At 72.5% G+C, this 56242-nt stretch carries 54 protein-coding genes and 1 pseudogene (1 of these 55 cut by a window edge); 24 read left to right on the top strand and 31 right to left on the bottom strand.

What is annotated here, in order from left to right; genetic code table 11:
• Both AC3A5R_RS19320 and recQ read left to right on the top strand, forming a co-directional pair.
• Positions 1–857, top strand: the 3' portion of a protein-coding gene (locus AC3A5R_RS19320) for an LD-carboxypeptidase (RefSeq protein ID WP_487622395.1). It extends 187 nt beyond the left edge of the window; the window shows 857 of its 1044 coding nt (coding positions 188–1044); its start codon lies beyond the left edge, outside the window; its stop codon occupies positions 855–857.
• Between the two features lie 35 nt (positions 858–892).
• Positions 893–2830 carry a DNA helicase RecQ gene (gene recQ, locus AC3A5R_RS19315; RefSeq protein ID WP_487622394.1) on the top strand — a complete coding sequence of 646 codons (1938 nt, stop codon included), beginning with the start codon at positions 893–895 and terminating at the stop codon, positions 2828–2830.
• A 13-nt stretch (positions 2831–2843) separates the two neighbouring features.
• Here recQ and AC3A5R_RS19310 read toward each other — a convergent pair whose 3' ends face one another.
• The 9 genes from AC3A5R_RS19310 to AC3A5R_RS19270 all read right to left on the bottom strand — a co-directional run bounded on the left by AC3A5R_RS19310 (position 2844) and on the right by AC3A5R_RS19270 (position 14023).
• A complete protein-coding gene (locus AC3A5R_RS19310) occupies positions 2844–4730 on the bottom strand; it encodes a Na+/H+ antiporter (RefSeq protein ID WP_487622393.1) in 1887 nt (628 codons plus the stop codon).
• Between the two features lie 97 nt (positions 4731–4827).
• Positions 4828–6006, bottom strand: a complete 1179-nt coding sequence (locus AC3A5R_RS19305; protein ID WP_487622392.1) for a DegT/DnrJ/EryC1/StrS family aminotransferase — start codon at positions 6004–6006, stop codon at positions 4828–4830.
• Positions 6003–7061: an SDR family NAD(P)-dependent oxidoreductase gene (locus tag AC3A5R_RS19300; RefSeq protein WP_487622391.1), complete on the bottom strand. Its 1059-nt coding sequence runs from the start codon at positions 7059–7061 to the stop codon at positions 6003–6005. The genes AC3A5R_RS19305 and AC3A5R_RS19300 overlap by 4 nt, the downstream gene beginning before the upstream one ends.
• A complete protein-coding gene (locus AC3A5R_RS19295) occupies positions 7058–8113 on the bottom strand; it encodes a nucleotidyltransferase family protein (protein ID WP_487622390.1) in 1056 nt (351 codons plus the stop codon). The genes AC3A5R_RS19300 and AC3A5R_RS19295 overlap by 4 nt, the downstream gene beginning before the upstream one ends.
• The gene (neuC, locus tag AC3A5R_RS19290) at positions 8110–9354 is read right to left on the bottom strand and encodes a UDP-N-acetylglucosamine 2-epimerase (protein WP_487622389.1); all 1245 of its coding nucleotides are present in this window, start codon (positions 9352–9354) and stop codon (positions 8110–8112) included. Before neuC ends, AC3A5R_RS19295 begins: the two co-directional genes overlap by 4 nt.
• Positions 9351–10391, bottom strand: a complete 1041-nt coding sequence (locus AC3A5R_RS19285) for an N-acetylneuraminate synthase family protein (RefSeq protein ID WP_487622388.1) — start codon at positions 10389–10391, stop codon at positions 9351–9353. Before AC3A5R_RS19285 ends, neuC begins: the two co-directional genes overlap by 4 nt.
• Before the next feature lie 106 nt (positions 10392–10497).
• Positions 10498–11136: a NeuD/PglB/VioB family sugar acetyltransferase gene (locus AC3A5R_RS19280; RefSeq protein ID WP_487622387.1), complete on the bottom strand. Its 639-nt coding sequence runs from the start codon at positions 11134–11136 to the stop codon at positions 10498–10500.
• Positions 11133–12560, bottom strand: coding sequence for a hypothetical protein (locus tag AC3A5R_RS19275; RefSeq protein WP_487622386.1), 1428 nt, complete (start codon positions 12558–12560; stop codon positions 11133–11135). The genes AC3A5R_RS19280 and AC3A5R_RS19275 overlap by 4 nt, the downstream gene beginning before the upstream one ends.
• 41 nt (positions 12561–12601) lie before the next feature.
• Positions 12602–14023: a lipopolysaccharide biosynthesis protein gene (locus tag AC3A5R_RS19270; RefSeq protein WP_487622385.1), complete on the bottom strand. Its 1422-nt coding sequence runs from the start codon at positions 14021–14023 to the stop codon at positions 12602–12604.
• A 31-nt stretch (positions 14024–14054) separates the two neighbouring features.
• On the opposite strand from AC3A5R_RS19270, the gene AC3A5R_RS19265 reads away from it, so the two are divergent.
• From AC3A5R_RS19265 to AC3A5R_RS19255, 3 genes are read left to right on the top strand one after another with little or no spacing between them, the layout of a single operon-like run.
• The gene (locus tag AC3A5R_RS19265) at positions 14055–15083 is read left to right on the top strand and encodes a Gfo/Idh/MocA family protein (RefSeq protein WP_487622384.1); all 1029 of its coding nucleotides are present in this window, start codon (positions 14055–14057) and stop codon (positions 15081–15083) included.
• Complete coding sequence (locus AC3A5R_RS19260) at positions 15080–15865, top strand: acylneuraminate cytidylyltransferase family protein (protein ID WP_487622383.1); 786 nt, start codon at positions 15080–15082, stop codon at positions 15863–15865. Before AC3A5R_RS19265 ends, AC3A5R_RS19260 begins: the two co-directional genes overlap by 4 nt.
• Positions 15862–16638 (top strand): SDR family oxidoreductase, encoded by a 777-nt coding sequence (locus tag AC3A5R_RS19255; RefSeq protein ID WP_487622382.1) that lies wholly within the window; start codon positions 15862–15864, stop codon positions 16636–16638. The genes AC3A5R_RS19260 and AC3A5R_RS19255 overlap by 4 nt, the downstream gene beginning before the upstream one ends.
• Positions 16639–16666: 28 nt before the next feature.
• On the opposite strand, the gene AC3A5R_RS19250 is transcribed toward AC3A5R_RS19255, so the two are convergent.
• Positions 16667–17686, bottom strand: coding sequence for an LLM class F420-dependent oxidoreductase (locus AC3A5R_RS19250; protein WP_487622381.1), 1020 nt, complete (start codon positions 17684–17686; stop codon positions 16667–16669).
• A gap of 95 nt (positions 17687–17781) precedes the next feature.
• On the opposite strand from AC3A5R_RS19250, the gene AC3A5R_RS19245 reads away from it, so the two are divergent.
• Positions 17782–18240 (top strand): CoA-binding protein, encoded by a 459-nt coding sequence (locus tag AC3A5R_RS19245; RefSeq protein ID WP_487622380.1) that lies wholly within the window; start codon positions 17782–17784, stop codon positions 18238–18240.
• A 102-nt stretch (positions 18241–18342) separates the two neighbouring features.
• Here the strand turns inward: AC3A5R_RS19245 and purE are convergent, their stop codons facing one another.
• The 8 genes from purE to AC3A5R_RS19205 all read right to left on the bottom strand — a co-directional run bounded on the left by purE (position 18343) and on the right by AC3A5R_RS19205 (position 25666).
• Complete coding sequence (purE, locus tag AC3A5R_RS19240; protein ID WP_487622457.1) at positions 18343–18837, bottom strand: 5-(carboxyamino)imidazole ribonucleotide mutase; 495 nt, start codon at positions 18835–18837, stop codon at positions 18343–18345.
• Between the two features lie 64 nt (positions 18838–18901).
• Positions 18902–20101: a 5-(carboxyamino)imidazole ribonucleotide synthase gene (locus tag AC3A5R_RS19235; protein ID WP_487622379.1), complete on the bottom strand. Its 1200-nt coding sequence runs from the start codon at positions 20099–20101 to the stop codon at positions 18902–18904.
• A gap of 25 nt (positions 20102–20126) precedes the next feature.
• Positions 20127–20771: a GtrA family protein gene (locus AC3A5R_RS19230; RefSeq protein WP_487622378.1), complete on the bottom strand. Its 645-nt coding sequence runs from the start codon at positions 20769–20771 to the stop codon at positions 20127–20129.
• An 80-nt stretch (positions 20772–20851) separates the two neighbouring features.
• Positions 20852–21880 carry a sensor histidine kinase gene (locus tag AC3A5R_RS19225; RefSeq protein WP_487622377.1) on the bottom strand — a complete coding sequence of 343 codons (1029 nt, stop codon included), beginning with the start codon at positions 21878–21880 and terminating at the stop codon, positions 20852–20854.
• A 1-nt stretch (position 21881) separates the two neighbouring features.
• Positions 21882–22559, bottom strand: a complete 678-nt coding sequence (locus AC3A5R_RS19220) for a response regulator transcription factor (protein ID WP_487622376.1) — start codon at positions 22557–22559, stop codon at positions 21882–21884.
• 199 nt (positions 22560–22758) lie between these two features.
• Positions 22759–23601, bottom strand: a complete 843-nt coding sequence (locus AC3A5R_RS19215) for an enoyl-CoA hydratase-related protein (protein ID WP_487622375.1) — start codon at positions 23599–23601, stop codon at positions 22759–22761.
• 66 nt (positions 23602–23667) lie between these two features.
• Positions 23668–24753, bottom strand: coding sequence for an adenylate/guanylate cyclase domain-containing protein (locus tag AC3A5R_RS19210; protein WP_487622374.1), 1086 nt, complete (start codon positions 24751–24753; stop codon positions 23668–23670).
• 16 nt (positions 24754–24769) lie between these two features.
• Entirely contained in the window at positions 24770–25666 is an 897-nt protein-coding gene (locus AC3A5R_RS19205; protein ID WP_487622373.1) for a biotin--[acetyl-CoA-carboxylase] ligase, read from the bottom strand.
• Between the two features lie 23 nt (positions 25667–25689).
• Between AC3A5R_RS19205 and AC3A5R_RS19200 the strand changes: the two genes are divergently transcribed.
• The 5 genes from AC3A5R_RS19200 (at position 25690) to AC3A5R_RS19180 (ending at position 32168) form a co-directional block, all read left to right on the top strand.
• On the top strand, positions 25690–27333 hold the full coding sequence (locus tag AC3A5R_RS19200; RefSeq protein ID WP_487622372.1) for an acyl-CoA carboxylase subunit beta: 1644 nt from the start codon (positions 25690–25692) through the stop codon (positions 27331–27333).
• Positions 27330–27569 carry an acyl-CoA carboxylase subunit epsilon gene (locus AC3A5R_RS19195; protein WP_487622371.1) on the top strand — a complete coding sequence of 80 codons (240 nt, stop codon included), beginning with the start codon at positions 27330–27332 and terminating at the stop codon, positions 27567–27569. The genes AC3A5R_RS19200 and AC3A5R_RS19195 overlap by 4 nt, the downstream gene beginning before the upstream one ends.
• 147 nt (positions 27570–27716) lie before the next feature.
• Positions 27717–29393 (top strand): protein kinase domain-containing protein, encoded by a 1677-nt coding sequence (locus tag AC3A5R_RS19190; protein WP_487622370.1) that lies wholly within the window; start codon positions 27717–27719, stop codon positions 29391–29393.
• A gap of 53 nt (positions 29394–29446) precedes the next feature.
• Positions 29447–31156, top strand: a complete 1710-nt coding sequence (locus tag AC3A5R_RS19185; RefSeq protein WP_487622369.1) for a DUF885 domain-containing protein — start codon at positions 29447–29449, stop codon at positions 31154–31156.
• Positions 31157–31478: 322 nt separating this feature from the next.
• The gene (locus AC3A5R_RS19180; protein ID WP_487622368.1) at positions 31479–32168 is read left to right on the top strand and encodes a Maf family protein; all 690 of its coding nucleotides are present in this window, start codon (positions 31479–31481) and stop codon (positions 32166–32168) included.
• On the opposite strand, the gene AC3A5R_RS19175 is transcribed toward AC3A5R_RS19180, so the two are convergent.
• From AC3A5R_RS19175 to AC3A5R_RS19165, 3 genes are read right to left on the bottom strand one after another with little or no spacing between them, the layout of a single operon-like run.
• The gene (locus AC3A5R_RS19175; protein ID WP_487622367.1) at positions 32159–33466 is read right to left on the bottom strand and encodes a hypothetical protein; all 1308 of its coding nucleotides are present in this window, start codon (positions 33464–33466) and stop codon (positions 32159–32161) included. The genes AC3A5R_RS19180 and AC3A5R_RS19175 overlap by 10 nt on opposite strands.
• Positions 33420–34985: an acyl-CoA carboxylase subunit beta gene (locus tag AC3A5R_RS19170; protein WP_487622366.1), complete on the bottom strand. Its 1566-nt coding sequence runs from the start codon at positions 34983–34985 to the stop codon at positions 33420–33422. The genes AC3A5R_RS19175 and AC3A5R_RS19170 overlap by 47 nt, the downstream gene beginning before the upstream one ends.
• Positions 34982–36166 (bottom strand): acyl-CoA dehydrogenase family protein, encoded by a 1185-nt coding sequence (locus AC3A5R_RS19165; protein ID WP_487622365.1) that lies wholly within the window; start codon positions 36164–36166, stop codon positions 34982–34984. Before AC3A5R_RS19165 ends, AC3A5R_RS19170 begins: the two co-directional genes overlap by 4 nt.
• Before the next feature lie 60 nt (positions 36167–36226).
• Here AC3A5R_RS19165 and AC3A5R_RS19160 point away from each other — a divergent pair, with 60 nt between their 5' ends.
• The 4 genes from AC3A5R_RS19160 to AC3A5R_RS19145 all read left to right on the top strand — a co-directional run bounded on the left by AC3A5R_RS19160 (position 36227) and on the right by AC3A5R_RS19145 (position 38847).
• Complete coding sequence (locus AC3A5R_RS19160; protein ID WP_487622364.1) at positions 36227–36610, top strand: MerR family transcriptional regulator; 384 nt, start codon at positions 36227–36229, stop codon at positions 36608–36610.
• A 13-nt stretch (positions 36611–36623) separates the two neighbouring features.
• Positions 36624–37502, top strand: coding sequence for a sulfurtransferase (locus AC3A5R_RS19155; protein ID WP_487622363.1), 879 nt, complete (start codon positions 36624–36626; stop codon positions 37500–37502).
• A 31-nt stretch (positions 37503–37533) separates the two neighbouring features.
• Positions 37534–37989, top strand: coding sequence for a SufE family protein (locus AC3A5R_RS19150; RefSeq protein WP_487622362.1), 456 nt, complete (start codon positions 37534–37536; stop codon positions 37987–37989).
• A gap of 216 nt (positions 37990–38205) precedes the next feature.
• Complete coding sequence (locus tag AC3A5R_RS19145; protein WP_487622361.1) at positions 38206–38847, top strand: helix-turn-helix domain-containing protein; 642 nt, start codon at positions 38206–38208, stop codon at positions 38845–38847.
• On the opposite strand, the gene AC3A5R_RS19140 is transcribed toward AC3A5R_RS19145, so the two are convergent.
• The 5 genes and pseudogenes from AC3A5R_RS19140 to AC3A5R_RS19120 form a co-directional block, all read right to left on the bottom strand.
• A complete protein-coding gene (locus AC3A5R_RS19140; RefSeq protein ID WP_487622360.1) occupies positions 38837–39508 on the bottom strand; it encodes a class I SAM-dependent methyltransferase in 672 nt (223 codons plus the stop codon). The two genes, AC3A5R_RS19145 and AC3A5R_RS19140, sit on opposite strands and share 11 nt — an antisense overlap.
• 2 nt (positions 39509–39510) lie before the next feature.
• Complete coding sequence (locus AC3A5R_RS19135) at positions 39511–40392, bottom strand: tryptophan 2,3-dioxygenase (RefSeq protein ID WP_487622359.1); 882 nt, start codon at positions 40390–40392, stop codon at positions 39511–39513.
• 23 nt (positions 40393–40415) lie between these two features.
• Positions 40416–40925, bottom strand: a complete 510-nt coding sequence (locus AC3A5R_RS19130; protein ID WP_487622358.1) for a DUF3806 domain-containing protein — start codon at positions 40923–40925, stop codon at positions 40416–40418.
• Between the two features lie 42 nt (positions 40926–40967).
• Entirely contained in the window at positions 40968–41111 is a 144-nt protein-coding gene (locus AC3A5R_RS19125; RefSeq protein ID WP_487622357.1) for a hypothetical protein, read from the bottom strand.
• Positions 41112–41143: 32 nt separating this feature from the next.
• Positions 41144–41986 (bottom strand): annotated as a pseudogene (locus AC3A5R_RS19120) (aldo/keto reductase).
• A 118-nt stretch (positions 41987–42104) separates the two neighbouring features.
• Between AC3A5R_RS19120 and AC3A5R_RS19115 the strand changes: the two are divergent.
• Positions 42105–43892 (top strand): acetyl/propionyl/methylcrotonyl-CoA carboxylase subunit alpha, encoded by a 1788-nt coding sequence (locus AC3A5R_RS19115; protein WP_487622356.1) that lies wholly within the window; start codon positions 42105–42107, stop codon positions 43890–43892.
• A gap of 92 nt (positions 43893–43984) precedes the next feature.
• Here the strand turns inward: AC3A5R_RS19115 and AC3A5R_RS19110 are convergent, their stop codons facing one another.
• A complete protein-coding gene (locus tag AC3A5R_RS19110; protein ID WP_487622355.1) occupies positions 43985–44458 on the bottom strand; it encodes an antitoxin in 474 nt (157 codons plus the stop codon).
• 95 nt (positions 44459–44553) lie between these two features.
• Here AC3A5R_RS19110 and AC3A5R_RS19105 point away from each other — a divergent pair, with 95 nt between their 5' ends.
• Complete coding sequence (locus tag AC3A5R_RS19105) at positions 44554–44829, top strand: hypothetical protein (RefSeq protein WP_487622354.1); 276 nt, start codon at positions 44554–44556, stop codon at positions 44827–44829.
• Positions 44830–44838: 9 nt separating this feature from the next.
• Here the strand turns inward: AC3A5R_RS19105 and AC3A5R_RS19100 are convergent, their stop codons facing one another.
• A complete protein-coding gene (locus tag AC3A5R_RS19100; protein ID WP_487622353.1) occupies positions 44839–46242 on the bottom strand; it encodes an NAD(P)H-quinone dehydrogenase in 1404 nt (467 codons plus the stop codon).
• A gap of 65 nt (positions 46243–46307) precedes the next feature.
• Between AC3A5R_RS19100 and AC3A5R_RS19095 the strand changes: the two genes are divergently transcribed.
• Complete coding sequence (locus tag AC3A5R_RS19095) at positions 46308–47141, top strand: purine-nucleoside phosphorylase (protein ID WP_487622352.1); 834 nt, start codon at positions 46308–46310, stop codon at positions 47139–47141.
• Positions 47141–48826 (top strand): phospho-sugar mutase, encoded by a 1686-nt coding sequence (locus tag AC3A5R_RS19090; RefSeq protein WP_487622351.1) that lies wholly within the window; start codon positions 47141–47143, stop codon positions 48824–48826. Before AC3A5R_RS19095 ends, AC3A5R_RS19090 begins: the two co-directional genes overlap by 1 nt.
• A 90-nt stretch (positions 48827–48916) precedes the next feature.
• Here the strand turns inward: AC3A5R_RS19090 and AC3A5R_RS19085 are convergent, their stop codons facing one another.
• Entirely contained in the window at positions 48917–49591 is a 675-nt protein-coding gene (locus AC3A5R_RS19085) for a PH domain-containing protein (RefSeq protein ID WP_487622350.1), read from the bottom strand.
• Positions 49592–49764: 173 nt separating this feature from the next.
• On the opposite strand from AC3A5R_RS19085, the gene deoC reads away from it, so the two are divergent.
• From deoC to AC3A5R_RS19060, 5 genes are read left to right on the top strand one after another with little or no spacing between them, the layout of a single operon-like run.
• Positions 49765–50751 carry a deoxyribose-phosphate aldolase gene (gene deoC / locus AC3A5R_RS19080; protein ID WP_487622349.1) on the top strand — a complete coding sequence of 329 codons (987 nt, stop codon included), beginning with the start codon at positions 49765–49767 and terminating at the stop codon, positions 50749–50751.
• A gap of 15 nt (positions 50752–50766) precedes the next feature.
• The gene (locus AC3A5R_RS19075; protein WP_487622348.1) at positions 50767–52251 is read left to right on the top strand and encodes an aldehyde dehydrogenase family protein; all 1485 of its coding nucleotides are present in this window, start codon (positions 50767–50769) and stop codon (positions 52249–52251) included.
• The gene (locus tag AC3A5R_RS19070) at positions 52248–53135 is read left to right on the top strand and encodes an aldehyde dehydrogenase family protein (protein WP_487622347.1); all 888 of its coding nucleotides are present in this window, start codon (positions 52248–52250) and stop codon (positions 53133–53135) included. Before AC3A5R_RS19075 ends, AC3A5R_RS19070 begins: the two co-directional genes overlap by 4 nt.
• A gap of 7 nt (positions 53136–53142) precedes the next feature.
• On the top strand, positions 53143–53820 hold the full coding sequence (locus AC3A5R_RS19065; RefSeq protein ID WP_487622346.1) for a uridine kinase family protein: 678 nt from the start codon (positions 53143–53145) through the stop codon (positions 53818–53820).
• On the top strand, positions 53817–54515 hold the full coding sequence (locus tag AC3A5R_RS19060; protein WP_487622345.1) for an aspartate/glutamate racemase family protein: 699 nt from the start codon (positions 53817–53819) through the stop codon (positions 54513–54515). The genes AC3A5R_RS19065 and AC3A5R_RS19060 overlap by 4 nt, the downstream gene beginning before the upstream one ends.
• Before the next feature lie 16 nt (positions 54516–54531).
• On the opposite strand, the gene AC3A5R_RS19055 is transcribed toward AC3A5R_RS19060, so the two are convergent.
• Entirely contained in the window at positions 54532–55737 is a 1206-nt protein-coding gene (locus tag AC3A5R_RS19055) for an adenosine deaminase (RefSeq protein ID WP_487622344.1), read from the bottom strand.
• Positions 55734–56105: a cupin domain-containing protein gene (locus tag AC3A5R_RS19050; RefSeq protein WP_487622343.1), complete on the bottom strand. Its 372-nt coding sequence runs from the start codon at positions 56103–56105 to the stop codon at positions 55734–55736. Before AC3A5R_RS19050 ends, AC3A5R_RS19055 begins: the two co-directional genes overlap by 4 nt.
• Positions 56106–56242 lie beyond the last annotated feature (137 nt).

Here is a 56242-nt window from a genome sequence, read left to right as displayed (position 1 = left end):
AGGCGCGCGCCGCCGAGCTCATGGCGATGCTGCTCGACCCGACGATTCGCGCGGTCGTACCGCCGTGGGGCGGCGAGACCGGCATCGACCTGCTCGACCTGCTCGACCTCGACGCCGTGGCCGCCGCCGAGCCGACGTGGTGCGTGGGCTTCTCCGACACGTCGACGTGGCTGACGCCGCTCACCCTCACCACGGGCATCGCGACGATCCACGGACAGAACCTCATGGACACCCCGTACGAGCTGCCCGCCGGCATCCTCCACTGGGTCGACGTCGCGGCGGCGACGCCGGGCGACGAGCTGGCGCAGCGCTCCCCCGGCCGGTTCCGCTCCAGCGGCTGGGACGACTACGCCGGCAACCCCACGGTCTCGCAGATGACCCTCGACGGACGCGGCACGTGGACCCGCATCGACCCCGGGCACGAGGGCGAGTCCGCACGCTTCTCCGGACGCCTCGTCGGCGGCTGTGTCGAGACGATCAGCTTCCTCGCCGGCGGCACGTACGGCGACGCCAACGCCTTTGCGGCACAGCACGCCCCGGACGGGCTCGTCGTCCTGCTCGACATCGCGGAGTGGGCTTCCTACGACATCTGCCGCGCGCTGCACGCGATGCGCCTGCGCGGCTTCTTCGACGCTGCGAACGGCGTCCTCGTGTCACGCACCAACGCGCCCGAGTCGAACGGTTTCACGCAGCACGACGCCGTCCGCGACGCCCTCGGCATGCTGGGCCTGCCGATCATCGCCGACGTCGAGTGCGGTCACGTCGCGCCGTTCTTCGCGCTCGTGCAGGGCGCCACGACGACCGTGGCGCACGACCCGTCGACGGGCACGAACACGGTCACGCAGCGTCTCACCTGAGGCCGGTCGGCAGTGACGGGTACGCTCGCCGGGTCATGGAGAAGCAGCTGGTCGGGTCCGAGCTCGAGGTCGTCGATGCCGAGGTGACGGGCGAGGCACCCGTCGCGGCGGACGAGCGCCCGCGCGACGACGGCGCCGCAGGCCGCGTGCTGCACGACGTCTTCGGTTTCAGCTCGTTTCGCGGCGCCCAGCTGGCCATCGTCGACCGCGTCGTCGCGGGGCACGACACCGTCGTCCTGATGCCCACCGGGGGCGGCAAGTCCCTGTGCTACCAGCTGCCCGCACTCGTGCGGCCCGGCGTCGGCATCGTCGTCTCGCCGCTCATCGCGCTCATGCACGACCAGGTCGAGGCGCTGCGCCTGCTCGGTGTGCGAGCGGCCTTCTGGAACTCCACGTCGTCCGCCGAGGAGTCCGACGCCGTCCGCCGGGATGTGCGCGACGGCCGCCTCGACCTGCTCTACGTGGCGCCCGAGCGCCTGCTCATGCCGTCGTTCCAGAGCCTGCTCGACGACGCGGCCGCGGGCGCCGGCATCGCACTCTTCGCCATCGACGAGGCGCACTGCGTGTCGCAGTGGGGCCACGACTTCCGGCCCGAGTACCTCCGCATCGCGGAGGTCACTGCCCGGTTCCCCGGCGTGCCGCGCATCGCGCTGACCGCCACCGCCGACGCGCTCACCCGCCGCGAGATCCACCAGCGGCTGCGCCTCGACGGCGCCGCGGAGTTCGTCTCGAGCTTCGACCGCCCCAACATCCGTTACGTCGTCGAGGAGAAGAGCGACGCTCGAGCCCAGCTGTTGCGTTTTCTAGAGGGCGGGAACGACGGTGCGGGCTTCCGCGGCTCCGCCGGCATCGTCTACTGCCAGTCGCGCAAGCGCACCGACGAGATCTCGACGTTCCTGCGCCAGCAGGGCTACGACGCGATCGCCTACCACGCCGGCCTGCCCAACGAGGCGAGGGCCGCCGCCCAGCAACGGTTCCGTCGTGACGAGGGCGTGATTGTCGTGGCGACCATCGCCTTCGGCATGGGCATCGACAAGCCCGACGTGCGCTTCGTCGCGCACGTCGACCTCCCGAAGAGCCTCGAGGGCTACTACCAGGAGACCGGGCGGGCCGGCCGCGACGGCGAGCCTGCAGTGGCGTGGATGGCCTACGGCCTGGCCGACGTCGTGCAGCAGCGCTCGTTCATCATGAGGTCCGACGGCAGCCCCGAGCACCAGCGCGTCGACTCGATGAAGCTCGACTCCATGCTCGCGTACGCCGAGGCCTCCTCGTGCCGTCGGCGTCTGCTGCTGGCCTACTTCGACGAGGAGTCCGGCGACTGCGGCAACTGCGACACGTGCTCGGAGCCGCCACAGCTGTGGGACGCCACCGTGCCCGCGCAGAAGGTGCTCTCGGCCGTGATCCGCACCGGTCAGCGCTTCGGCGCCGGGCACGTCATCGACGTGCTGCTCGGCAAGCGCACGGACAAGGTCGTGAGCTGGGAGCACGATCAGCTGCCGACCTTCGGGGTGGGCAGCGACCTCGCCGACCGCGAGTGGCGCTCAGTCATACGCCAGCTCGTCGCTCGCGCGGTGCTCGTGCCGGACCCGGGCCGGATGGGCGCCCTCACCATCTCGCAGGAGGCTCGTCCGATCCTCGACGGCGTCGAGAAGGTCGAGCTGCGCCGGCTCTCGGCCCTGCCGGCACGCAGCCGTTCGTCGTCGGGCTCGCGCTCGAGCAGGGGCGCGACCGAGGCCGGGGTCGGCCCGGCCGACCGGGCGCTCTTCGAGCTGCTGCGCAGCGAGCGCCGGTCGATCGCCGACGCCGAAGGCGTGCCGGCCTACGTCGTGCTGCCCGACCGCACGCTGTGGGAGCTGGTGAATGCCCGACCGAGCAGCAAGGCCGCGCTGCTCACGGTGAACGGCATCGGGCCGGTCAAGGCGGAGAAGTACGGCGCCGCGTTCCTGAGCCTGCTGGCCGGGCACGCCGGCTGAACCACCCGCGGCATCAGCCGACGACCTCGTCGACGAAGCACCAGCGCCACGTCTCCCCCGGCTCGATCGAGCGCATGACCGGGTGCTGCGTCTCGTGGAAGTGCGCCGTCGCGTGCTTGAACTCCGAGGAGTCGCAGCAGCCGACGTGCCCGCACTGGAGGCACAGGCGCAGGTGCACCCACGTCGTGCCGTTGCGCAGGCACTCCTCGCAGCCCTCGGGCGTGCGAGGCTCGGCGCACGAGTCGGTGTCCTCCAGGTGCTCGCACGGGGCCTCGATGGTCTCCACGGGCAACATCTCGCTCTCTGCCAGTCGTTCCTGCTGGTCGTCGATGCGCTCGAGCATCGTCTCCTCGAGGTCAAGCGCGCCCAGGACGACGCGGAGCACCGCTTGGTCGGCGCGGCCCTCGTCGCGCAGGCGCAGCACCTCGTCGCGCTCGGCCTGCAGCATCGCCATCCGGGCGCGCACGTACCGCTCGCTCGGCGTCTCGACGACGTCCACGCCGCGGGGGCCGAGGCGCTCCCACATCTGGTTGAGCCGGTCGTCGGCGCGCTCGCGCAGCGTCGCGCGGGTCACCTCGTCGACGTCGGGCATGGCGTCGAGCGCGTCGAGCCCGGCTCGCGTCGCGGCCTGGAGCACGGTCGCCGCCTGCAGCGCGTCCTCCCGCGGGTCCGGTCCGCGCACCCCGAGCCGACGCGCGAGGCCGGGGAGCGTCGTGCCCTGGATGAGCAGCGTCCCCACGGTGACGACGACCGCGACGAGCACGAGCACCTCCCGGTGCGGCGTCTGTGGCGGCAGCAGCAGGGCTGCCGCCAGCGTCACGACGCCGCGCATGCCGGCCCACGACAGGACGGCCGTGTGCGACCACGGCGACGGCGCCTCGAGCCGCAGCACGGTGGCCTTGAGCCATCGGAACGGGAAGATCCACACCGGTCGGGCGAGGAGCACGACGAGGAGCGTCCCGAAGGCCGCCCAGGCGATGGTGCCCCACGACAGCGTCGAGGCGCGCACCTTCTCGATGACGTAGAACACCTGCAGGCCGATGAGGAGGAACACCGTGTTCTCGAGGAGGAACTGGATCGAGCCCCAGTTGATCCGCTCGGCGAGGCGTGAGGCCCCGGTCTGCGACCGGGGCGAGCGGTGGCCGAGGACGAGCCCGGCGGTGACGACGGCGATGACGCCCGATGCGTGCAGCTCTTCCGCCGGCACGTAGGCGGCGAACGGCACCATGAACGACAGGACCGTGTCGAAGGCCGGCTCGGTGGAGAACCATCTGCGCAGCCACACGACGACGAGCGACACGACGAACCCGATCGCGGCCCCGCCGACCGACGCCCAGAGGAACTGCCCGACGACGCCACCGAACGTGACCGTGACGACACGGCCCCCGGTGGCGAGCCCGGCCGCGGCGAGCGCGGTGCTCAGCGCGACGAGGGCGGTCGCGTCGTTGACGAGGGACTCGCCCTCGAGGATGGTCACGAGGCGGCGGGGCAGCCCGATCTGACGCCCCACCGCGGTGGCTGCCACGGCGTCGGGCGGCGCGACGACCGCGCCGATGGCGAAGGCCACCGCGAAGGCGAGGCCGAGCACCTGCTGCAGGAAGAGCGCCACGACGAGGGCGGTGAATAGCACGAGGCCGACCGAGAGCGACAGGATCGTGCCCTTGTACGTACGGACGTCGACGAGCGAGGTCTGGATCGCGGCGGCGTAGAGCAGCGGCGGCAGGATGCCGAGGAGCACCACCTCGGGCGTCAGGACGACCTGCGGGACGAACGGCAGGTAGGACCCGAGGATGCCCACGAGGATGAGGACGAGGGGGGCGGGCAGGCGCAGCCGGTCGGCCAGCCACGCCCCGCCGAGGACGGTCGCGGCGATCGCCAGCAACCCGGTCGCGATCTCCACCGGGCCATCCTGCCAACAACCCGCCCCCAGCGGGACCCCGGCCCGACCCGTGGGCCGACCCGGCCGGCGAAGGTGGCCGTCAGAAGTGTCAGACGCGTCAGAAGAAGGAGCGGACCGCCTCGATCACGCGCTCCTGGTCGGCGTCGGTGAGCTCGGTGGCGCACGGCAGGGAGACGCCGCGGGCGAAGAGCCCGTCGCCGACGCCCCCGCCGAGCACCGGCGCCGACGCGAACGGTGGCTGGGCGTGCAGCGGTCGCCACAGCGCCCGGGCCCCGACCCCCAGCCCGTGCAGGTGCTCGAGGAGCTCGTCGCGACCGCGGCCGTCGCCCTCGGGCATCAGCGCGGAGTAGAGCCAGTACGTCGCGTCCATCCCCTCGACGCGCGGCGGCAGCACGAGCGGCAGGTCGGCGAACGCCGCGTCGTAGCGAGCGGCGATGCGGTGCTTGGCCGCCACGAAGTCGTCGAGACGCTCGAGCTGGGCCAGGCCCAGGCCCGCCGCGAGGTTGGTGAGCCGGTAGTTGTAGCCCACCTCGTCGTGCAGGTAGCCGACGTCGGGCACCTTGGCCTGGGTCGTCAGGTGACGGGCCCGCGCGGCGAGCTCGTCGTCGTCGGTGACGAGCATCCCGCCGCCGCCGGTGGTCGCGATCTTGTTGCCGTTGAAGGAGAAGCAGCCGACGCGTCCGACGGTGCCGGTGTGCCGGCCGGCGTACCGGCCGCCCGACCACGAGGCGCCGAGCGACTCGGCGGCGTCCTCGAGGATCGCGACGCCGTGGCGCTCGCAGGCATCGACGAGCGGCTCGATGTCGGCGGGCTGGCCGAGGACGTGGACGATCTCGACGACCTTCGGCAGTGGTCGGCCCTCGGCCGCACGCCGGTCGAGCTCGCCGGCGAGCAGCTCGGGGTCGAGGTTCCACGTGCGGGTCTCGGAGTCGACGAGCACCGGGCGGGCGCCGAGGTAGGCGATCGGGTTGACCGACCCGACGAACGTGAAGTCCGAGCAGAACACCTCGTCGTCGCGCTCGACGCCGAGCAGCACCAGGCCGATGTGGATGGCCGCCGTGCCCGTCGAGCACGCGACGGCGTGCTTGGCGCCGACGCGCTCGGCGAACCGGCGCTCGAACTCCGAGACGAACGGTCCGACGGACGAGACGAAGCCGGACTCGACGGCCTCGAGGACGTACCGACGCTCGAGCTCGCCGATGTTGGGGACGGCCAGCGGGATGGTGCCCTCGGGGCCGCGGGCGCCGGGGGCGTGGGCCTCGCCGGTGCCGCTCACCGGTGGTACCGCGCGGCCGTCTCGAGGTCGACGCGGGGGCGCAGCCACTCGGCGGTGGCCGCGAGGCCGTCCTCGAGCGACACCGTCGGGGCCCAGCCGAGCACCGCGTTGGCGCGCGAGGGGTCGGACAGCAGAATCTGCACCTCGGAGTTCTCGGGACGGATCCGGTCGCTCTCGGTGACGATCTCGGCGTTGTTGTCGGTGACCTTCTTGCACAGCTCGACGACCTCGCCGACCGACACGGTGCGCCCGGTACCGAGCTGGACCGTCGTGCCAGGCTCGACGTCGGCCAGGGCCGCTCGGACGAAGCCGTCGGCGGTGTCGCTGACGAACGTGAAGTCGCGCTTGGGGGTCAGGTCACCCAGACGCAGCTCGGACGCGCCGGCGAGCAGCTGCGACAGGACGGTCGGGATGACCGCGCGCGTCGACTGCCGCGGGCCGAAGGTGTTGAACGGGCGCAGCGTCATGACCGGCGTGCCGAACGACAGGGCGTAGGACTCGCACATCTTGTCGGCCGAGATCTTCGTGGCCGAGTACGGCGACTGGCCGCGCAGCGGGTGCTCCTCGGTGATCGGCACCGACTCGGGCGTGCCGTACACCTCGGAGGTCGAGGTGTTGACCATCCGCGGCACGCCCTGGCGACGGACCGCCTCGAGCACGTTGAGCGTGCCGATGACGTTGGTCTCGACGTACGAACGGGGCGCCACGTAGGAGAAGGGGATCGCGATGAGCGCGGCGAGGTGCAGCACGACGTCGACGCCCTCGGCGCTGGCCATGACGTGCTCGGGGTCGCGGATGTCCCCGAGCACGACCTCGGCCTGCCCCTCACGGACCGCCCGCTTGAACGCGTCGGACTCCTCGAGCCAGCCGGTCGACCCGTTGGAGTTGTACAGGCAGAAGGCGCGGACCTTCGCCCCGTCGGCGACGAGGCGCTCCACGACGTTGCTGCCGATGAAGCCGTCGGATCCGGTCACGAGGACGGTCTTGCCGGCGACGGAGCCGGTGAGCGGGACGGCCTCGAGGGTCGTCGGGTCGGGGTGCTGTGCGTTGGTCACGCCTGTCCTTTCGCGCGGGCAAGGTCCGTGGGGGTGCCCACGTCGATCCAGTCGGTGGAGATCGGCCACGCAGCGACGGTCGAACCGCGCTGCAAGCACATCTCGACGAGCCCGGGCATGGTGCTCGGGCGCCCCTCGGGGAGCAGCTCGAGCGCCGAGGGCTCGACGGCGTACACGGCCGCGTTGATGTCGAAGGTGAGGGTCGGCTTCTCGACGACGCCGGTCACCCGGCCGGCCTCGCTCTCGACGACGCCGAACGGGACCTCGTGCTGGTAGGTCCGGGTGGCCATCGTGACGGCGGCACCGTGGCGTCGGTGCGTCTCGAGCAGGGAGCCGGCCTCGAACTGCACCATGAGGTCGCCGTTCATGACGATGACCGGGTCGGCGAGGTCGGGGCGGGCCGCCCGCAGGAGCGTCAGGCTGCCTGCGGTCCCGAGGGGGTTGTCGGGCTCCTCGCGCAGGTAGGACACCGTGCACCCGAGCCGGCTGCCGTCGCCCAGGTGCTCCTCGATCTGGTCGGCGAGGTGGTTGACGCTGACGTAGATGTCGCGGATGCCGTCACCGACGAGGTTGAGGATGATCCACTCGATGATCGAGCGCCCCGCCACGGTCATCAGCGGCTTCGGAGTGTTCTTCGTCAGCTCGCCGAGGCGGGTGCCCTTGCCCCCCGCCATGACGACGGCGACGTTGGGCAGCGGTGCGGCGCCGACGACGTCGGACAACGTGTGCAGTCCGACGACGACCCCCGACGCGTCCACCTCCGGCACGACGGAGATGCGCAGCGCCCGCATGAGGTCGAGCACCAGCGCCCGGGTGGTGCCGGCGTCGACGGTCTTGGGCTCGGCCGTGGCGTGCTCGAGGGCAGGGTCGTCGAGGGACGTGCCCCGCAGGAAGGCCCTGCGCAGGTCGCCGTCGGTGAGCAGCCCGGCCAGGCGTCCGTCCTCCTCGACGAGCAGGCAGACCGAGGTGGCACTGCGGTCGATGACGATCAGGGCGTCACGGATGGTCGCGGTGGTCGGCGCGCTGGTCGCACGCAGGTCGCGCGAGCTCACGGCTCTCCCCTCGGGTCGGTCGGCGTCAGGTGCGTCGGCGTGGTGTCCGCCGGGACGGGCCGGTCGGCGAGGTCGACAAACGGCTTGCGCCGCCCGCCGGCGGGCGCTCCCCGAACGATATCGACGATCCGAGCGCTCGCGTCACCCACCCCGTACGGATTGGCGGCTGCGGCAGTGCGCTCGCGCCACTCCGGCGTGAGCACGGTGTCGAGAGCCGTGGCCACTGCCGAGGCCCCCTCCTCACAGCGGAGCACGTTGTCACCGCGGAGGCGTCCCTGCTGGCGGTCACCGATGTCGACCGCGGGCGTGTGGACGGTCGCGGCCTCGATCACCCCCGACGACGAGTTGCCCACGACGACGTCGACGGACGCGAGCACCGACGGGTAGTGCCGGCCCAGGGCCTCGACGAGCGCGAAGCGTCCGGGCTCGGCGGCGGCGATCCGGGCCAGCTCGGCGAGGACCTCGTCACGGCCGTGGTCCATCCCCGGGTGGGTCGCGACGACCGTTCCGCATCGGGCCAGGGTGGCCTCTGCGGCTTCGCGGGTCCAGCGGGCCACCGGGACGTCGCGATCCGCCGTCGGCGGGTGATAGGTGAAGAGCGCCAGGGGGCGTCGGACCTCGGGCAGGCCGAGGAGGGCGCCCAGCGCGGCGTCGTCGAGCGGGGTCGCCGTAGCGAGGCGGTCGAGGCCCGGGGCCCCCGTGACGTGGACGCGCTCGGGCGGCTCCCCCATCTGCAGGAGCCGAGAGGCCGCGTCGGCGGAAGCCGCGCAGTGCTGGTCGGCGAGCTTGGAGACGGCGTGCCGGACGCGCTCGTCGACGGCGCCCTCGGTGACCTCGCCGCCGTGCAGGTGCACGATCGGGATGCCGAGCAGGAACGCGGGCGGCACCACGTAGAGCAGCTCCCACCGGTCGCCGAGCACGACGAGCACGTCGGCCCCGGAGTCGGCGAGGACGCGACCGGCCGCTCCGGCCAGGACGGCACCCTGCTCGAGCTGGGCGTCCACGGAGACGCGTGCCATGGGCTCGGCGAGTGGTGTCACCCGGCTGAGCCACTCCTGTGGTGACAGCACGGACGGCAGTGCGGCTGCCAGGTCTGCGACCGCGTACATGACGCCCGTCAGCACCTGCAGGTCGAGGTCCGGGGCCTGCGCGAGGGCCTCGAGCACCGGCGAGAGGGGGCCGAGGTCGGCGCGCGTGCCGACGAACACCGCGACGCGCACCGGCGGTGGATGCGCGGTCACGGCGCCTCGAGGTCGGCTGCGGTGATGGGGGCGCCGGCAGCGACGTCGCGCGCGAGGACCCGCCCGCGGATGTCCTCCGCCGGGCTGATCCCGCCCTCCGGCCGGAGCAGGGCCAGGTCGCCTCCCTCGAGGGCCGAGCCCGCCGTGAGGTCCGAGCCAGCGTGCCAGGAGCGGCGCACGAGCACCGCGTTCTCCTCCTCGGACGGCTGCCGCACCTTGGTGCCGTCGCCGAGGCCCCGGGCGAGCAGCTTCGTCTGCGTCACGTACTCGGCCAGCTCGTCCGGCTCCAGGCTGGCCATGTGGTCGGGACCGGGCAGGGCGCGGTCGGTCGTGAAGTGCTTCTCGAGCACGGGAGCACCGAGCGCGACGGCGCCCAGCGCGGTCGTGAGCCCGGGCGTGTGGTCGCTCCACCCGACGGGCACGTCGTGCAGCTCGGCGAGGCGCGGGATGACCCGCAGGTTGCACTCCTCGATGGGCGCCGGGTAGGCCGACACGCAGTGGAACAGAACGAGTCCCGGAGCGTCGGCACACGCCTCGACCGCGGCCGCCACCTCGGCCTCGGTCCCCATCCCGGTCGAGACGAGCAGGGTCACACCGAGGCCCGACAGCGCCCGAAGGTAGGGCAGGTTCGTCAGCTCGCCGGAGCTGACCTTGAGGGCCGGCAGACCGAGACCGACGAGCATCTCGGCGCTGTCGATGTCGAAGGGCGTCGACAGGAACGTGGTGCCCGCCTCCGTCGCGTGGTCGCGCAGCTCCTCCCAGGCGCTCCGGGGCAGGGTCAGGGCCTCGAGCAGGCTGCGCTGGTCCGCGCTGCCACCGCGGTCTCGCTGGTAGGGCGTCGTGGCGGCGGTCGACGAGACGAGCTTGTCCGGTGAGAACGTCTGGAACTTGACGGCGTCCGCGCCCGAGCGCGCGGCGACGTCGACGAGCCGGTGCGCCAGCTCGAGGTCGCCGTTGTGGTTCACCCCGGCCTCGGCGATCACGTAGGTGTCGCCGGGCGCGGGGATCGCCGATCCGGCGATGGTGACGGTGTGCACGAGGCGCTCCTGGGGTCGGATGAGGGGTGCGGGACGGCGGCCGCAGCGCCGTCGAGTGGTCGGACTGGGAATGGCTGCCCGGTCCGGGCGACCGGAGGTCGACCGACTAGGCAGGTGGACGGACGGGCCGTGCCGGGACCCCGACGACGGTAGCGCGATCGGGCACGTCGGCGACAACCACGGCCCCGGCGCCCACGGTCACCCCGACGCCGATGCGCACGCCGGGCAGGACGCGGGCACCCGACCCGACGAAGGAGTGGTCACCCACCTCGGCGGCGCCGAGCAGGTAGGCGCCGGGCGCGACGTGCACGCCGTCGCCGACGATGCAGTCGTGCTCGACGACCGCGCCGGTATTGACGATGACGGCCGTGCCGATGCGGCTTGCCGGTCCGACGTGGGCATGCTCGAGCACCACGGTGCCCGGTCCGAGGCGGACGTCGGGCGCGACGGTCGCGGTGGTCGCGACGAGGGCGCTGCCGCGCCACCCGCGCTCGACGAGCGCACCGACGATGCTGAGCCGTGGTGCGCCGGCTCCCATGGCCGGCACGGCGCCGTGGCGGCCGTCGACGGCGAGCCGCAGGCCCTCGGCGTCGTCAGCCACGAGCGGGTGCGTCCACGACGCGCCCCGCGCCTCCCCGACGACAGCCACGACCCGCTCGCCACGACGCTCGATGACGTCGACCACGGCTCTGGCGTGCCCGCCCGCGCCGAAGACGACCCACGAGCGTCCGGCAGCCTCGGTCATCCGACGGCTCTCGCCGAGCGGTGGCCGATGGATGCCGCCGCCTCCTCGAAGGCCGCGCCGACCTTTCGGATGTTCTCCGGCTCCAGCACGGCGGGCACACGCGGCGGGTCGAGCACGAGCCCCTCCCACGAGTTGCGGACGTACTCGTGCACGAACCACTCGTCGATGCGGGGCTGGTCCTCGTGCAGTGCCTCCCAACCCCGCCTCTCGACGAAGCCGGGCAGGTCGTCCGGCCGTGGCAGGTGCTCGACGTTGCCGAGCGCGGTCCACGGCATCTTCGCGCCGGAGACGACCGGCAGGCCGAGCAGGCCTGCCTCGAGACCCACCGTCCCGGTCGCGGTGACGGTGAAGACCGCCTCGCGCATGAGCGCACGGGAGTCGGCGAAGGGGTCGATCGTCGCGATGTTCGGGTGGACGTCGAACTGGGGCCAGTAGTCGGTGTCGCGGCGCCACATGAAGTGGGCGTGCTCCTTGACGGCGACGCCGATCCCGAGCGGGGCGAGGGCGTCGGCCAGGACGCGGGCCGTGTAGGCCTGGTCGCGCCACTCCTGGCCCATGACGTCGACGCTCGACTCCGGCTGCACGTGCAGCGGCATGAAGACGAACTTCTCCGGCACGGGGTCCCAGCGGCGCGTCTGGTACTCGCGGAGGTTGAGCCGGGCCTTGACGGGGTTGAGCCACGGCAGCTTCGCGTAGTCGCTGGGCTTGGGCAGCTGGAGGTTCTGGCCGCGGTCGAGGCTGAACTCGCGGATGCGGTCGGTGGCCAGGCGCCAGATCTCCTGGCCCGACTCGACCTTGAGGTTGCGGGCGAAGCCGACGGGGCGGCCCTGCTCGCTGCGCCAGGTGGAGATGAACTCCTCACCGCGGGCGATCGCATCGGGCGCATCGACGCTGCGCTCCCACAGCGTGATGCCGGTGGGCGTGCCGACGAGGCCGAAACGGTCGGACGGCAGCCGGATGCCGCGGGGCCACGCGGCCAGCCCGCCGTGGTGCGTGACGAGTCCGGCGGTCAGCAGCTCTGACACGACGGTGAACTCGGCCAGCGCGAACACCGGTCCGCGGCCCTCGATGGCGGACTCGAGCTCCTCGGCGGCGAGGTTGAGGAAGTTCATCGCGGTGTCGACGCGGTTGCGTCGGAGGGCCCGCTCGGACACGAGCAGGTCGAGGACGTCGAGGCCCACCCCGGCGGCCGCCCGCTTGAGGGCACCGTGTGGCGCGAGGCCCGACACGACATTGGCCTTGCGCGCCTCGGCGTAGGGCAGTCGGACCGTGGTGGCTCGCGGCGCGTGCCTGCGCGCCCAGGCGATGTTGGCCTCGGTGCGCAGGACGAGGATGAGGTCCTTCGTCTCGAACCCCGCGTGGACGAGGGCGGGAACGAGGAGGTCGTCGTACCCCAACCCCATGTGGACCAACGGCACAACCACGAACACGACTCCTGACGTCTGGGCGAACGAGCGACGTCAGCCTATCGGCGAACGGAACGCAGGGCCGCCGGCGCTGCCGCCAGCACGGCCACGATGATGGCGGCAGCCGCCCCGAGTCGCAGCCAGGCGCCGACGCCCTCGGTGCCGAGCAGCCCCGACGCCGCCCCGACGACCACCGACGCGCCGACGACGCCGAACACGACCGGCCGCCAGCGCAGCGTCGAGTGGCGTGCGGCGAGCCAGGACGTGGTGCCGGCGAGCACCAGGTAGGCGGCCACCTTGGCGATGGCGATGCCGACGATGCCGAGCGACGGGCCGAGCGCCAGGGCGCCGATGACGAGGACGCCCAGGGCGAGGACCGCGACCCAGGCGAGGTGCCCCGTTCGCTCGGCGTCGAGGACGGCCAGCGAGCTGCCCTGGTAGAGCATGTAGGCCGCAGCCACCGCGGTGAGCCAGCCGAGGGTGGGCACCATGGCGGCGCGGTCGAAGTCCGACCGGCTCATGAGCGACACGAGCCACGGGCCGAGCACCGCCACCCCGGCCGCCGCGGCGGCGACGAGCCCGACGAGCACGGTGCCGGTGCGCGAGGTGAACGACCATCGTCGATCGAGCGGGTGCGACAGGACGAGCGGCCCCCAGGCGTTGAACAGTGCGGTCGACAGGACGAAGGCGGTGTTCGCGAGCTGCAGCACCACCTGGTACTCCCCGGCCGCCGAAGCCCCGAGGAGCACGCTCGTCAGCACGACGTCGCCCATGAGGAGCCCGAGCATCGCCGCGGCCTGCGGCAGCAGCGGCGCGGCGAGCCGAGCCCCCGCCCGGACCCGCTCTCGCTCGGCGGTCGGCGGGAGCGGGCGGCCGAGGACGACCGCCACGACGGCCACGACGACGAGAACGCCCGCGTACGCCGTGAGGTAGGTCGTGGCGTCCGGCTGCTCGCGCGCGGCGAGCAGGCCACCGAGCTGGGCGACCACGGTCGAGCCCACCGCCAGGGCGAAGAAGCCGAGCGGTCTCATCCGGGCGCGCATCAGCGTCTGGCCGCTGACGACGACCGTGAGGGCGACCGCCGCCACGACGACGGGCAGCATCTGGCCGAGGTCGCCGTGACCGGTGGCGGCCACGACCCCGACGCCGAGTGCCCCGACGACCCCCACGACGAGCGCGAGCAGGATCATCGAGCCGGCGAGCGCCCGTGCGACCCGAGGCCCCTCGCTCCCCCGGTGCTGCTCGCGGAGGATGACCTGGGGCAGACCCGCGGACGCGAGGGTTCCGACCATCTGGACGGCCACGAGCCCGGTGGCGACGCGACCGAACTCGGCTGCGCCGAGCAGTCGCGTCGCGAACGGGATGATCAGCAGCACCCCGAGCCCCTGCAGCGCGGTGCCGGCCACGTACACCAGCGAGTGCATCGCCAGCGTGCGCCCCGTCGGGGTGGGCGCTGCCTCGGCCGCGGGAGTATCTGCCACGATGGGCAACCTACTTGACGAAGGAGAAGGCGTGACTGGCACGGTTCTCGTGCGCGGGTCCGGCTCGATCGGCACGCGTCACGCGCGGGTTCTGCGCGGTCTCGGCGCCGACGTGCACCTCTGGCCGGTGCGCCCCCGAGAGCGGGGTGGCCTCGACGACGCATCGGGCGCGGCTCTCGTCGACGACGCGTCCGCCCCCGAGGTGGTGGCGCGCGCAGGGCTCGTCGTCATCGCCACGGACACCGGCCGGCACGTGGCGGACGCCGTGCAGGCGCTCGACGCCGGGGCGGCGCGGGTGCTCCTCGAGAAGCCGGTGGCCCCCACCACCACGGACGCCGCGGCCCTGGCCGGCCATCCTCGCGCGGCCGACGTGTGGGTGGCGGCGCCCCTGCGAGCCCACGCCGCGTTCCGCAGGCTGCTCGAGCTGGTGCCGCGCGTGGGCGACCCCGTCTCGGCACACGTGTGGTGCCAGTCCTGGCTGCCGGACTGGCGCCCGGACCGCGACTACCGCGCGTCGTACTCGGCGCGCCCTGATGAGGGCGGGGTACTGCGCGACCTCGTCCACGAGCTCGACTACGCCGCGGTCCTGTTCGGCCCACCGCAGCTCGTCGGGGCCCGCCTCGAGCTCACCGGCCCGCTCGACATCGCCGCAGAGCAGGCGGCCACGCTGCTGTGGTCGACTCGCGCGGGGACCGTCACCGCGCGACTCGACTACGTGACGCGTCCTGCCTCGAGGGGTGTCGTGCTGCGCGGCCCCGACGGGGCCCTCGAGTGGACGGTCGGCACCGGCATCCTGCGCCTCACCGACGCCGCGGGTCGCGTCGACGAGGAGTCCTTTCCGGCCGACCTCGACCGCGATGTGGTCATGACGACCCAGGCCCGCTCGGCACTGGACCTGCACCCCTCGCACGATCGCGCCCGAGCGCGGGCCGCCGGTGCTCCGGCGCCGCTCGACGAGGCGCTGGCCACGCTCGCCCTCTGTGACGCGGCCCGCGACCTCTCCGCGCGCATCCCGGCCTCGGCATCCGTCGACGACGACACTGAAGAGGAGCCGTCATGAGCGACGCCCCCACGCTGCGGATCCTCGCGGTCATCCCGGCCCGCGGCGGGTCGAAAGGCCTGCCCGGCAAGAACATCCGTCCGTTGGCCGGCCTGCCGCTCATCGCACACTCGGTCCGGGCCGCGGCCCTGACCCCCGAGGTCACGCGGTGCGTCGTGACCACCGACTCGGAGGAGATCGCCGAGGTCGCGCGCGCACACGGCGGCGAGGCGCCGTTCCTGCGCCCGGCGCACCTCGCCGGTGACGACGCCCCGATGGCACCGGTCGTGCGGCACGCCCTCGAGTGGGTCGAGGCCGAGGAGGGGCGCTCCTACGACGCCGTCCTCCTCCTCGACCCCACGAGCCCCTCGCGTGTGCCCGCCCAGCTCGCCGAGGCGGCCCGGCGCCTCACCGACGACCCGGCCCTCGACGGCGTCATCGCCGTGTCCGAGCCGACGTTCAACCCGGTGTGGGTCGGCGTCCGCCCGGCCGACGCGTCGCGCCCCGACGGCCCGCTCACGCGGTTCATCGACGCCGGCACCGGCATCACCCGTCGCCAGGACGCCGCGCGGTTCCTGCGGATCAACGGCAACTTCTACCTGTGGCGGGCCGACCTCGTGCGTCGCCTCGAGGCATCGTGGTTCGACGAGGGCACGCACGCCGGGCTGGAGATCCCCGAGGCGCAGGCGTTCTCGATCGACGACGAGTACGAGTTCCGCCTCATCGAGGCGCTCGTCGGCGCGGGCCTCATCACGTTGCCCTGGCTCGACGCGCACCCCACTTCCCCGGAGGACGCCCGATGAACACCGACCTCACCGACCGCACGGCCGTCGTCACGGGCGCCGCCGGCCCGCTCGGCCGGGTGCTGTGCGACGCGCTCGCGACGGCGGGCGCGCGGGTCGTCGTCGTCGACCTCGACGCATCCGCCTGCGCCGCGGCGGCGGACGACCTGCCCGGCGCGGGCCACGTGCCGCTGGCCGCGAACCTCCTCGACCCACAAGGGCTCTCGAACGTCGTGGACGCCGTCACCGACCTCGGCGCGTGCGACGTCCTCGTCAACAACGCCGCCTTCACCGGCACGTCGGGGGTGCCGGGGTACGCGGTGCCGTTCGAGGAGCAGACCGACGAGGCGTTCACCATGGCCCTCGCGCTCAACCTCACGGCACCGTTCTCGCTGACCCGGCGCCTCGCCCCGCTGCTGCGCGCCGGAGGCCACGGCAGCGTCGTCAACGTGTCGAGCATCTACGGCCTCGTCGGGCCCAACATGGGCCTCTACGCCGGCACGCGGATGGGCAACCCGGCGGCGTACGCGGCGAGCAAGGGCGGCCTTGCCCAGCTGACCCGCTACCTGTCGACCGTCCTCGCGCCAGAGGTTCGCGTCAACGCGTTCGCACCCGGCGGCATCGCCCGCGGCCAGGACGACGCGTTCGTCGAGCGCTACGAGGCGCTGACACCGCTCGCGCGGATGGGCACCGAGGACGACTTCCGCGGCGTCGTCGCGTGGCTGGCCTCCGACGCGTCGGCGTACGTCACGGGCCAGGTCGTGGCCGTCGACGGCGGCTGGACGGCCTGGTAGGCCGCCCAGCCGGGTGGGTCGTACGTCCTCAGCCCTTGAGCTCGGGGGCGACCTTCTCCTCGAACAGCTCGATGCCGGACCGGTCGTAGGCGGCCTCGCCGAAGTAGGTGATGGCGTAGGTCATGCCCCGGGACTCCATGTCCTTGAGCATCTCGACGACCTGCTCGGGTGTGCCGACGGCCGGCTGGCGGCGCAGGCTCTCGACGTGCTCCTCGACCTTCTTGTCGGGCACGCCGCCGCGGCGGAGCAGCTCGCCGTTGAACTTGAGCCGGTCCTCGACGTCGGACTCGGTCTCGCCGATGACGACGTTGTAGTTGGCCGAGCGGACGATCGAGCCGAAGTCGCGGCCGAGGGCGGCGCAGTGGCCCTCGAGGATCTCGCTCTTGTGGTCGAAGCCCTCGGCGGTACCGTCGAAGTTCGTGTAGTCGGCGTACTGCGCCGCGATCTTCAGGGTCACCTTCTCGCCGCCGCCGGCGATCCACATCGGGATGCCGTTGTCGGGGCTGCCCGGGTGGCTCGTGCCCTGGAGCGGCCGCGGGGCGCAGAGCGCGCCGTCGACCTGGTAGTAGGACCCGTCGAGCGTGGCCTCGCCCTTGGTCCACATGTCGCGGAAGATCTGCACGCCCTCGCGCAGTGCACCGAGCCGTTCGCCGGCCTTCGGGAAGCCGTAGCCGTAGGCACGCCACTCGTGCTCGTACCAGCCGGCCCCGATGCCCATCTCGGTGCGGCCCCCGGAGATGACGTCGACGGTCGCGGCGACCTTCGCGAGGTAGGCGGGGTTGCGATAGGCCATGCACGTGCACATCTGGCCGAGGCGCACGCGGTCGGTCGCGGCGGCGAAGGCCGCCATGAGCGTCCACGCCTCGTGCGTGGCCTCGCCCGAGGGCTGCGGCACCGTGTGGAAGTGGTCGTAGACCCAGATGGACTCGAAGACGTCGCCGTCGTCGGCGTGCTTGGCGAGGTTGACCATGGCTTCCCACTGCTGTGCCGGCTCGATGCCGACGAGATCCATGCGCCAACCCTGGGGGACGAACATTCCAAATCGCATCGGGCCATCCAACCACGGGAGGCTGGACGCTCCCCTGACGTGCCCGGCCGCGCCCGGACGCGTCGGGTGCTCCCACGCGTGTGAGGATGGGATGCATGGCCCCCCACCGCAACGACGTCATCCGCGACCTGCTCCACACGCCGGCGACGTGGGCCGTCGTCGGGCTCGGCGACAACCCGGACCGCACCGCCTACCGCGTCTCGCTGTGGCTCCAGCGTGAGCTCGGCATGCGCCTGGTGCCCGTGCACCCGTCGGCCGCCAGGGTCCACGGCGCCACCGGCTACGCGTCGCTCGCCGACATCCCCGACGGCACGGTCGTCAAGGTCGTCGACTTCTTCGTCAACAGCGAGCACGTGGGAGCCGTCGTCGACGAGGCGATCGAGCAGCGTGAGCGGCTCGGCATCGAGGCGCTCTGGCTGCAGCTCGGCGTCGTCGACGAGGACGCCGCGACCCGAGCGGAGGCGGCCGGGCTCTCCGTCGTCATGGACACCTGCCCGAAGATCGAGTTCCCGCGGGTCCACCCCGGCGACGGAGCCGACGCGGTCACCGGCTGAGCCCTGCGTCAGTGCTGCGTCCCGTGCAGCAGTGACGCACGCCGTGCTGCCTGAGCGTTACGTCTGTGCTGCATCTGGTGCAGCAGTGACGGAGGCTTGCGGTCAGTCGAGGCCGCGGGCGACCTCGTCGCGCAGCTTGGCGCCCTTGGCGTGCGCCTGGTCGCGAAGGTCCTCCTGGAAGGCAAGCATCCGCTCGCGCACGTCGGCGGCCAGCTCGTCCGTGCCCGAGGCGACGATCCGGGCCGCGAGCAGGCCCGCGTTGCGGGCGCCGCCCACCGACACGGTGGCGACCGGCACCCCGGCCGGCATCTGCACGATCGACAGCAGCGAGTCCATCCCGTCGAGGTACTTCAGCGGCACCGGCACCCCGACCACCGGCAGCGGCGTCACCGACGCGAGCATCCCCGGCAGGTGTGCCGCGCCGCCCGCACCGGCGATGACGACGCGCAGGCCGCGACCTGCGGCGTCGTGGCCGTAGGCGATCATCTCGTCGGGCATCCGGTGCGCCGACACGACGTCGGCCTCGAACGGGATGCCGAACTCCTGCAGGGCTCGCGCGGCCTCTCGCATGACGGGCCAGTCGCTGTCGCTGCCCATGACGATGCCGACGACGGCGTCGCTGGCGGCGGTGGTCTGCTGCTCGCTCACGGTGTCCTCGCTCTCACTCGGTGACGGTGCCGCGCAGGTAGTCGGCGGCGTGCGCGGCCCGCTCGCGCGCGTCGGCGAGGTCGGCCGCGCTGACGTTGACGTGGCCGATCTTGCGGCCGGGGCGCACGCCCTTGCCGTAGAGGTGGACCTTGACGCCGGGGTCGCGGGCCATGATGTGGCGGTAGGCGGAGTAGAGCTCCTCGTGCTCCGGGCGGTCGCCGCCCAGGACGTTGGCCATGACCGTCCACGGGGCGCGCGGGCGCGGGTCGCCGAGCGGCAGGTCGAGAACGGCGCGCAGGTGCTGCTCGAACTGGCCGGTCACGGCGCCGTCCATCGACCAGTGACCGCTGTTGTGCGGGCGCATCGCGAGCTCGTTGACGAGGTACTGCGGGGCACCGTCGCGCTCGACCTCGAACATCTCGACGGCGAGCACACCGGTGATGCCGAGCTCGCCGGCGATCCGCAGCGCGGCCTCGGTGGCGCTCGAGGCGAGGTCGGCCGACAGGTGAGGTGCCGGCGCGAGCACCTCGGTGCAGATGCCGTCGGTCTGGACCGTCTCGACGACGGGCCAGGCCGCGGCCTGGCCGGAAGGGCTGCGGGCCACGAGGACGGCGATCTCGCGGGTGAAGTCGACCTTCTCCTCGAGGAGCAGTCCGTCCTCCAGCGGGCCGGGCCGGCCGACGTGGGCCAGCCACTCGGCGACGTCGTCAACCGACCGGGCCACGGTGACGCCCTTGCCGTCGTAGCCCCCGCGCGGCGTCTTGGCGATGATCGGCCAGCCGACCTCGGCAGCGAAGGCCGCTACGTCCTCTGCCGTCCGGGCGGCGCGCCAGCGCGGGCACGCGACGCCGAGGGCCTCGAGCCGCTCGCGCATCGCCAGCTTGTCCTGGGCGTAGCGCAGGGCAGCGGGGGTCGGGTGCAGCACGACGCCCTCGGCCTCGAGCTCGGCAAGGACCTCCTGGGGCACGTGCTCGTGGTCGAAGGTCACGACGTCGCACGACGCGGCGAAGGCGCGGATCGCCTCGACGTCGGTGTGCTCGCCGACGGGGGCGCTCGGCACGACGAGCGCGGCGGCGGCGGTGTCGCTCTCGGCGAGGACCGACAGCTGGATGCCGAGCTCGACGGCGGGGCCCTGCATCATCCGGGCCAGCTGGCCTCCGCCGACGACGCCGACGACGGGAAATCCTCCGGGGGCGCGCTTGGGCTGGCTCACGGCGCCCAAGCGTAGTCGCGCCCGCTCAGGCGCGAGCGTCCGGTCCGGCCGAGGCGGCCCGCGCGACGCCGGCGGGCTCCCCCGGCCGGTCGCCCGGCTCGGCGAGGACGGCCTCGGCATGGCTCGGGTCGGCGAGGTCGGGGTGGTGGGTGCGCACGGCGGCGAAGGTCCACATCTTGTTGAGCACGAACGACACCGGTGTCGTCACCGCGATGACGATCAGCTGGGCCCAGTAGAGGCGGGTGCGGAAACCCGTGGAGTTGTCGAACACCGTCTCCGGCAGGTGCAGCGCCGAGTTCGGGTGCATGAGCAGCGTCAGCAGCACGAGCCCGACCACCTGGGCGAGCAGCCCGACGGCGAGGAACGGCAGGTACTCGCGCATCCACCGCGCGTGCCGGCTCGTGCGGAAGGTCCAGGACCGGTTGAGCTGGAAGTTCCAGAGGTTCGCGACGAGGAAGGCGATCGTCGAGTACACGTGGTACCAGCGCACGTGGTACTCGGTGCCGCCCAGCGCGAAGATCGCCTCGTGCTCGTCGGGGCCGAGCTTCTTGACGACGATGAGCGTCAGCATGTTGACGAGCACGCCGGACAGGCCCACGGCCCCGAACCGGAAGAGCAGCACCCAGTTGTGGCGGTGGCGCACGAACAGGAAGTGGTGCAGGCGCCTCACGGGCGCACCCTACCCCGGCTTTCCGAGCGCGCCGTGACGTTCGGCGAGTCCGGGGGCCGGCCCCCGTCCTCCCAGCGGGCTCAGTCGGTCTCGGCCTCGGACAGGAACAGGGCGAACCGCGCCGGCTGGGCCTGCACGAGGTCGAGACGCCCGCCGTTGGACTCGGCGAGGTCGCGGGCGAGGGCGAGCCCCAGTCCGGTGCTGCCCCCGGCGCCGCTGCTGACGGACCGCTCGAAGATGTGCGGCGCCATCGCGGCGGGCACGCCGTCGCCCTGGTCGCTGACCTCGACGATGACCGACGGGCCGGACCGCCGCGCATGGATGTCGACGGTGCCCCGACCGTGCACGAGGGAGTTCTCGAGCAGCGTCGAGAGGATCTGCGAGAGCGCGACCGGCGTCGACCGGACGAAGAGGCCCCGCTCGCCGCGGACCCGCACCGAGCGTCGCGCCTGTTCGAAGGCCGGCTGCCACTCGCGCTGCAGCGCCGCGATGACCGAGTCGAGCGACACCGCCGGCGACGGGCCACCCGACCCACGGGCCCGCCCGAGGAGGTCGTCGACGACGCGCGTCAGCCGCTCGACCTGGGCGATGGCGATGTTCGCCTCCTCCTTGACCACCTCGGCGTCGTCGGTCTCGGAGATCTCCTCAAGACGCATGAGCAGGGCAGTGAGGGGCGTGCGCAGCTGGTGGCTGGCGTCGGCAGCGAAGTCACGCTCGGCGGCGAGCGACTTGGTCATGTCGTGGGCGCGACGCGTCATGACTCCGGACACCTCGTCGATCTCGGAGATGCCCGAGTGGACCGGGGTGAGGCGCGCCTCGCCATTGGCGAAGCGCGAGGCGAGGTGCAGCAGCGCCTGGGAGGCGTCCTCGAGGCGCTGGCGCCAGGCCCGCGTCGCGACGAAGCCGACGCCCGCCGAGACGACGGCGGCGGCGACCATCGCGGCGGCGAACCAGCCGACGGCCACGAGGGGGTCGGGGTCGAGCCACGTGGCGACCTGGTCGGGTTGCTGGGTCACGAACCACCAGACCACGCCGGTGGCGAGCACGAGGCACAGCCCGGCCGTGACCCCCACGACGACGAACGTCATCCGGTCGAGCAGGCGCCTCATCTCACTCCGCCGGGGGACGTTCGAAACGGAAGCCGACGCCACGGACCGTGGCGATGTACTGCGGGGAGGTGGCGTCGTCGCCGAGCTTCCGGCGCAGGACCGAGATGTGCATGTCGAGGGTCTTCGTCGACCCGAACCATGCGGTGTCCCAGATCTCGCGCATCAGCTGCTCGCGGGAGACGACCTTGCCCTGCTCGCGGACGAGGACCCGCAGCAGGTCGAACTCCTTGGCGGTCAGCTGCAGCTCCTGGCCCTTGAACCAGGCACGCCGGCCGTCGGAGTCGATGCGGACGAGCTCGCCGGAGGCCACGACCTCGGTGGGCGTGCGCCGCAGCAGGGCCCGCACCCGGGCGAGCAGCTCTGCGAGGCGGAACGGCTTGGTCACGTAGTCGTCGGCCCCGGCGTCGAGGCCCACCACGGTGTCGACCTCGTCGGCGCGGGCCGTGAGGATGAGGACCGGGATGGTGCGGCCCTCGGCGCGGATCCGCCGGCACACCTCGAGGCCGTCGATCTTCGGCAGGCCGAGGTCGAGCAGGACGAGATCGGGGTTCTCCTTGGCGCCGTCGAGGGCGGCCGAGCCGTCCTCGCGCACGTCGACGTCGTACCCCTCGCGCCGCAGCGCACGCGCCAGCGGCTCCGAGATGGCCGGGTCGTCCTCCGCCAGGAGCACTCTCGTCATGTCACCGTCCTCACATCGCTCGCGGCCGCGCCGGGACTGTCCGGAGTCGTCCGGATCGTCCTGGCGGTCCGGGGGTGGTCCGGGGCGGCCGTGGGCAGCCTATCGACAACCGGACGATTCGCACTCGCACACACCCGTCGACGCTCCGCGGCGGGACCAGCGGGCACCTTCCCGGCCCGCGTCCGGGTCAGCGTCCGGGTCAGCGCCCGGGCCACTCCGGGCGCCGCTTCTCGGCGAAGGCGGCCACGCCCTCGCGGCGGTCGCCGGAGAAGGCGGTGGCCCGCCAGCACGCGTCCTCGATCTCGAGACCGGCCGCGAGGTCGACGTCGGCGCCGAGGCGCATGGCCCGCTTGGCGTTGCGCAGCCCGACGGGCGAGTTGGCCGCAATGACGGCCGCGAGCTCGAGGGCGCGGTCGCGGGCCGTCCCTGCCGGGACCACCTCGTCGACGGCGCCCAGCTCGAGCGCCTCCGCCGCACCGAGCCGGGCCGCGGTGAAGATCGCCCGGGCGGCCCGGGACCACCCGACGCGGCGCACGAGCAGCTGGGTGCCACCACCGCCGGGGATGACACCGACGCCCACCTCGGGCAGCCCGACCGTCGCCGCGTCACCGGCGACGACCATGTCGCAGGACAGCGCCAGCTCGAACCCGCCGCCCAGCGCGAAGCCGTCGACGGCGGCGATGGCCGGCACCGCAAGCCCGAGGACGCCGCCGTACGCGGCCCGCGCCACCGGGCGCTGCTCCATGAGGTCGGCGTCGGTGAAGGCGTTGCGCTCCTTGAGGTCGGCGCCGACGCAGAAGGCCTTGGGGTGGCTCGAGGTGAGCACGACGCAGCGCACCGACGCGTCGGCCGCCACGGCGTCGGTGGCGGCGGCGAGCGCCCGGGCCATGTCGGTCGAGACGGCGTTCATCGCCGCGGGCCGGTCCAGGACGATCTCGGCGACGTGGGAGAGCGAGGGGTCGTCGAACCGCTCGACCCGCACGAGGGGCGCGGTGGCGTCGGTCTGGCCGGTCTGGTGGGGCTGGGCGGGCTGGCTTGTCACTGCGGGTCTCCTGGCGACGGTGCGAGGTGGGCGCGGGTGGGTCGGACGAGGCGTGCGAGTCGGTGGTCAGGACGTGCGGCGACCGGTGGCCGGCGCGCGTCGCAGCAGCGACGGCGTCACCGGTCCGACGCCACGCAGGATGCGCCGGCGCTGCCCGGTCAGCTCGAAGCCCGACATCGCCGCGAGCTCACGGGCCAGCGTCGCGTCGACGAGGACGGTGCCGGCCTGGGCGACGGCCGTCAGGCGTGAGGCTCGGTTGACGGTGGTGCCGAAGACGTCGCCGAGGCGGGAGATGATCGGGCCGCGGGCCATGCCGCAGCGCACATCCGGCAGCACGTCGTCCTCGGTCATCGTCTCGACGAGGTCGAGGGCGATCGCGGCGGCCGGCGCGACACCGACGGTCGTGAAGAGCACCTCGTCGCCGACGGTCTTGATGAGGCGGCCGCCATGGGCAGTGATGACGTCGGCCGACAGCGCCTCGAAGCGCGAGACGAGCCGGGCCAGGTCGCGCTCGGACATCCGGCGCACGAGGGCCGTGAAGTTGACGAGGTCGGCGAACCCGACCGAGCGCATCTTCGTCAGCCCGTAGGACTCGGGGTCGGCGTCGGCCAGCATGCGCGACACCGTCGCCGACAGGTGCCGCCGCCACGCGTAGACGAGCAGCGGCTCGAGCCGGTCGGTGAGGGCGGCGAGGCGGCGGGCGGTCTCCTCGGCGGTCTCGATGCCCGGCACGGCGCGCGACTCCCCCGCGTCGTGCTCGTCGTGGGCGTGCGCGGCCGACCACTCGGACTCGACGGCCTCCGCGATCAGCTGGGACTGCCAGCCGGCGAGGCGGTCCGTCGAGCGCGCGAACGCGCGGGTCATCGCGAGCGCCGTGGTCTCGTCGAGCAGACCGTCGCGGACGATGCCGGCCACGGCCGTCAGGGCCCGCTGGTCGGCCTCGGTGAACAGCTCGTCGTCGGTGTCGACGACCGGGAAGCCGAGCGCGTGCCAGAACCGGCGCGCGGACAGCAGCGACACCTCGGCGCCGCGGCTGACGTCGCGGCGGCGCAGCTCGAGCGGCCGGCCGAGCAGCTGCTCGGTGTAGTCGCGGGTGGCCCGCTCGTCGGCGTCCCCGCCGCCCGGGCCCGGCTCCGTCATGGGGCCGATCATGCCAGCACCCTTGCGCTCAGCGTCGTCGCACGTGGACGACGTCGCCGGCGGCGAAGGTGCGCCGCCCCGACGGGGTGTCGACGACGAGGGCACCGGTGTCGTCGACGGCCACCGCGGTGCCCTCGACGGGCTCCCCGACCGGCAGGTGGACGCGGACCACCTGACCCAGCGTCGAGCAGGCCATGCGGTACGCGTCGCGGGCACCGTCCGCGCCGAGGCCGGCCCCGACGCCGGGGACGACGAGGGCCGCGAGCTCGTGGAGGTAGGCGACGACGAGGTCCTCGCGACGCACCCGCACACCGGTGAGCGCCACCGACGTGGCGGTGTCGACGGGCAGCTCGTCGCGGTCCTGGTCGACGTTGACACCGGTGCCGACGACGACGGCCCGCCGCGGTGTCGGGCCCGGCACGTCGACGAGTTCGCAGAGGATGCCGCTGACCTTGCGGTCGCCGTCCTCGGGCAGCAGGACGTCGTTGGGCCACTTGAGCCGGGGCGAGAGTGCGTGCCCCGCCCGCTCGGTCGTCACGGTGATCGCCCGCGCGAGCGCCAGGCCGGCGAGCAGCGGCAGCCAGCCGAGCCCCGACGCGTCCGCTGCGTCGGTCCGGTCCGTCGGGTCCCCGACCGGCACGGCGGCCGAGACCGCGACCGAGGCCCGGTCCGGCACCTCCCACGCGCGCCCGAGGCGTCCGCGCCCGCCCGTCTGGTGGTCGGTGAGCACGACCCACCACAGCGCCCCGTCGGCCGAGGCGAGCCGCGACGCGTCCGGTCCGATGCCCTCGGCGGCCCCGGTCAGCAGCTCGCGCAGGCGGCTGTTGGTCGAGCCGATCGCGGGATGGAACTCGACCCCGCGCCACGGCTGCCCGGACGTGACCAAGGCCGCACCGACGATCTCCGGCTCCAGCGAGTTGCGCACGTATCCAAGGCTAGAGTGCGGCCATGGCAACGGATCACGCCCTGGCAGAGCCGGCCTCGGACACCCCTCCGGACACCGCATCGGGCCCAGACATGACGACGACGGCCGGCAAGCTGGCCGACCTCAGGCGTCGCGTCGCCGAGGTCGCCCACGCCGGGTCCGACCGCGCCGTCGAGAAGCAGCACGCCCGCGGCAAGAAGACGGCCCGCGAGCGCATCGCGATGCTCCTCGACGAGGGCACGTTCATCGAGATGGACAAGTACGCCCGGCACCGCAGCAACAACTTCGGCCAGGAGAAGAACCGGCCCTACGGCGACGGCGTCGTCACCGGCTACGGCACCGTCGACGGGCGCCAGGTCGCGGTCTTCGCCCAGGACTTCACCGTCTTCGGCGGCTCCCTCGGCGAGGTCTTCGGCGAGAAGATCGTCAAGGTCATGGACTTCGCGATGAAGATCGGCTGCCCCGTCATCGGCCTCAACGACTCCGGCGGCGCCCGCATCCAGGAGGGCGTGGTCTCCCTCGGCCTCTACGGCGAGATCTTCCACCGCAACGTCCGGGCCTCCGGCGTCGTCCCGCAGATCAGTCTCGTCATGGGCCCGTGCGCGGGCGGCGCGGTGTACTCCCCCGCCATCACCGACTTCACCGTCATGGTCGACCAGACCTCCCACATGTTCATCACCGGCCCGGACGTCATCAAGACCGTCACCGGCGAGGACGTCGGCTTCGAGGACCTCGGCGGCGCCAAGACGCACAACAGCAAGTCCGGCGTCGCGCACTACATGGGCAGCGACGAGCAGGACGCCATCGACTACGTCAAGGCGCTGCTGTCCTACCTGCCGAGCAACAACATGGAGACCCCGCCCTCGTTCGGCGAGGGCGAGGCCGACCTCGCCGTCACCGACGAGGACCGCTGGCTCGACACGTGCATCCCCGACTCCCCCAACGTCCCCTACGACATGAAGCACGTCATCGAGCACGTCGTCGACGACGGCGACTTCCTCGAGGTGCAGCCGCTCTTCGCGCCGAACATCGTCACCGGCTTCGCCCGCATCGACGGCATGTCGGTCGGCATCGTGGCCAACCAGCCGCTGCAGTTCGCCGGCTGCCTCGACATCGACGCGTCGGAGAAGGCCGCCCGGTTCGTGCGCACCTGCGACTGCTTCAACGTTCCGGTGCTGACCTTCGTCGACGTACCCGGCTTCCTGCCCGGCACGAGCCAGGAGTGGGACGGCATCATCCGCCGCGGCGCCAAGCTCATCTACGCCTACGCCGAGGCCACCGTCCCGAAGATCACCGTCATCACCCGCAAGGCCTACGGCGGCGCGTACGACGTCATGGGCTCCAAGCACCTCGGGGCCGACATCAACCTCGCCTGGCCCACCGGGCAGATCGCCGTCATGGGCGCCCAGGGCGCCGTCAACATCCTCTACCGCAAGGAGCTCGCCGCCACTGCGGCCGAGGGCGGCGACGTCGAGGCCCACCGCGCCGAGCTCGTCGCGCACTACGAGGAGACGCTCGCCAACCCCTACATCGCGGCCGAGCGCGGCTACATCGACACCGTCATCAGCCCGTCGAACACCCGGATGAACGTCACCCGGGCGCTGCGGGCCCTGCGCAACAAGCGCGAGACGCTGCCGCCGAAGAAGCACGGGAACATCCCGCTGTGAGCGCCGACGCACCCGCCGACGCACCCGCCGACACCCCGCGCGAGCCCGCGCTGCGCATCGTCTCGGGCGACCCGACGCCCGAGGAGCTCGCGGCGCTCGTCACCGTGCTGTCGGCGCTCGGTGGCGCGGAGGCCGAGCCGCCCCGACGCCGCTCGCCGTGGAGCGACCCGCGGTGGCGGCTCGTCGGCGCCTCGGCCCGCCGCGACGGGTGGCGCACCAGCGCCCTCCCACGCTGACGCAAACCCCCTCGACACGCCCACCACGCCCCCACGGCGAGGTGGGCGTGTCGCGTACCACCTTGTGCCAGTTGGCGGTTCACGTCACAGCAGTCACACCCGTTTCAGTTGGCCCGGGCGGGGGCCACTCACCTAGGCTGTCTCCTCGTGTCCGTCGACCCAGCCTCCGCCACCCGGCTTGCCGGGCGCTACCGCCTGCGTGAGCTCATTGCCGTCGGAGGCATGGGAGAGGTGCACCTCGCCGTCGACGAACGGCTCGGACGTCGCGTCGCCGTGAAGATCATGTCGCGGGCCGTCTCGGAGTACTCCGACTCGGTCGAGCGGTTCCGGCGCGAGGCCGTCGTCGTCGCCCGGCTCAACCACCCGAACATCGCGCAGGTCTACGACTACGGCGTCGAGGACGGCGCCCACTACATCGTCATGGAGTACGCCGAGGGCTCCGACCTGTCGCGGGTCCTGCGTGAGCGCGGTCCGCTCGAGCCCGCCGAGGCGCTGTCGGTCACGGCTCAGGTCTGCGCGGCCCTCGCCGTCGCCCACCGGGCCGGCGTCGTGCACCGCGACATCAAGCCCGGCAACGTCATCGTCGGCCCCGACGGCTCGGTCAAGGTCACCGACTTCGGCATCGCCCGGGCGCTCGGCCAGACGGCGTTGACCGATGCCGGCACCGTCCTCGGCACGGCCCAGTACCTGCCGCCCGAGCAGGCCCGGGGCGAGTCGGCGACACCCGCCTCCGACCTCTACTCGCTCGGCATCCTGCTCTACCAGATGGTGACCGGCACGCCGCCGTTCACCGGCGACTCGCCCGTGGCCATCGCCATGCGTCACCTCGACGAGCCGGTCCCCGCCCCGAGCGCGGTCGTGCCCGGGCTGCCGAGCGTCGTCGACCGGGTCGTCGCGCGCGCCACGGCCAAGGCCCCCGGCGACCGGTACCGCGACGCCGACGCGATGGCCCGCGCGGTCCGCGCCACCGACACCACCGATGCGTTCCACCCGGCCGACGCGTCCGCCGCCTTCGCGGCGACGCGGGCCCTCCCGATGCCGTCTCCGACGCGTCGGACGGCGGCCGGCACCGACCGCGCCCGCTCCGGCGACACCAGCCGCGTCTCGCGCACCGACCTGCACGCCGGGGCACCCGCCCGACGCCGATCCGCCCTGCTCGTCTGGGGTGCTCTCGCGGCCGTGCTCGCCACGGTGTTCGTCGGCGCCGTCGTCTACGCGCTGACCTCCGGCACCGACGCCCCGGCCACGGCGTCGTCGACGAAGCGGCCCGCGCCCACCGTCGCGACGACGAGCGCGTCCGAGCCGAGCACCGCGCCGCCGACCGAGACGGCCGCGCCGGTCACCACCGAGCCCGCCCCGCAGGACACCGGCGGGGGCGACGGGCAGGACGGCCAGGGCGGCGAGGTCCGGATCCCCGGCGACCTCGTCGGCGGCGACCCCGGCTACGGCACGGCGAAGCTCGAGGAGCTCGGCCTCACGGTCAAGCAGGTGGAGGTGCGCTCCCGGGCCCCCGAGGGCGAGGTGCTCGCGACCTTCCCGCGCGCCGGCCGCTCCGTGCCGAAGGGCAGCGCCGTCGCGGTCGTCGTCAGCAAGGGTGGCAAGGGCAAGGACGGCGACCCGTGGACCGTGCCGAACGGCTTCGTCGGCGAACCGGCCGACGACGTCGAGTCCTGGGTCGACCAGCAGGGCATCAAGGTCGTCCGCCTCGAGCTGCCGGCCGACGCCGACAAGGGCCTCATCGTCGGCACCTACCCGGGTGCGGGCGCCACGACGCGCAGCGGCCAGCTCGTCCTCTTCGTCTCCGAAGGCCACACCTCCGACTGACCGGTCCGGAGATCCGTGGCTCCACCCCGGGGGGCCTGGGATACGTTCGGCGGGTGACCGACACCACCACCAGCACCGGCCCGGCGCCCACGACGCGCCGGGCGACCGACGTCGACCGCATCGCCGAGACCTACTTCGATGCCATGGTCGACCTCAGCCCGATCAGCGCCACCTATCTCGGCGTCCCGGGTCGCGAGAACGATCTCGACGACCTCTCCCCCGCCGGCCACGCGGCCCATTCGCTGCTGCGTCGTCGCACCCTGGACCAGCTCGCCGCGGCGACGCCCGCCGACGACGTCGACCGCGTGACCGTAGCCGCGATGACCGAGCGGCTCGGCGTCGCCGAGGAGCGCTACGCGGCCGGCCTCGACGAGATGTCGCTCAACATCATCGCCTCGCCGCTGCAGTCGGTCCGCGACGTCTTCGACCTCATGCCGACCGACACCCGGGAGCAGTGGCGCACCCTCGCCGAGCGGCTCGGCCGGATCCCGGCCGCCCTGGAGCAGTACCGCGAGTCACTGCTCGCGGCACGGGAGCGCGGCCTGGTGACGCCGCGTCGACAGGTCGTCGCGTGCGCCGAGCAGTCCCGCGACCTCCTCGACGCCGAGGGCTACTTCACCACCGTCGTCGCCACGGCGTCGGTCGGCGAGGAGCCGCTCGACGGCGCCGAGCGCGAGCTGCTCGCGACGAACGCCCGCGCCGCCGCCGACGCCTACGGACAGCTGGCCGACTGGCTCGAGGCCGAGCTGCTCCCCCACGCGCCCGAGGCGGACGCGTGCGGCCGGGAGCGCTACCAGCTCGAGTCGCGCTACTTCCTCGGCGCCACGGTCGACGTCGAGGAGACCTACCGGTGGGGACAGCAGCAGGTCGCCGACCTCCACGCCCAGATGCTCGAGATCGCCGAGGGGCTCGAGCCCGGCGCGAGCGTCGAGCGTGGCGTGGAGATCCTCGACGCCGACGAGCGCTACGTCCTGCACGGCACCGACGCGCTCAAGGCGTGGATGCAGGAGCGCGCCGACGCCGTCATCGCCGACCTCAAGGACGTCCACTTCGACATCCCGGAGCCGGTGCAGCGCATCGAGTGCCTCATCGCCCCGACGCAGACCGGCGGCATCTACTACACCGGGCCGTCGGACGACTTCAGCCGTCCCGGACGCATGTGGTGGTCGGTGCCGAAGGGCAACACCGTCTTCCGCACGTGGACCGAGCTGACGACGGTCCACCACGAGGGGGTCCCGGGCCACCACCTCCAGGTCGCCCAGACGGTCTACCGCTCCGAGCTGCTCAACCGGTGGCGTCGCCTCGAGTCGTGGGTGTCGGGCCACGGCGAGGGCTGGGCCCTCTACGCCGAGCGCCTCATGGCCGACCTCGGCTACATGGACGACCCGGGCAACCGCATGGGCTGGCTCGCCGGGCAGTCGCTGCGGGCCGCCCGCGTCGTCATCGACATCGGCGTGCACTGCGGCTTCGAGGCACCCGCTGAGGTCGGTGGCGGCGAGTGGGACTGGGACAAGGCCTGGACCTACCTGACCCGCTACGGCTTCATGGACGAGAAGGTCCTGCGCTACGAGCTCAACCGGTACCTCGGGTGGCCGGGCCAGGCGCCGAGCTACAAGGTCGGCGAGCGCCTCTGGCTGCAGCTGCGCGACGAGGTCAAGGAGCGCGAGGGCGACGGCTTCGACCTCAAGGCCTTCCACCGTCGTGCGCTCGACGTCGGCGGCGTCGGCCTCGACACGCTGCGCGAGGCAGTTCTCGGCGCCTGACGTCCGGAACGCCCGAAAGGTTGCCCGGGAGCCGGGTCGTTGCAGGTTCGTGCAACGACCCGGCTCCTGACGTGACCCTGCGTCGGCGCCCGGCTACGTTGGCCGGGCGCCGTCGCAGGGGGCGGCGCCGCGTGCCGCGGCCGCGGATGGACCAGCCCAGGGAGGGCCGGTCCGTCCACGGGGGCTCCGCCGCATCGCAACCGGGCCGCTCCTTCGTCGCCGAAGGAGCGGCCCGACGCCGTTCCGACGTCTGTTCCCCGCCTGGTCTTCATCTCCCCGACGTCCACCCGACGCCCGGACGAGCGGCCCGTATGCTGCCCGCATGGCGACCGAACCCCTCCACTCCCCGGCTCAGCCCGCCCGCGTCACCATCGTCCTCGCCTCTGCCTCGCCGGCCCGGCTCGAGACGCTGCGCCGCGCCGGCATCGACCCGGTCGTCGTCGTCAGCGGTGTCGACGAGGACCTCGCCGTCGCCGAGGCCACCGAGCGCTACGGACCGCTCGACCCGGCCGACATCGCGCTGCTGCTCGCCCGGGCCAAGGCCGAGGACGTCGCGGCACGCTCGGACCTGCCGGCGGTCGTGCTCGGCTGCGACTCGGTCCTCGAGCTGGACGGGGAGATGCACGGCAAGCCGGTCGACGCGGCCGAGGCCGTCGCGCGCTGGCGTCGGATGCGGGGGCGCTCCGGGGTGCTGCACACCGGGCACTGGCTCGTCGACGACCACGAGGACGGCGGGGCGACGCTCGGGGCGACGGCGTCGACGACCGTGCACTTCGCTCGCCTGTCCGACGAGGAGATCGAGGCCTACGTCGCGACGGGCGAGCCACTGACGGTCGCGGGCGCCTTCACCATCGACGGCCTCGGGGGAGCCTTCGTCACAGCCGTCGAGGGCGACCACCACAACGTCGTCGGCCTGTCCCTGCCGCTGCTGCGCGAGCTGCTGGCCGATGCCGGCATCGACTGGTTCGACGTCGTGGGCGTGGCCGGCGCCGGGGCGGCCGGTCAGGGGTAGAGGTCGTCGGTGAGGTTCTCGATGACGAGGTAGTTCTCGGTCCACCACCACATCTGGGCGAGGCCGGCGACGACGATGAGGCCGAGGACCCAGTACCGGTACCGCGCGATCCGGGGCAGCTTGAGGAACCACGCGATGACGAGCGTCATCGGGAAGGCGAGCATCGCGTAGCGGATCCGGCTCGGGGTCGTGCTGGTGACGAGGAGGATGTAGGCCGGGTAGGCGCCGGCCCAGCCCCAGATCTCCGGGCCCCACCGCCACGAGTGGCGCGAGAGCATGAACCACGTGAATGCCGCGACCCCGACGACGCCGAGCACCTGGCCGAAGACGCCCCAGTAGTCGTAGAGCAGGTTCCACCAGAGGTAGAGCTTGACCTTGGTCTGGATGTTCCAGGCCAGCATGGTCTGGTTGTAGGCGTCGGGCGTCTCGGTGGCGATCGACACGATCGTCGGCCACAGCCAGGTCAGGGCGGCCGCGTAGGCGGCGAGCGCGGCCATGAGCCACCGGAAGCGCAGCGGGTGCGCCCCCTCGTCCTTCTTCCACCAGCGCACGGCGGCGTGCGCGAGGATGACCGGCACCATCGCGATGACGACGTTGCGGCTCAGCGACAGCACGAGCAGCGACACGACGACCCAGGCGTACTGGCGGCGGCGCAGGAGCCACAGCGTCAGCGTGACGCCGAGCAGGGCGGTCGACTCGGTGTAGGACGCGGAGAACGCGGGAGAGGCGATGTAGAAGCACGTCGCGACGACGGCGACGATGGCCTCCCAGCGGCCGACGACCTCGTCGATGAGCTTGAAGAGCATGTGCATGGCGACGAAGCCGATGAGCGTCGAGAGCACCGGCGCGACGAGGACGAACGGCAGGCCGGTCACCTTCATGATCAGCCCGGCGGTCATCGGGAACACCGGGAAGAACGCCCACGGGTTCATGTCGATGCCGCCCCAGCCGGCTCGCGGGAGCACGGCCGGGTAGCCGTGCTCGGCGATGACGCGGTACCACTGGCCGTCCCAGTTCGTCATCGCGACGAGGTAGCCGGGGTCGGCCGGGGACGGGTAGAAGATGCGGATGTTCTGGGTGCCGATCGGCAGCGGGATCTGGTAGCGGGCCAGGTAGGTGCCCGCGCCGAGCACGAAGACCCGCGACAGCGCGTAGACGGCGAACGGGAACCAGACCGGGAAACGTCGCCAGAACGGCAGGCGCGCCTCGCTCACCCGGTCGGGGTGCTCGAGGCGGTGACCGAGGCGCGACTCAGACCGGCGGGACGGAGCGTCGGCGGTCGCTGAAGTGACGGTCACGCCGGGAAGCATAGGCCAGACGGTGGGTCAGCTCCGAGCGCAGTTCGGCCGCCTCGATGACGGCGTCGACGACGAGGTCGGCGGCGAGCCGCTCGATGTCGACGTCCTCCTCGTACTCCCGGCGCCGCTCGGCGACGAACGCGTCGCGGGCCTCCGCTCCCTGCTGCTGCTCGATCTCCGCGATCTTGTTCGCGTAGACGGCGTTGACGGCCGCCTCCGGGCCCATGACCGCGATGCGGGCGGTCGGCAGGGCGATCGTCGCGTCGGGCCCGAAGCCGGGGCCGCCCATGGCGTAGAGGCCCGCGCCGTACGCCTTGCGGACGACGACGCAGAACTGGGGCACGGTCGCCGAGGAGACGGCGCTGACCATCTTCGCGCCGTGGCGGATGATCCCGCCGCGCTCGACCTCGGAGCCGATCATGAAGCCGGGCACGTCGGCGAGGTAGACGAGTGGGATGTTGAACGCGTCGCAGAGCCAGATGAAGCGGGCGGCCTTGTCGGCGCTGTCGGTGAAGAGGACGCCGCCCTTGACGAGCGAGTTGTTGGCGACGATGCCGACGGTCTCGCCGCTGACGCGGCCGAACCCGATGACGAGCTCGCCTGCCCAGAGCGGCTTCAGCTCGAAGAACGAGTCGTCGTCCACGAGTCCGTCGATGACGTCGTGGATGTCGAAGGGCACCGACTCACGCTCGGGCACCGTCTGCTCGGTGAGCGGTTCGGACGGTTCCTCGGGGTGGTAGGTCGGCGGGGTGTCCCGCCAGCTGCCGGGCACGTACGAGAAGTAGAGCTTGGCCAGCTCGATGGCCTCGACGTCGTCGTGGGCGAGCAGGTCGCCCACCCCGGAGACGCTGCAGTGCATCCGCGCCCCGCCCATCTCCTCGAGGCTGACCCTCTCCCCCACGACCATCTCGGCCATGCGGGGGCTGCCGAGGTACATGGAGGCGTTGCCCTCGACCATGATGATGAGGTCGCAGAAGCTGGGGATGTAGGCCCCGCCGGCCGCGCTCGGGCCGAAAAGGCAGCAGATCTGGGGCACCTTGCCCGACAGCGCCACCTGGTTGTGGAAGATGCGACCGGCGCCGCGACGGCCCGGGAACATCTCGACCTGGTCGGTGATGCGGGCCCCGGCCGAGTCGACGAACCAGAAGACCGGCAGCTCCTCGCGCAGGGCCATCTCCGTCGCCCGCACGATCTTCTCGACGGTGCGCGCGCCCCACGAGCCGGCCTTCACGGTGGGGTCGTTGGCGATGACGATCGCGGGCCGCCCGTCGACCGTGCCGCGTCCGGTGACGACGCCGTCGGCGGGCAGGCCCGGCTGGAGGGCGTTGGCGTACCGGCCGTCCTCGACGAAGCTGCCCTCGTCGAAGAGCAGCGCGATGCGGTCGCGGACGTAGATCTTGCCCTGGCTGTCGAGCTTGGCCTTGGCCTTCTCCGGCGGCAGCGCGGATGCCGCGTGGGCGGCCGCGAGACGCCGCCGGACGTCGCCGACGCGCGGGTCGGGGGCGTGGTGGCCGCTCATGCGGGCAGGCCCAGTCCTCGGGCGATGAGCATCCGCTGCACCTCGGAGGTGCCCTCGCCGATCTCGAGGATCTTCGCGTCGCGGTAGAACCGGGCGACGGGGAACTCCTCCATGAAGCCGTTGCCGCCGAAGACCTGCGTCGCGATGCGGGTCGCGGTCACGGCGGCCTCGGTGGCGTAGAGCTTGGCGATGGCCGCGGCGTGCTTGACCTCCTTGACCGAGCGACGGCCCTCGTGCAGCTCGTCCTTGAGCCAGGCGGCCTTGTAGGTCAGGGTGCGCGCGGCCTCCACGCTGACGGCGAGGTCGGCGATCTGGAAGGAGACGCCCTGGTTGGCACCGATCGGCCTGCCGAAGGCGGTGCGCGTCTTCGCGTAGTCCGTGGCGAGCTCGAGGCAGGCCTGGGCGCAGCCGACGGCGAGGGAGGCGATGGCGATGCGGCCGTCGTCGAGGGTCTTGAGGAACTGCTTGAAGCCCTCTCCCTCGGCGCCGAGCAGGTTCGAGGCGGGCACCCGGCAGTCCTCGAAGGTGAGGCCGTGGGTGTCGGAGACGTGCCAACCGAGCTTGTGGTAGGCCGGTTCGACGATGAAGCCGGGCGTGCCGGCGGGCACCATGATCGCGGAGATCTGCGCCGAGCCGTCCTCGTTCGTGCCGGTGCGGGCCGTCACGGTGACGACCGAGGTGATGTCGGTACCGGAGTTCGTGATGAAGGACTTGGCGCCGTTGACGACCCACTCGTCGCCGTCACGTGCGGCCCGGGTGCGGGTCGCGCCGGCGTCGGACCCGGCCTCCGGCTCGGTGAGGCCGAAGCCGGCGAGCGCCCGGCCGGCCACGAGGTCGGGAAGGAAGCGGTGCTTCTGCTCGTCGTCGCCGTAGGTGAGGATCGGGTTGATGCCGAGCCCGACGCCTGCCGAGAGCGTGATGCCGATCGACTGGTCGACGCGACCGAGCTCCTCGATGGCGACGCAGAGGCTCGTGAAGTCGCCCTGACCCGGGGCGGCGCTTCCGCCGTACTCCTCGGTCACGACGAGACCGAAGAGACCGAGGTCGCCCATCTTCGGGACGAGGTCGGTCGGGAAGTGCGACGCCGCGTCCCACTTGGCGATGTTCGGGGCGACCTCCTTCTCGGCGAAGTCGCGGACGACCTGTCGGAAGTCCTCGTGCTCCGGGCTCAGCTCGAACATCGGTGTTCTCCTTGTGGGATGTGCTTGACGCTTACGTAAACGTAAAGCACGATCGGGGGCATGACAAGTGCGCCGACGTGGACCATCGCCGAGGTCGCGGAGGAGTTCGGGGTCACCCACCGCACCGTCCGCCACTACGAGGACCTCGGGCTCATCTCTCCCGAGCGTCGGGGCACCCAGCGCGTCTACCACCGCCGCGACCGCACCCGCCTCAACCTCATCCTGCGGGGCAAGCGCCTCGGGTTCCCGCTCGAGCAGATCCGCACGATCATCGACCTCTTCGACGCCCCACGCGGGCGGCGCACCCAGCTCGAGTACGTCCTGGGCGAGATCGACGAGCGGCGCGCCGACCTCGAGCAGCGGCTCCGCGACGTCCAGGACGCCATCGCCGAGCTCGGCGAGTTCGAGCGCCGGTGCCGTGAGGACCTCGACAAGCTCGCGTGACACGATGGAGCGCATGAGCGCTGCAGACACGAAGTTCTCCGCGTACGCGCACCCCGAGCGGCTCGTCACCACCGACTGGCTGGCCGAGCAGATCTCCGCCGGTGCGGTGGGGTCCCCAGGCGGGATCGCCCTGCTCGAGTCCGACGAGGACGTCCTGCTCTACGACACCGGCCACATTCCCGGCGCCCTGAAGATCGACTGGCACCTCGACCTCAACGACCCGGTGACGCGGGACTACGTCGACGGTGCCCGGTTCGCCGAGGTCCTCGGCGCCCGCGGCATCGCGCGCGACACGACGGTGGTCATCTACGGCGACAAGAGCAACTGGTGGGCGGCCTACGCGCTGTGGGTCTTCAGCCTCTTCGGGCACGAGGACGTCCGGCTCCTCGACGGCGGCCGGGCGAAGTGGATCGCCGAGGGCCGCGAGCTCACCCGCGAGGTGGCGACCCCGACCGCGGCCGAGTACCCCGTCGCCGACCGCGACGACGCCCCCATCCGCGCCTTCAAGGACGACGTCCTCGCCCACCTCGGCCAGCCCCTCGTCGACGTCCGGTCCCCCGGCGAGTACTCGGGCGAGCTGCTCCACATGCCCGACTACCCCCAGGAGGGCGCGATGCGCGGCGGCCACATCCCTGGCGCGCGGTCGGTGCCCTGGGCGCGCGCGGCCAACGAGGACGGCACGTTCAAGACGCGCGAGGACCTCGAGGCGATCTACCTGACCGAGCAGGGACTCGCGCCCGGCGATGACGTCGTGGCCTACTGCCGCATCGGCGAGCGTTCGTCGCACACGTGGTTCGTCCTGACGCACCTGCTCGGGTTCGAGTCGGTCCGCAACTACGACGGCTCCTGGACCGAGTGGGGCAACGCCGTCCGCGTCCCCATCGAGAAGTGACCCCGGCCGTCACCCGAAGGCAGCGATCCCGATGACCGACACCCCCCTCCCCACGTCCCTGGCCGAGATCGCCGAGGACTTCCGCGAGGCCTCGAACGACCTCAAGCTTCAGCTCCTCCTCGAGTTCAGCGACGAGCTGCCCGGCCTGCCCGAGCGCTACGTCGGCCACCTCGACCAGCTCGAACGCGTCGACGAGTGCCAGTCGCCGCTGTTCCTGAACGTCGAGGTCGCCGACGGTCAGTCGCTGCAGGACCGCACGGTGCACCTGTTCTTCGACGCGCCGGCCGAGGCCCCGACGACCCGCGGGTTCGCCGGCATCCTCCACGAGGGCCTCGACGGCCTCTCCGCCGCCGAGGTGCTCGCGGTGCCCGACGACGCCCCGATGCGCTTCGGCCTCGCCGAGGCGGTCTCGCCCCTCCGGATGCGCGGCATGGTCGCCATGCTCGGCCGCATCAAGCGCCAGGTCCGCGCCAAGACCACCACCTGACAACTCGACGACCCGGAGACCCACGCTCTCCACCACACCCCTTACGTCACTGCTCACTCTCACTGAGCACTGACGTAGGAACAGACCCCGCCCCGCTCCGGCGACACCCCGCCCACCCCTACGTCACTGCTCACTCTCACTGAGCACTGACCAAGAGAGTGGCAGTGGTCCTGGTGCCGGACGGGCGCTGTCGGCGCTCCGTGACAGCGTCTGCCCATGGATGTCCCACCCGCATCGTCGCTGGCCAGCCCGACTGAGGTCGGGCGCATGACAGCCCGTGTGCGGCGCCTGGCGGACCTGAGCCAACGAGAACTTGCCGTACGCGTGGGCCTCGCTCCCGCCTCGGTTGCACGAGTCGAGTCCGGCAAGGGGCTACCGAGCCTGTCCACGCTGTGCCGCATCGTCGAGGTGGCCGGTCTGCGCCTGGCGGTTCTCGACGCCGACGGGCACGAGATCGTGCCGGTGTCTGACGATGCCGTTCGCGACAACCAGGGTCGGCGGTTCCCAGCGCATCTCGATGTCGCCCCGCCGGACGAGGTGCCGTACGAGCGGTGGGCCTATCCCCGGTACGACCGGCCGGCCGCTCGCGGGTGGTACCAGTTGCGGCCGGCGCGCGACCGGGACGCGGCCGAGAGGGTCGGCGGTCGTCCGGACGAGCACCCCACCGAGGGTGAGCTCGAGACGCGGGTGCGGCTCATGGCGGGTCCACAGCCCCGCGTGTCAGCCGTCCCCGTGCCTCCAGCGGAGTGCGAGTGCCTCGACGAGTGCTTCGAGACATGGTGCGTCGACGCGTGTGCGTGCCGGTGCGAACCTCCGCCGGCCTCGGAGTGGGACCGACGCCGCCTGCTCAGCGGCTGAGTCGAGGCGCCATGAAGACGGCATGCCAGAGTTCGGGCCGCGGCGACCCGATGCCCTCGAGGACGAGACGGTCGCCGGCCAATGAGCGCAGGGTGGCCGCGCTCAGGGCGAAGGGCGGCCCGTCCGTGGCATCGACGTCGCCATCCGCGCGGAACGCCACGGCGAAGAGCGTCCCGCCCGGCGCGACGAACCCGGTGATGCTCGGGATCGCTTGCGACCGTGGCGGATCGGGCATTGCCTGGATCGTGAAGATCTCGACGACGAGGTCGAACGCGCCCGCCCACTCGGCCGGCGGCGAGAGCAGGTCGGCGACGCGGTAGTCCACGACCGACTCGAGGTGCCGCGACCGCGCCGTCGCCACCGCGTTCGGCGACAGGTCGAAGGCCGTCGTCGCGAAGCCCAGCGAGGCCAGGTACTCCGCGTCCGCGCCGAGACCGCAGCCGACGACCAGGGCTCGCAGACCGTCGCCGCGGAGCCCGCCATCAGGCAGTCCCTCGGCCCAGTCGCTCAGCAGCGGGTGCGGGGCGTCACGGTCCCACGGCATCGAGATGCTTCCGGCCACGCCCTCGCCGTACAGCCGGTCGAACCATGCGTTCGGCTCACCGCTCGCGTACGCCTCCGCGGCGAGCACGCCGGCCCGCTCGTCCCAGTCCCTGCCCATGGTCAGCCCCCGATCCGGGTCCGGACCTCGTAGAGCTCCGGGAAGAACGTCAGGTCGAGCGCGCGACGCAGGAAGTCGACACCGCTCGAACCGCCCGTGCCGACCTTCTGCCCGATGGTGCGCTGGACGACCTGCAGGTGGCGGAAGCGCCACTGCTGGAAGTTGTCCTCGAGGTCGACGAGCTCCTCGCAGGTCTCGTACACACCCCAGTGGTCGTGCGGCGCCGCGTACACCTCTGCGAAGACGTCGACGAGGCCCGGGTCGTGCCGGTAGGGCTGGCTCCAGTCGCGGTCGAGGAGGGTGCCCGGCACCGCGTACCCGCGCCGGGACAGGTAGGCCAGGAAGGTGTCGTAGAGGCTCGGCTCACGGAGCAGCGCGTCGAGCGCCTCTCGCGCCGACGCGTCGTGCGAGAAGACCGCCACCATGTCGGCGTTCTTGTTGCCGAGCAGGAACTCGACCTCCCGGTACTGCGCCGACTGGAAGCCGGAGCTCGTGGCGAGGAAGGGGCGGATCTGCGCGTACTCGCTGGGTGTCAGGGTCGCGAGCACCGACCACTGGTCGGTCAGGGTGTGCTGGATGTGCTTGACGCGAGCCAGTCGCTTGAGCGCCGGAGCGAGCTCGTCGGATGCGAGCAGGCCTCGGGCAGAACGCAGCTCGTGGATCATCAGCTTGAGCCACAGCTCTGACGTCTGGTGCTGGATGATGAACAGCAGCTCGTCGTGCTGGGGCGGGTCGCTCAGCGGCTGCTGCGCGCTGAGCAGGGTGTCCAGTCGGAGGTACTCCCCGTAGGACATCCGTCGCGTGAAGTCACGCTCGATCCCCTGCTCCAGCTCGCGCTTGCTACGCGGGTCCATTGCACCGGTTCCACCGACGGCCTCGTCCATGCCCGCGATCCTAGGGGGCGGGTTCAGCGCACCCTCGGCCGCAGCCGGACCAGGTGCGATACGACACCCGGGATCCACCCGGTCTCCCCGCGCATCCACCGCGCGCCGACGAGGTTGTGCGGCACGACGACGGTGTCGGCCCGGGCCGCCACGAGGCCGAGGTCGGTGCCGAACACGTCCGTGACGACCGCCCAGTCGCGGGCGCTGTGCCGGGTCAGGTGCTCACCGATCGCTATGGCGAACGTGTCGACGATGACGTCAGACCCGCCACCTGCCGCGGGGTCGGCCTGCACTGCGCGGAACTGCTCGTCGAAGTTCGAACCGATGGAGTCGAGGTCGTCGACGTCGACGCCGATTGCCGCTGCACGCTCGAGGCCCGACGCGATCCGTGCGCGTTCCTCGTCGTCAAGGGGTCGACTCTCGGGGCGCCCCGACGCGGTGGGCACGAGGGAGTCGTCGGACTCGGGTCCCTCGTCGACGTCCACGGGCTCGGCGACGGACTCGGAGCTCTTGCGGCGCGAGAACAGACCCATGCCGCCAACGTACTGCGGTCCGGGAGAGCAGCCCAGCCCCGCTCAGCGCGAGAGATGCGCCCGGGTCTCCTGCGCCTGCGACCCCGCCCGGCGCGGCTCGGCAGGCCCCCACGACGCCTGGCGCACCGCGGCGCCCAGACCGACGACGACGCCCTCCCCGGCCGCCAAGTCCTCCGTGCCGTCCATGCCCGCACAGTAGTGACGGGCACGGGCGTCCGTCAGCCGAACGTGTCGGGGTCCGGGCCGGTGCGCGTGCCGCGGTCGAGACCGGCCAGCGCGTCGAGGTCGTCGCCGTCGAGGGCGAAGTCGAAGACGCGGGCGTTCTCCTCGATGCGCTCCGGCGTGACCGACCGGGTCAGCACGACGTTGCCGAGCTCGACGTGCCACCGGAGCACGACGCGGGCCGGGGACACGTCGTACCGCTGCGCGACGCCGGTGACGACCGGGTCCTCGAGGAGCCCGGCGCGGACGGCGAGCGGGCTCCACGCCTCGGTGACGATGCCGTGCTCGCCGTGGAAGGCCCGCAGCTCGCGCTGCTGCAGCTACGGGCTCAGCTCGACCTGGTTGATCGAGGGCAGCACGCCCGTCTCGTCGAGGAGACGCTGCAGGTGCGGCACCTGGAAGTTGCAGACGCCGACCGATCGGACGCGGCCCTCCTGCTGCAGCTCGAGCAGCGTGCGCCACGCCTCGACGTAGCGGTCCTGCTTCGGCGCCGGCCAGTGGATGAGGTAGAGGTCGAGCACGTCGAGGCCGAGCCGGCCCATCGACGCCTCGAACGCGCTGCGCACGTCACCGTGGTCGTCGTTCCACACCTTCGTCGTGACGAAGACGTCGTCGCGCGGAAGGTCGGAGGCGGCGAGGACACGGCCGATGCCCTCCTCGTTGCCGTAGATCCGTGCCGTGTCGAGGTGGCGGTAGCCGACCTCCAGCGCACGGCCCGCGGCGGCGTCGACCTCGGCGTCCGGCACCTCCCACACGCCGAAGCCGAGCTGGGGCACGGCGAGGCCGGGGGTGCTGGCGTGGCCGAGGGGCAGGGTGGGGACGTCGTGGTGTGTCGTCATGCCTCACACGCTAGGACGAGGGCCGTGGCAGCGATGTGCTGGACCTCACGGCGAGACGGCCGGGAATAACACCGGTGGCCCGGAAGTTGGGCCGCGCCGAGCCGCTAGAGTCCGGACCATGGCTCCCATCAGCAAGGTCCTCATCGCCAACCGGGGTGAGATTGCCGTCCGAATCGCCCGCGCCTGCAAGGACTCCGGCATCGCCTCGGTCGCCGTGTACGCCGACCCGGACCGCGACGCCCTGCACGTCAAGGTGGCCGACGAGGCGTTCGCGCTCGGTGGCTCGACCCCGGGTGAGAGCTACCTGCTGCAGGACAAGCTGCTCGACGTCGCACGCCAGGCTGGCGCCGACGCCGTCCACCCCGGCTACGGGTTCCTCGCCGAGAACGCCGACTTCGCGAAGAAGGTCATCGACGCCGGGCTGACCTGGATCGGCCCCGGCCCCGAGGCCATCGACGCCCTCGGCGACAAGGTCAAGGCGCGCCACATCGCCACGAAGGCCGGCGCCCCCCTCGTTCCCGGCACCAAGGACCCGGTCGCCGACGCCGACGAGGTCGTCGCGTTCGCGCAGGAGCACGGCCTGCCGGTCGCCATCAAGGCCGCCTATGGCGGCGGCGGGCGCGGCCTCAAGGTCGCCCGCACCATCGAGGAGATCCCGCACCTGTACGAGTCCGCGGTCCGCGAGGCCGTCACGGCCTTCGGCCGTGGCGAGTGCTTCGTCGAGCGGTTCCTCGACCACCCCCGCCACGTCGAGACCCAGTGCCTGGCCGACCGGCACGGCAACGTCGTCATCGTCTCGACGCGCGACTGCTCCCTGCAGCGCCGCAACCAGAAGCTCGTCGAGGAGGCGCCGGCGCCCTTCCTCACCGAGGAGCAGCACACCGAGCTGCTCCGCGCGTCCAAGGCCATCCTCAAGGAGGCCGGCTACGTCGGCGCCGGCACGTGCGAGTTCCTCGTCGGGCCGCAGGGCGACATCAGCTTCCTGGAGGTCAACACCCGCCTGCAGGTCGAGCACCCGGTCTCCGAGGAGGTCACCGGCATCGACCTGGTCCGCGAGCAGTTCCGCATCGCGAACGGCGAGCGCCTCGACTACGGCGACCCCGAGCCGCACGCCCACTCGATCGAGTTCCGCATCAACGGCGAGGACGCCGGCCGCGGCTTCCTGCCCGCACCCGGCACCGTGACCCGCATGGTCGTACCGCACGGCCCGGGCGTGCGCTGGGACGCCGGCATCGTCGAGGGCGACACCGTCGCCGGCGCCTTCGACTCGATGATCGCCAAGCTCATCGTCACCGGGCGCGACCGCACCCAGGCCCTCGAGCGGGCCCGTCGCGCCCTCGGCGAGCTCGAGATCGACGGCATGCCGACCGTGACCCCGTTCCACCGCGCCGTCGTGGCCGACCCGGCGTTCGCGCCGGCCGACCCTGCCGAGAAGTTCACGATCCACACGCGATGGATCGAGACCGAGTTCGACAACCAGATCCCCGCCTACGCCGGCGCCGCTGCCGACGCACCGGAGGCCGAGGAGCGCCACACCGTCGTCGTCGAGGTCGGCGGACGCCGGCTCGAGGTGTCCCTGCCCGGTGGCCTCGCCATCGGCAACGGCGCCGGCCCGGGCGCTGGCGGGAGGAAGAAGGCGCCGAAGCGCTCCGGCGGGTCCAAGGGTGGCGCGGCCGTCTCCGGAGACTCGCTCACCGCACCGATGCAGGGCACGATCGTCAAGATCGCCGTCGAGGACGGTGCGAGCGTCGCCGCCGGCGACCTCGTCGTCGTCCTCGAGGCGATGAAGATGGAGCAGCCGATCACGGCGCACAAGGACGGCGTCGTCAGCGGCCTCACCGCGGCCGTCGGCGAGACCGTCACCTCCGGCGCCGTCCTCGCCGAGATCAAGGACGCCGCGGGCTGAACCTGCGCGACGAAAGGGCCGTCACCCCGGTTCGCGTGACGGCCCTTCGCGCGTCGAGGTGGCGTTGTCGGCGTGCCCGACGAAGCCGCGCCTCAGGACTTCGGGGGTGGGTCTCCGAGCGTGATGTCGTCCGAACCGGACGGCGGGATCTCCGAGGGCCCGGGGCCCCCGGGCAGCGACGGGTCGACGGGGCTCGGGTCGTTGGGGTCCACGGGCACACCCGGGGGCGGCGTCGCAGGGCCGGGCTCCGGCGTCGGGACCGGTGGCGGCTCGGGCGTCGGCTCCGGCGTGGGCGTGGGCGTGGGCGGCACCGGGCCCGGGCCCGGCTCCGGAACGGGAGTCGGCGCTGGCGGGGGCGTCGGGTCGCCCGGCGTCGGCACGGTGTCGTCGGCCTCGGGAGGCAGGCCGAGCGCCTCTCGCATCTTGTCGCCGCCCTGGTCGAGCTGCTCCGCGTACTGTCCGCCGGTCTTCTCGTTGATCATCTCCTCGGCCTTGTCGAGACCCTGCCCGACCTGGTCGGGGTGGCCCTTGAGGAAGTCCTTCGCCTTGTTGATCCAGTCGCTCACGTGTCCTCCGGGATGGCTGGGCCGGGGCGGCGAGCACCCCGGACGGCGGCGATGCCGCCACCGGCCCGACGTTACGCCTCTGGCACACTGCTGGGGTGCTTGCGACCCTGCCCACTGCCACGACCCAGCCGAACGGCTTCTCGGCGACGAACCTGCTCGGCGCGCTCGTCTTCGTCCTGCTCTTCTGGCTCTTCCAGCGGTGGCTGCGCGACCGCGTCTCGAAGCGGCGTCGGGAGCGGTATGCACGCGAGGAGGGCCGCTCGCCGGAGGACCTCGACGTCGAGACCCGCGGGACCGATGGCTCCGTCGACGGCTCCGGCGACGGCCCCGGTCCCGACGCGTCCGGACCTGACGACCCGACGCGGCGCTGACGCGTCGGCTCAGTCGGCCTGGTGGAGCTGTCGCGCGGCCTCGGCGATCGAGCCGGACAGCGACGGGTACACGGTGATGGTGCTGGACACCTGGTCGACCGAGAGCCGGTTCTGCACGGCGAGCGCCACGGGGAAGACCAGCTCGGAGGCCTTCGGCGCGACGACGACCCCGCCGAGCACCGTGCCGTACCCCTTGCGGCAGAAGAGCTTGACGAACCCGTCGGTGATGCCCTGCATCTTGGCGCGCGGGTTGCGGGCCAGCGGCAGCATCACCGACTCGACGTCGGGTGACTCGTCGGCGGCGTTCTGGCTGATGCCGACGGTCGCGATCTCGGGCTCGGTGAAGATGTTCGCGGCCACGCCGCGCACGTTGAGCGGCGCCACGGCGTCGCCGAGGGCGTGCCACATGGCGATGCGGCCCTGCATGGCGGCGACGGATGCGAGCGGCAGGACGCCGGTGCAGTCGCCGGCCGCGTAGACACCGCCGACGCTGGTGCGTGAGACCCGGTCGACCTGGACGTGCCCGGACGGGCTCAGCTCGACACCGGCCTCCTCGAGCCCGAGCCCGGCCGTGTTCGGCACCGACCCGACGGCGAGGAGCGCGTGCGAACCCTCGACGGTCCGCCCGTCGACGAGGGTGACGACGACCCCGTCGGTGGTGCGCTCGACCGACGCGGCCCGTGACTTGTTCAGCACCTCCATGCCGCGCTTGCGGAAGACGTCCTCGATGACGGTCGCGGCGTCGGCGTCCTCGCCCGGGAGCACCCGGTCGCGGGAGGAGACGAGGACGACCTGCGAGCCGAGGCCGAGGTAGGCCTGCGCGAGCTCGGCGCCGGTGACGCCGGAGCCGATGACGATGATCCGCTCGGGCAGCTCGTCGAGAGCGTAGATCTGCTGCCACGTGAGGATGCGCTCGCCGTCGGGGCGCATGGTGTCCATGACGCGGGGCGAGGCGCCGGTGGCGAGGAGCACGACGTCGGCGGTCAGCTCACGAGTGCTGCCGTCCTCGAGGGTGGCCACGACGAGGTCGCGCGAGGCGAGCCGGGCCGAGCCGGTCAGGACGGTGACGCCGACCTGCTCGAGGCTGCCGCGGATGTCACCGCTCTGCGCGGCGGCGAGCTCGAGGATCCGGCCGTTGACGGTGCGGGCCTGGGCGACGGCGTCGGACACCTCGTCGCCGTCGTCGTCCTGCAGTCGTACGCCCAGCCGCGAGGCGGTCTCGAAGTCGGACATGTAGTCGGCGGTGGCGATGAGCGCCTTGCTCGGGACGCAGTCGGTGAGCACCGCGGCGCCGCCCACACCGTCCTTCTCGACGACGGTGACCTGCGCGCCGAGCTGGGCGGCGACGAGCGCCGCCTCGTACCCGCCCGGGCCGCCCCCGATGATGACAACGGACGTCTCACGCGTGATCACGCGTCCATCCAACCATCCCGCCGAGTGGTGTCCGGCACGTGGACGGCGTCGCTAGAGTCCTGAACGTGACCACGACGCACCTCGACCTCGCCGACCCCTCCACCGACCCCTTCGCCGTCGCCGACGCCGCTGCCGCCGTCATCGCCGAGCGCACCGGCGTCGAGCGCCATGACGTCGCCCTCGTCCTCGGCTCCGGCTGGGGCCAGACGGCCGACCTCGTCGGCGAGACCCTCGCCACGATCGAGAACGCCGACGTCCCGGGCTTCCACCGCGCGGCCGTCGCCGGTCACTCGGGCACGATGCGGTCGGTCGCCATCGGCGACACCGGCCGTCGCGCGCTGGTCTTCGGCACCCGCACCCACTTCTACGAGGGCCGCGGCGTGAGATCGGTCGTCCACGGCGTCCGCACGGCGAAGGCGGCCGGCTGCAGCACCATCGTGCTGACGAACGGCTGCGGCGGCCTCAACCCGGCCTGGGCCCCCGGCACCCCGGTCCTCATCCGCGACCACATCAACCTCACGGCGCACTCCCCCATCGAGGGGGCGAACTTCGTCGACCTCACCGACGTCTACACCCCGCGCCTGCGCCAGCTGGCCCGCGAGGTCGACCCCGACCTCGACGAGGGCGTGTACGTCCAGTTCCGCGGACCGCACTACGAGACTCCGGCCGAGGTGCGCATGGCCAAGGTCATCGGCGGCGACCTCGTCGGCATGTCGACCTCGCTCGAGGCCATCGCGGCCCGGCAGAGCGGCCTCGACGTCCTCGGCATCTCGCTCGTCACCAACCTCGCGGCCGGCATCTCCGAGACGCCGCTGGACCACGAGGAGGTCCTCGAGGCCGGACGCGCGGCGGCCGAACGCTGCGGACGCCTCCTCGCAGCCGTGGTGGGACGCATCTGATGGCGGGCGAGTCCGGCGTCGACGCGCTCCTCGCGGACGCCGCAGCGTGGCGCGACGACGACCCCGACCCGACGACCCGCGGCGAGCTCGACGCGCTGTTGCAGCAGGCGCAGGCCGGTGACGACGACGCCCGCGCCGACCTCGCCGACCGGTTCGCCGGCCTGCTCGAGTTCGGAACGGCCGGCCTGCGTGGTGCGCTCGGGGCCGGCCCGAACCGGATGAACCGCAGCGTCGTCATCCGCGCGGCCGCCGGCCTGACCGCCTACCTCGGGGCCGAGGGCGGCGCCGGGCCGCACCCGACCGTCGTCATCGGCTACGACGCGCGCTACAACTCCGACGTCTTCGCCCGCGACACCGCAGCGGTCGTCGTCGCCGCGGGCGGTCGGGCCCTGCTGCTCCCCCAGCCGCTGCCGACCCCGGTCCTCGCCTTCGCGATCCGCCACCTCGGTGCCGACGCCGGCGTCATGGTCACGGCGAGCCACAACCCGCCGCAGGACAACGGCTACAAGGTGTACCTCGGCGACGGCAGCCAGATCGTGCCCCCGTCCGACGCGCAGATCGCCGCCCACATCACCCGCGTCGCGCACGTCGCCGACGTGCCGCGCGCCCACGAGGGGTGGGAGACCCTCGGCGACGAGCTGCTCGGCGACTACCTCGACGCCGTCGTCACCGTCGTCGACCCGGACTCGCCCCGTGACCTCGCGATCGTGCACACCAGCCTGCACGGCGTCGGCCACGGCACCGTGACGGCGGCCTTCCAGCGCGCCGGCTTCGGGGCGCTCTCGGCCGTCGACGAGCAGGCCGTGCCCGACCCCGACTTCCCCACCGTCGCCTTCCCCAACCCCGAGGAGAAGGGCGCCATCGACCTCGCCCTGGCCCGGGCGCGCGCCTCGGAGTGCGACCTCGTCATCGCCAACGACCCCGACGCCGACCGCTGCGCCGCGGCGATCCACGACCCGGCCCTCGGCGACTGGCGGATGCTGCGCGGCGACGAGGTGGGGGCGCTCCTTGGGGCGCACGTCGTGCACCGTGGCGTCTCGAAGGGTGACGTCTTCGCCAACTCGATCGTGTCCTCGCGCCTGCTCGCGGCCATCGCGCGAGCCGCCGGGCTCGCCCACGAGGAGACCCTCACCGGCTTCAAGTGGATCTCGCGCGTCCCGGGCCTGCGCTACGGCTACGAGGAGGCGCTCGGCTACTGCGTCGCGCCGCACCTCGTCCGCGACAAGGACGGCGTCAGCGCCGCCCTCCTGCTCGCCGAGCTCGCCGCTTCGCTCAAGGCGCGGGGCCGCACCCTGACCGACCTGCTCGACGACCTCGCCGTCGAGCACGGCGTCCACGCCACCGACTCGTTCTCGGTGCGGGTCTCGGACCTCTCGCAGACCGAGACCCTGATGGACCGGCTGCGCTCCGAGCCGCCGACGTCGGTCGCCGGCATCGCCGTGGCCCGCGTCGACGACCTGGCGCGCGGCGACGGTGGCCTGCCCCCGACCGAGGGCCTGCGCTGGTTCCTCGAGGACGACTCGCGCGTCATCGTGCGCCCGAGCGGCACCGAGCCCAAGGTCAAGGTGTACCTCGAGGTCATCGAGCCGGTCCCCGGCCCCGACGCGCTGCCGGTGGCCCGCGCCACCGGCGAGACGCGCCTGGCCGCGGTCCGCGCCGACCTCGAGCGGCTCACGGCGCTCTGACGCCCCAGAGGGGGCAGCCGGTGACGTCCGCCAGGGGTGACACCGACCCGGCGCCGTCGGTGCCCAGCCGGGCGCCGGCGGCGTCACGCGTCAGACGACGAACGTCCCGATGACGAAGAACGCGATCCCGGCGACCAGCAGGCCCACGGACACCGGGTCCCAGGACTGCGCGGCGATGCGGGGCGTGCGACCGTCCTTGCGGCGCCGGTCCTCCTCGCGCCGCGCCTCGATCTCGGCGGCGACGGTCTGGGCCTCGATCTTCGGACGCTTGGGGCGCGGGTCCACCTCGGGCGCCGCCGGGCCGCGCAGGCGGTTGGCACCGATGGCCAGGGCCTGACGGCCGTACCGCGGACGGCCCGGGTCGGACGGAACCGCCCACGCCGTGAACTTGCGACCGCCCGAGAAGAGCTCGAGGGCCCAGCGCGAGCGGACCTCGTCGATGGCCGGCCACGTCACGTCCACGACGCGCAGCGGGTTGATCAGGCGCACCCCTTCGGCGTGGATGACCGCGCTCGGGCGCACGACGAACAGCCACAGGAGAACGAACGCCAGCGCGATGCTCGAGATGAGCGTCCAGCTCTGCGGCGGTACGAGGATGGCGGGCACCAGCAGGGCCAGGCCGCAGACGAGACCGACGATGCCGACGGCGATCGACGAGCCGGGGCGCAGCGTGCGGGCATCGCGGAGCGGACCCAGGCCCGTCGGCTCGGCCTCGGTGTCCCTGCCCGGGGGTGCGGCGTCGAACGCCTCGTCGTCGCGGCTCACGTGTCCTCCTCGTTCTGCTGCGACCGGTCCCACCCGCCGCACGAGGCGCGCGGTACGGGTCCGCGCGCCATCGCCAGACTCTCTCACGCGCGCCCGTGAGCGGGCACCGTCGGGGCGCCTCGGGCTGCGCCGACGCGGTCGGTGGCGTCTCGGATCGTGGATAGACTCGGCGGGTGACTGTTAGCACGACGACGCGCACCGCGCAGGAGCTCACCGCACAGGCGCGGGACGTCCTGGGCGTGTCGCGCCTGACCAACAACGCGCTCACCTCATGGCTGCACGGCCTCCCCGGCGTCGACCAGGTCGGCTGCGAGGCGCGGGCCGCCTCGCTCGGCACCCGGTCGATCAAGACGACGAGCAAGGCGTGGGCCATCGACACGGCGATCGGGATGATCGACCTGACGACGCTCGAGGGCGCCGACACGGTCGGCAAGGTGCGCTCGCTGTGCGCCAAGGCGCTCGTCCCCGACCCGCTCGACCCGACGACGCCCCGTCCGGCCGCGATCTGCGTCTACGGCGACATGGTCGAGACCGCCAAGGCAGCCCTCGGCGACAGCGGCATCCACGTCGCCGCCGTGGCCACGGCCTTCCCGTCCGGTCGGGCCAGCATGCCGGTCAAGCTCGCCGACACCCGTGACGCCGTGCGCGCCGGGGCCGACGAGATCGACATGGTCATCGACCGCGGCGCGTTCCTCTCGGGCGACTACCTCACCGTGTTCAACCAGATCGCCGAGGTCAAGCAGGCCTGCGGCGCCGCTCACCTCAAGGTCATCATGGAGACCGGCGAGCTCGTCACCTACGACAACGTCCGCCGCGCCTCCTACCTGTCGATGCTCGCGGGCGGCGACTTCATCAAGACCTCCACCGGCAAGGTGCAGCCCGCTGCCACGTTGCCGGTCACGCTCATCATGCTCGAGGCCGTGCGCGACTGGCGCGAGGCCACGGGCGTTCAGGTCGGCGTCAAGCCCGCGGGCGGCATCAAGACCACCAAGGACGCCATCAAGTACCTCGTCATGGTCAGCGAGATCGCGGGCGACGACTGGATGACGCCGGAGTGGTTCCGCTTCGGGGCCTCCAGCCTGCTCAACGACCTCCTGCTGCAGCGGCAGAAGCTCACGACCGGGGCCTACTCCGGTGCCGACTACGTGACGATCGACTGACCGAGGACCCCACTGATGCCCACCTTCGAGTACGCCCCCGCGCCCGAGTCGCGCGCCATCGTCACCATCGAGAAGTCCTACGGCCTCTTCATCGACGGCACCTTCACCCGGCCCAAGGCGACCTTCCCCACCATCAACCCCGCCGACGAGTCGGTCCTCGCCGAGGTCAGCCAGGCCGGCCCCAAGGACGTCGACAAGGCGGTCGCGGCCGCCCGTCGCGCCTACGAGGGTGAATGGGGTCGCCTGTCCGGCGCCGAGCGCGGCAAGTACCTCTTCCGCATCGCGCGCATCCTGCAGGAGCGCGCCCGCGAGTTCGCCGTCCTCGAGACCCTCGACAACGGCAAGCCGATCAAGGAGACCCGCGACTTCGACGTGCCCACGGCGGCGGCGCACTTCTTCTACCACGCCGGCTGGGCCGACAAGCTGGAGTACGCCGGCCTCTCCCTGCCGGGCTCCGACGCGCCCCGCCCGCACGGCGTCGTCGGTCAGGTCATCCCGTGGAACTTCCCGCTGCTCATGCTCGCCTGGAAGGTCGCGCCGGCGCTCGCCACGGGCAACACCGTCGTGCTCAAGCCGGCCGAGACCACCCCGCTGAGTGCCCTCCTCTTCGCCGAGGTCTGCCAGCAGGCCGGGCTCCCCGCAGGTGTCGTCAACGTCGTCACCGGCGACGGTCGCACCGGCCAGGCGCTCGTCGAGCACCCCGACGTCGACAAGATCGCGTTCACCGGGTCCACCGAAGTCGGCAAGATCATCGCCCGGTCCATCGCCGGCACGAGCAAGAAGGCCACGCTCGAGCTCGGTGGCAAGGCCGCCAACATCATCTTCGACGACGCCCCGATCGACCAGGCCGTCGAGGGCATCGTCGGCGGCATCTTCTTCAACCAGGGCCAGGTGTGCTGCGCCGGTTCGCGCCTGCTCGTGCAGGAGAACGTCCACGACCAGGTCATCGCCAAGCTCAAGCGACGCCTCCAGACGCTGATCGTCGGTGACCCGATGGACAAGAACAGCGACCTCGGCGCGATCAACTCCCGTGAGCAGCTCGACCGCATCACGACGCTCGTCGATGCCGGTGTCGCCGAGGGCGCCGAGCGCTGGAGCCCGGCGTGCACGCTGCCGGGCAAGGGCTTCTGGTTCCCCCCGACGCTGCTCACCGGGGTCTCGCAGAGCCACCGGGTCGCCACGGAGGAGATCTTCGGGCCCGTCCTGACCGTGCTCACCTTCCGCACGCCGCAGGAGGCGGTCGCGAAGGCGAACAACACGGCGTACGGCCTGTCCGCCGGCGTCTGGACCGAGAAGGGCTCGCGCATCCTCTGGATGGCCGACCAGCTCAAGGCCGGCGTCGTGTGGGCCAACACGTTCAACCGCTTCGACCCGAGCTCGCCGTTCGGCGGGTACAAGGAGTCCGGTTACGGCCGCGAGGGGGGCCGCCACGGCCTGGAGGCCTACGTCACCACCGCCCCTTCGACATCCACCTCGACACTGACGGGATCCACTCGATGAGCCGCCTCGACGTGCGCAAGACCTACAAGCTCTACATCGGCGGCAAGTTCCCCCGCAGCGAGTCCGGCCGCTCCTACGAGGTCGTCTCGGCCAAGGGCGAGTTCCTCGCGAACGCCTCGATGGGTTCCCGCAAGGACCTGCGTGACGCCGTCGTCGCGGCGCGCTCGGCCCTGCCCGGCTGGTCCGGTGCCACCGCCTACAACCGCGGCCAGGTGCTCTACCGCGTCGCCGAGGTCCTCGAGGGCCGGCGGGCCCAGTTCGTCGACGAGGTCGCCCTCAGCGAGGGCCTCACGGCCCGGGCCGCCGGTGCGGCGGTCGACGCCGCGATCGACCGGGTCGTCTGGTACGCCGGGTGGACCGACAAGATCGCCCAGGTGCTCGGCAACCTCAACCCGGTCGCGGGCCCGTACTTCAATGTGTCGGCCCCGGAGCCCACTGGCGTCGTGGGCATCCTTGCGCCGCAGTCCTCCTCGCTGCTCGGACTCGTGTCCGTCATCGCTCCGGTCATCGCGTCGGGCAACACCGCGGTCGTCCTCACCTCGGCCGACCGGCCGCTGCCCGCGGTGACGCTCGGCGAGGTGCTCGCCACGTCCGACGTCCCCGGCGGCGTCGTCAACATCATCACGGCCCGCACGGGCGAGGTCGCCTCGTGGCTCGCCGCGCACCGCGACGTCAACGCCATCGACCTCACCGGCGTCGCCGGCGCCGACGGCGTCGACTGGGCCGCGCTGGAGGCCGAGGCCGCCGGCAACCTCAAACGGGTCTACCGTCCCGCCCTCGCCGACGGCCAGCCCGTCGAGCCCGACTGGAGCGCCGAGCCGGGCCTGTCCCGCATCCGCGCCTTCCTCGAGACCAAGACCGTCTGGCACCCCAAGGGCCTGTGAGTCAGCGGTGACGCGCGCCGCCGACGCCATGGACGACACGAGCAGCACGACCGACGCCGCGGGGACCACCTCCTCGCGGCGTCGCCGCGTCATCCTCGTGACCGGGCCCAGCGGCGCGGGCAAGAGCCGGCTGTCCGAGCGCCTCAGCGCCGCGCACGGCTGGCCCGTCGTGCGCCTCGACGACTTCTACCGCGAGCACGACGACCCGCGCCTGCCCAGGTCCCCGCTCGGCATCCCCGACTGGGACCACATCGACTCGTGGAACGCCGACGCAGCCGTCGAGGCCCTGCGCACGCTCATCGACGTCGGGCACGTCGAGGTACCGGTCTACGACATCGGCGCCTCGGCCGTCACCGGTCGCCACGCGGTCGACGCCGGGCCGGAGGACTTCGTGCTCGCCGAGGGGCTGTTCGCGGCGCGCCTCGTCACGCCGCTGCGCGAGGAAGGCCTGCTGGCCGACGCGCTGTGCGTGCGGCAGAACCGCTACGTCACGGCCTTGCGCCGGTTCCTGCGCGACCTCGCGGAGCGTCGCAAGCCTCCGCACATCCTCCTGCGACGGGGCGTGGCCCTGCTGCGCGACGAGCCGCACGTGGTCGCCGAGGCGGAGTCCCTCGGGGCCCGCTGCATCACGCCGCACGAGGCCGAGGCCGAGCTGACCCACCTGGTCCGGGCAGGCCGCTCGTGAGGCTCGTCGGCCTGCTCGGCGGGATGAGCTGGCAGTCCACGGCCGAGTACTACCGGCTGGCCAACGAGACCGTCCGCGACCGTGTCGGCGGGCTCGCCTCAGCCCGGCTGCTCCTGCACTCGGTCGACTTCGCCGAGGTCGAACGGCTGCAGGCGGCCGGCGACTGGGACGCCGCCGGCGTGCTGCTCGCCGACGCGGCTGCCGGCCTCGAGCGCGGCGGTGCCGAGCTGCTGGTGCTGTGCACCAACACGATGCACCGGGTCGCCGACGCGATCGAGGCCGCGGTGTCGATGCCTCTGTTGCACATCGGCGACGTCACCGCCGAAGCCGTGCGACGGGCGGGCATCGGCCGCGTCGGGCTGCTCGCCACGGCCTACACGATGGAGCAGCCGTTCCTGCGTGACCGCCTCGCCTCGCACGGGCTCACCGTCCTCGTCCCCGAGGAGCAGGACCGCGCCGAGGTGCACCGCGTCATCTACGAGGAGCTGTGCCTCGGCGTCGTGCGAGAGGAGTCCCGTGCCGCCTACCGGCAGGTGATCGGACGGCTCGTGGCCGCGGGGGCTGAGGGCATCGTGCTCGGGTGCACGGAGATCGAGCTGCTCGTCGGGCAGCAGGACTCCCCCGTCCCGGTCTTCCCGACGACCCGGCTGCACGTCGAGGCCGCGGTGGACGCAGCGCTCGACGCGCAGCCGTGAGGGTCGGCCGGCGGCGTCAGCCCATCGGTGAGGCGACATAGCCCAGGGCTGCGTAGCCGGGCTTGATGACCTCGTTGATGAGCCCCAGACGCTCGTCGAAGGGGATGAACGCCGACTTCATGGCGTTGATGGCGACCCACCGGAAGTCGGTGAGGGTCCACCCGGCCTGCTCGGCGAGCAGGGTCGACTCCTTCGTCATCGACGTGTCGCTCATGAGCCGGTTGTCGGTGTTGAGCGTGACGCGGAAACGCAGACGCTTGAGCAGCGTGATCGGGTGCAGCGGGATCGACAGCGCCGCCGAGGTCTGCAGGTTGCTGCTCGGGCACATCTCGAGCGGGATGCGCATGTCACGTACGTAGGCCGCGAGCCGACCCAGGCGCACGCGCTTGAGCTCGACCTGGACGAGTGCCGTCGGGTCGTCGCGATGGTCCTCGAGCCACTCGCCGAACGGCCGGTCGTCGATGGTGATGTCGTCGACGATCCGCACGCCGTGGCCGAGCCGGTCGGCCCCGCACCACTGGATGGCCTCCCAGATCGACGGCAGCCCGAAGGCTTCACCCGCGTGGATCGTGAAGTGGGCGTTCTCGCGACGCAGGTACTCGAAGGCGTCCAGATGCCGGGTGGGCGGGTAGCCCGCCTCCGCACCCGCGATGTCGAAGCCGGCGACGCCGCGGTCGCGGTAGCGCACCGCGAGCTCGGCGATCTCGGTGGACTTGGCCGCATGCCGCATGGCGGTGAGCAGCGACGCGACCCGGAGCGGACGGCCGGCCGCCGCGGCCTTGGCCTCGCCGTCGCGGAAGCCGGCGTTGACCGCCTCGACGACGGCCTCGAGGGACAGGCCACGGCCCAGGTGCTGCTCAGGCGCGTAGCGGCTCTCGGCGTACACGACGCCGTCGGCAGCGAGGTCCTGGGCGCACTCGCTCGCGACGCGGAACAGCCCCTCCTCGGTCTGCATGACGGCCAGCGTGTGGTCGAACGTCTCGAGGTAGCGCGGCAGCGAGCCGGAGTTCGCGCTGTCGCGGAACCACGTGCCCAGCGCCGCAGCATCGCTGGCAGGCAGCTCGTCGTAGCCGACCTCCGGGGCGAGGTCGATGATCGTCTGCGGCCGCAGCCCGCCGTCGAGGTGGTCGTGGAGGAGCACCTTGGGAGCGGCCCTCAGATCAGCGACGAGGTCGCCCCTGCCGGCGGTCGCGGCGCTGTCGTCGGGCGACGCCTCGCTCACTGCTCGTCCTCGCGGTTGACCGTGTCGGGGCTGAAGGCGGGCAGGCACACGGCGACGTACTCCGCGCCATCGGGACCGCACGAGTAGCGGATCCGCTCCCCGGCCCGGGTGACGACGCTCTGACCGGCGTCGACGGCGATCTGGCCACCGTCGTGGTCGACGAGCACCTGGCCGCGAAGGACGAGCGTGATCTCGTCGAACTCGGGCGTCTGGAACGGCTCGGCCCAGTCGGCGGGCGCCACCATGTGGGCGACGGAGACGGCGGAACCGAGACCGGAGTCGGGGCTGTTGACCGCACCGACGTGCTCGTCGATGACCTTGCCGCCGGGCACGGGGATACGGGTCGGGGAGGGGATGAGATGAGGCACGAGGCCACCCTACGCCCCGGTCCGATGGCCCGAGAGGACTCCGGAAAAGGGGCTGGGCATGCGAAAGAGGCCCGGCCCGGGTATTGCTGCCCGGGCGGGCCTCTGTCGTGAATGTGTGTCCGGCTGCGTCCTACTCT

The organism is Intrasporangium sp. Soil_C_50, assembly GCF_057656595.1.
This window is presented reverse-complemented; position numbering and strand designations above follow the sequence as displayed.

What these genes read in the sequence shown, in the direction of transcription:
- AC3A5R_RS19165 (WP_487622365.1), bottom strand. Translation starts at nt 36,166, where the DNA reads ATGTTCGAGCTGAGCCCGGAGCACGAGGACTTCCGACAGGTCGTCCGC.
- AC3A5R_RS19200 (WP_487622372.1), top strand. Translation starts at nt 25,690, where the DNA reads ATGGCAACGGATCACGCCCTGGCAGAGCCGGCCTCGGACACCCCTCCG.
- AC3A5R_RS19160 (WP_487622364.1), top strand. Translation starts at nt 36,227, where the DNA reads ATGACAAGTGCGCCGACGTGGACCATCGCCGAGGTCGCGGAGGAGTTC.
- AC3A5R_RS19155 (WP_487622363.1), top strand. Translation starts at nt 36,624, where the DNA reads ATGAGCGCTGCAGACACGAAGTTCTCCGCGTACGCGCACCCCGAGCGG.
- purE (WP_487622457.1), bottom strand. Translation starts at nt 18,837, where the DNA reads ATGGGCAGCGACAGCGACTGGCCCGTCATGCGAGAGGCCGCGCGAGCC.
- AC3A5R_RS19135 (WP_487622359.1), bottom strand. Translation starts at nt 40,392, where the DNA reads ATGGACGAGGCCGTCGGTGGAACCGGTGCAATGGACCCGCGTAGCAAG.
- AC3A5R_RS19125 (WP_487622357.1), bottom strand. Translation starts at nt 41,111, where the DNA reads ATGGACGGCACGGAGGACTTGGCGGCCGGGGAGGGCGTCGTCGTCGGT.
- AC3A5R_RS19070 (WP_487622347.1), top strand. Translation starts at nt 52,248, where the DNA reads ATGAGCCGCCTCGACGTGCGCAAGACCTACAAGCTCTACATCGGCGGC.
- AC3A5R_RS19090 (WP_487622351.1), top strand. Translation starts at nt 47,141, where the DNA reads ATGGCGGGCGAGTCCGGCGTCGACGCGCTCCTCGCGGACGCCGCAGCG.
- recQ (WP_487622394.1), top strand. Translation starts at nt 893, where the DNA reads ATGGAGAAGCAGCTGGTCGGGTCCGAGCTCGAGGTCGTCGATGCCGAG.
- AC3A5R_RS19220 (WP_487622376.1), bottom strand. Translation starts at nt 22,559, where the DNA reads ATGACGAGAGTGCTCCTGGCGGAGGACGACCCGGCCATCTCGGAGCCG.
- AC3A5R_RS19145 (WP_487622361.1), top strand. Translation starts at nt 38,206, where the DNA reads ATGGATGTCCCACCCGCATCGTCGCTGGCCAGCCCGACTGAGGTCGGG.
- AC3A5R_RS19130 (WP_487622358.1), bottom strand. Translation starts at nt 40,925, where the DNA reads ATGGGTCTGTTCTCGCGCCGCAAGAGCTCCGAGTCCGTCGCCGAGCCC.
- AC3A5R_RS19150 (WP_487622362.1), top strand. Translation starts at nt 37,534, where the DNA reads ATGACCGACACCCCCCTCCCCACGTCCCTGGCCGAGATCGCCGAGGAC.
- AC3A5R_RS19225 (WP_487622377.1), bottom strand. Translation starts at nt 21,880, where the DNA reads ATGAGGCGCCTGCTCGACCGGATGACGTTCGTCGTCGTGGGGGTCACG.
- AC3A5R_RS19255 (WP_487622382.1), top strand. Translation starts at nt 15,862, where the DNA reads ATGAACACCGACCTCACCGACCGCACGGCCGTCGTCACGGGCGCCGCC.
- AC3A5R_RS19260 (WP_487622383.1), top strand. Translation starts at nt 15,080, where the DNA reads ATGAGCGACGCCCCCACGCTGCGGATCCTCGCGGTCATCCCGGCCCGC.
- AC3A5R_RS19180 (WP_487622368.1), top strand. Translation starts at nt 31,479, where the DNA reads ATGGCGACCGAACCCCTCCACTCCCCGGCTCAGCCCGCCCGCGTCACC.
- AC3A5R_RS19075 (WP_487622348.1), top strand. Translation starts at nt 50,767, where the DNA reads ATGCCCACCTTCGAGTACGCCCCCGCGCCCGAGTCGCGCGCCATCGTC.
- AC3A5R_RS19250 (WP_487622381.1), bottom strand. Translation starts at nt 17,686, where the DNA reads ATGCGATTTGGAATGTTCGTCCCCCAGGGTTGGCGCATGGATCTCGTC.
- AC3A5R_RS19115 (WP_487622356.1), top strand. Translation starts at nt 42,105, where the DNA reads ATGGCTCCCATCAGCAAGGTCCTCATCGCCAACCGGGGTGAGATTGCC.
- AC3A5R_RS19245 (WP_487622380.1), top strand. Translation starts at nt 17,782, where the DNA reads ATGGCCCCCCACCGCAACGACGTCATCCGCGACCTGCTCCACACGCCG.
- AC3A5R_RS19140 (WP_487622360.1), bottom strand. Translation starts at nt 39,508, where the DNA reads ATGGGCAGGGACTGGGACGAGCGGGCCGGCGTGCTCGCCGCGGAGGCG.
- AC3A5R_RS19280 (WP_487622387.1), bottom strand. Translation starts at nt 11,136, where the DNA reads ATGACCGAGGCTGCCGGACGCTCGTGGGTCGTCTTCGGCGCGGGCGGG.
- AC3A5R_RS19170 (WP_487622366.1), bottom strand. Translation starts at nt 34,985, where the DNA reads ATGAGCGGCCACCACGCCCCCGACCCGCGCGTCGGCGACGTCCGGCGG.
- AC3A5R_RS19210 (WP_487622374.1), bottom strand. Translation starts at nt 24,753, where the DNA reads ATGATCGGCCCCATGACGGAGCCGGGCCCGGGCGGCGGGGACGCCGAC.